The following is a 54,448-nucleotide window of genomic DNA, read 5'->3' on the forward strand; positions in this document are numbered from 1 at the left end:
ACCTCGCCCCGACCGCCGGCCAGACGATCGCCGTCCGCACCACTGCGGGCGTCGCTCCGCCCCTCCCCGTACCCGCTCGACCGCGGAGCTCGCGATACTGTGAGCCCTCTCACCCCGGACCTCCAAGGAGACGCACATGTCGGTCGGCCTGCTCGCGGTTGTCGATGACATCCTCACCGCCGCCCTGAAGGCGAGCGCCAAGACGGCGGGCGTCGTGATCGACGACGCGGCCGTCACCCCGCAGTACGTGCAGGGCCTCACGCCCGCGCGGGAGCTGCCGGTGGTCGGGCGGATCGCGCTGGGGAGCCTGTTCAACAAGTTCGTCATCATCATCCCGCTGGCGCTGCTGCTCTCGGCGTTCGCGCCGCAGGTGCTGCCGTACCTGCTGATCCTCGGCGGCGCCTTCCTCTGCTTCGAGGGGGCGGAGAAGGTGCTCGAGTGGTTCGGCGTCTCGCACGGCGGCCACGAGACGGAGGCGCGCGACGAGAAGAAGCTCGTCTTCGGCGCCATCCGCACCGACCTCATCCTGAGCACCGAGATCATGCTGATCGCGCTCGACGGCCTCGACCCCGACTTCGGGATCTGGCCCACGCTCGGCGCGCTCCTGGTCGTCGGGCTCGGGATGACCGTGCTCGTCTACGGCGCCGTCGCGCTGCTCGTGAAGATCGACGACGTGGGCCTGCGCCTGATGAAGAACGCGGCCCGCGGCGTGCGGCGCACCGGCGCGAGGATCGTCGCGTCGATGCCGGTCGTGTTCCGCGCGATCAGCATCATCGGGACGCTCGCCATGCTCTGGGTCGGCGGGCACCTCGTCGTCGCGAACCTCGCCGAGACGGTGTGGCACGGTCCGTACGACCTCGTGCACGTCGTCACCCACGCGGTCGAGGGCGCGGGCCCGGTCGTCGTGTGGCTGGCCGACACCTTCGTCTCGATGATCTTCGGCCTCGTCCTGGGTCTGGTCATCGCGGCCGTCGTGATGGGCGTGTCGCGCCTGCGCACCCGCGACGAGGCGGCCGCGGGGCACTGAGCGGGGTCTCGATACGCCGCGTGCCGCGGCCGCTCGACGGCATGAGTGGGGGCGGCGTCTCGACCGGTTCGGAGTCGGAGAGGTCTCGAGACGTCGCCTGCCGCGGCCGCCCGACCGGCACGGATCCATGCTGATCGAGTAGCCCGCGCCGCGGTCGTATCGGGATCCCGCGACGCGCCGCCCCCGCAGCGCCGCTCTCGATGAACGACGGACCGCCCCCGTCCCCGGAGGGGCGGAGGCGGTCCGTGTCGGAGGGGGCGTCAGCAGCTGCGGGCCGCGTACGCTCCCGTCGCCACCGAGGTGACCTGCTCACCGTCGACCGTGCCCGTCGCGGTGACGGTGGCCTGGCCGGCCGGCACCGAGGCCGCGCGCGTGGTGAACGCGGCGCTGCCGCTCGCGCCAGGCGCGACTCCGGTGACCTGCTTCGACCCGGAGGGCGTCGCGATGGTCATCGAGACCGGCACGCCGGACTCGTTCTTCGCCGCGACGGTGAGCGTCACCTTGCCGGCGATGCAGCGGGTGGTCGCCGTGACCGCGACCGCGAGGGCGGCGGGCGCCTTCAGGGTCACCGTCACCGTCGTGGTCGAGGTGACGGAGCCGTCGGCCGCGCGGACCGCGATGGTCGCGACTCCGCCGTTCGCCGTCGTCGGCTGGGTGATCCGCACGGTGGCCGCCGAGTCGGTCGCCACTGCTCCGATCACCGGCATCGCCGTGCCCTCGACGGTGACCGCGTAGGAGGTGCGGGCCGGGTCGAACCCGGCGATGCCGGCTCCTCCGATGCGCAGGGCGCCCAGGGTGGCGACCGCGGCGGGCGAGGCGACCGACTCGTAGAGCTTGGTCTCGGCCACGATCAGGTGCGTGTTGTCGTAGGCGTTCATCACGACGCGGAAGGCCTTGGCCGTGACGGGCGCGAACGACGCGACCAGGGTCGGAGCCGTTCCGCCGGCCGGCGACGCGAGGGCCACGGCCGACTCGTAGCCGGGGACCGCGGTCCAGGTCGTGCTGTCGGCGGCCTGGTACTGCAGCTGGTAGGTCTGTGCCCAGCTGGTGCCGCCGTCGGCGAGGAACTGCACCGACACCTTCTCGACCTGGTGGGTCGAGGGGAAGGTGTAGGTCAGCGAGCTCTGCGCGGCCTTGGTGCCGTTGGTCCAGTTCGACCAGCCCTTGTCGCTGTCGACGCCGTTGCGGGTGCGCTCCGGTCCGTAGCCCGACTCCGACGACGAGGCGGTCGCGACGATGCCGGCGTCCGGGTTGAAGTTGCGGAGCGTGCCCGTGGTGACGAGCACCGTGAGCGTGGCGGGGAGCGTAGCGCCGTCGGCGGTCGCCGTTCCCGAGACCGTCACCTGCCCGGCCCGGGCGAGGGAGGCGGTGGTGAGCGGCGTCCAGTCCCAGACGACCGGCACCGGGAAGGTGCTGGCCGAGGCGCCCACGCGGGCGGGGACCGTCGTCGGGGCCGAGGCCTTCACTCCGGCGACCGAGGCGCCCGCGGCGGCCGTGACCGACACGGGGTCGGTCGCGGTCAGTCCGCCGACGTCGACGAGCGCGGTGACCGTGATCGTCTGGCCGTAGAGGTCGGTCGCGGTGCCGGGCACCTCGACGCGGCCGGTCGCGCCGTACGCCGAGTCGGCGGGGCGCTGCCAGGTGACGGCGAGCGGTGCGCCGGCTCCCCAGGAGTACTGCGGAGTGATGCTCGCGGGCAGGGTCGGAGCGACGCCCGCAGTGGTGCGGACGGCGATCGTCTGGCCGGCGGTCGGGGCGAGGTCGCGGAGGGACCAGGACTGGTTCGCTCCGCCGTTGGAGGTGTAGACGCCGACCGACGCGTTGTCGGCGCTTGAGCCGCCGTTCACGTCGAGCGACTGGGCGATCGACTCGTTGACGAGCGAGAAGTTCACGCCGTCGGTGGTGTTGACGATCCAGCGGGTCGCGGCGGTCGTCTTCGCCGCGTCGACGGACAGCGAGCGCAGGTCGGTGCCGGCGGTCGTGGCTCCGAGCACGCGTCCGTCGCCGTTGACGAGGACGACGCGGCGGGTGGCCTCGCGCTCGCCGGCGGCGACCTCGCGGACCGTCCAGGTCTGCTTGGCGGCCGTGGCGGAGTCGGTGGCGAGGCCGGTGATCGTGGTCGCGGCACCCGAGGGGTTGCCGGTCAGGGCCTTGCCGCTCTGGGTGCCGACCAGCTGGTAGCGGTGGCCGTCGCGCAGGGCGGGGGCGGAGTCGGCGACTCCCGAGACTCCGTCGATCGAGAAGCTCGTGACCGACTTGGCGGGCACGGTGATCGTGGCGGTGCGCGAGATGCGGTCGACGCTCACCGGCGTCTTCGCGACCAGGGCGTTGCTCGTGGGAGCGGCTGCCGAGGAGGCCTTCGTGGTGACGTAGGGGGTGACCGTCGCGGTGTCGGCGATGGTGCCGAAGCGGGAGAGGTCGAGCACGACGGTCTTCTCGGTCGCGGTGCTGTTGGTGTGCACGACGGTCGCGCCCGAGTCGTCGCCGCGGACGGCGGCAGTGGAGGAGCTGTCGTTGGAGGGCATCAGGTGGTCGCCCTCGTGGATGAACTTGGTGAAGTTCCGGATGGTGTTGAACTTCGAGTTCGTCTCGACGCCGCAGACCGGGGCCTTGGTGGAGTCGCCACCGGCGTCCGCGACGCGGCGGACCGACTTCCAGACCTCGGTCCCGTTCTCCTGGTACGGCTTGCAGTCCAGGTCGATGTAGACGGAGCCCCAGTTGAGGTTCTCGCCCTTGGGCTTGGGCTGCTGCATGTTGTAGTAGTCCTCGACGGGCTGCCAGAGCACCCACGCCTTCGGCTCGAGCTCGCGCAGGTCGTCGTTGATGCGGCCGGCGATGCCGAGGCCGTTCTCCATGTTGGTGGGGTCGAAGCCGGTGACCCAGTTGCCCTCGATCTCGCTCATCCACAGGTCGGTGTCGGCCTGCTTCGCGAGGTCGCGGACCTTGAGGCGGCCCGAGGTGCCGTAGGTGTGGACGTTCATCCGGTCGACCTCGGCGCGGATCGCGGCGGAGTAGGCGGCCCAGTTCGTCGCGAAGATGTCGGGGTTGGTCTCGTCCATCGCGGCGATGCCGGCGTCGGTGGTCGAGGCGTCCAGCGCGGCGGCGACGTCGGGGATCAGACCCGCCTGGCGCGTCGGTCCGACGTGCATTCCCTCCTGGCGTCCGCCGGTCGGGACGCCGTTGGAGAGCTGCGTGCCCCAGTAGTTCGTGTTCGGCTCGTTGAAGGGGTCGAGCGTGTCGAACTCGATGCCGTACTCGTCCTCCATGTGCTCGGTGACCTTCACGAGGTACTTCGCGAACTGCTCCTCGGCGGCGGGCTTCAGCTGCTCGCTGTTCGCGTCGAAGCCGCCCGAGACGTAGCCGCTCTCGGTCATGAAGTACGGGGCGGAGTTGGAGAACGCCTCCCAGTGCGAGATCTGCTTCTCCTCGGCGAGCCTCTCGACCCACCAGCGCTGCGTCTCGTCGGCGGTCCAGTCGTAGGAGGCGGGGTCGTCCGCGTTCCACTTGGCCAGGAGCGCGTCGCGGTCGGCGAGCTTCGTGGAGGTGCCGCCGTAGGTCGACGCGTCGCCGGCCGGGTTCGGCTTCCACCAGCCCTCGACGGCGCCGCCCGGGCGGAGGTAGTCCTTCACGTCGGAGGCGTTGCCGCCGCCGATGTTGTAGCGGGCGATGTTCAGGTCGAGGCCGCTGTCGCCGAAGACCTTCTGGTAGAGGTCCTCGCGGAGGGCCTCGGGATAGCCGCCGGTCGCGTTCGCGAACCAGACGAGGCTGGTGCCCCAGCCCTCGAACGTCTCACCGGCGGCGGCGGGGTTCGGCGTGATGCGGAACGCGTCCGCGGCCTGAGCGGGGGCCGCTGCGGCGGGGATCGCCAGCAGTGCTCCTGTGGCCAGGGCGGCGCTCGTGGCGAGCGCGGCGACCCTTCTGAAGGACATCGACATTGATGCGGTCTCTCTTTCGCCATCGAAATGCGGGCATGTTCACGTGAACGCACCCTGACGGCCGACTGTACATGTTCACGTCAACAATCGGAAGGTGCTCAGGGGTGGGCGAGGCCCGCAGCGTCGAGAAGCCGGGAGTCGTCGCAGTCGGCGCCGAGTGCGACGAGTCCTGGAGGGTCGTGGGCATGCGGAGGCGTGCGGGTGTGTACGCCACCCCCGTGCTCAGACGCGGTGCGTCGTCTCCGGGAAGGCCTCGGGCTCGCACTGGATGGTCGCGTGGTCGATGCCGTGGCGCTCGCGGAGGACGGCGAGCACCCGCGAGAGCGCGGTGCGGTAGTCGGCGTCGGGGGCGACGACCACGTGGCCGGTGGCGCTCTCCATGCCGGAGGTGATCGTCCACACGTGCAGGTCGTGCAGCGCGAGCACGCCGGGGACGGCGCAGACGTCGCGCTCGAGGGCCGTGAGGTCGACGTGCGCGGGCGCCGACTCCATGAGGATCCCCAGCGCCTGCCTCGTCAGCGACCAGGTGCGGGGAAGGATCAGCAGCCCGATCAGCACGCCGACGATCGGATCCGCCCACGCCCAGCCGGTGGTGAGCAGCACGATCGCCGCGACGATCACGCCGATCGAGCCGAGCGCGTCGCCGAGCACCTCGAGGGAGGCTCCGCGGAGGGTGATGCTCTTCTTCGCCCCGGCCGACAGCAGGCGCAGGCTCACGAGGTTGACCGCCAGGCCCACGACGGCGGTGATCAGGAGGGGGCCGCCGGGCACCGCGGGCGGCTCGGCGAAGCGGCGGACGGCCTCGACGATCACGAACGCGGCGACAGCGAACAGCAGCAGGCCGTTGGCGAGGGCGGCCAGCACTTCGAGGCGGTAGGAGCCGTAGGTGCGGCCCTTCGCGGCGGGGCGGGCGGCGAGCGAGATCGCGGCGATCGACATCCCGAGCGCCAGCACGTCGGTGCCCATGTGCGCGGCGTCCGAGAGCAGCGCGAGCGAGCCCGTCGCGACTCCGACCGCGAACTCGACGATCATGAACGCCGCGGTCAGGACGAAGGCGGCCACGAGCGGACGCCGGTGCCGCGCGGCGGCGGAGCCGGCCGGAACGCCGTGAGAGTGGCCCATCGGCTCCTCCGATCCCTGTTCGTATAAACAGTCTTGCATGCGTTTGGAGCCGAGCGCGAGCGTCCTCAGCCGACCAGCGGGTCCAGCGCCTCGCCGAGGTAGGGCGCCAGGGTCCGGGCGTACGACTCGGTGAGGTGCCCGAGGTCGCGGTACACCTTCACTCCGCCGATCACGAGGGGGCAGCCGCGGTCGTCGCAGAACCAGCGGGTGAGGTCGACGGCGGCGGCGCCCGGCCAGCCCTCGGCCGCGGCGGCCATCAGCTCGCGGTCGGCGAAGGCCTCGTCGAGCGGCACGCTGCAGTCGGCCGCGGAGCCCGGCTCCTCGGCGCAGGCCAGCAGGGAGAGCGAGGGCAGCACCGGATTGTCGCGGATCGCGACCACCGTGGATCCGCGGGCGATCAGCGGCGCCCACGACTCGTGGAACCCGTCGATGCCGGCCTGCTCGTCGGGGGTGCCGGACGCGTCGACGAACACGGACTTCTTCGCGGAGTAGGCGGTGACGACGAGCGCGTACGGCTCCTGGCCCGCGAGCTCCTCCTGCAGCTTCCCGTTCCAGACGTCGCAGGAGCGGCGGGAGGAGGCGGAGTCGTCGCGCCGCTCCGCGGTCGAGAAGACGCAGCCCGTCTTGTAGTAGGTGTGCAGGTCCCAGCCGCGCTCCTCCGCGACGCCGCGCAGCGCCGGGAAGAAGGACGCCGCGTGCGAGTTGCCGATGAGCAGCACACGGAGGCCGGCGGGATCGCCGAAGCGGCACTCCTTGAGCGCGGTGCCGGAGTTGCCCGTGCTGCACTCGTCGGTGTTCAGCGCGGAGCCGTCCTCCGAGGCGTCGACGGCGGGCAGGCTCGTGGTCCAGGAGTCGGAGCAGGCGTTCGCGAGCGCCGCGGCTCCGACGCAGCCCTCGGTCGAGACGGGGAGGGCGTGCGCGCGGGTGAGGTCGGCGGCGATCGCGGCGTTCGTGCCGGTGAGGCCCGTCGCTCCGGCCAGGGCGGCGACGGCCAGCAGGGCCGCCGGGGCGAGCGCGCGGAGGCGGTGCGGGCGCTCGGCGGGGGCGCGGCGGTGGAGGGGGTCCTCGAGGAAGCGCTTCGAGGCGGCGGCCAGGAGGATCGCGGCGGCGATGACGCCCAGGCCCGCGAGGGCGGTCGGGTCCTCGCCGGTGCTCTCGCGCCAGAAGACCAGGAGTGGCCAGTGCCAGAGGTAGATCCCGTAGCTCAGGCCGCCCAGCCACACGAGCGGGCGCAGGGCCAGCAGTCGGCCGACGCCGCGCTCCGGGGCGGGGCCGGTCCCGGCGACGAGCACGAGCACCGCCGAGAGGGTCGGCCAGAGCGCGGCGGCGCCCGGGAACGCGCTCGAGACCTGGAGCACGAATCCGCAGGAGACGACTCCGATCAGCCCCAACCACCCGGCGACCGTCCGCAGGGCCGCCGGGATCGCCAGTCCCGGGAGCACGAGGGCCGCGAGCGAGCCGAGCCCGAACTCCCACGAGCGGGCGAGGGTGCTGTAGTACGCGGTCGGCTGGTCGATCCCGACCAGCACGACGGAGAACGCGAACGAGAGGACGGTGAGCGCCGCGACGAGCGCCAGCAGGAACCGCGGCAGCTGCGCGCGGCGCCGCAGCAGCACGGCGGCGAGGGTCGCGACGAGCACCAGGGCGAGCCAGACCAGGTAGAACTGCCCCTGCACCGACATCGCCCAGAAGTTCTGCACCGGCGAGTGGAAGTCGTCCTGCGCGAGGTAGTCCACTCCGGCCCGCGCGAGCGCGACGTTCTCGACGTAGAAGGTCGAGGCGAGCACCTCGGTGGAGGTCTGCAGCAGCTGCGAGGGGCGCAGGAGGAGTGGAGCGAGCGCCGCGACGACGACCAGCACCACCGCGGCCGCCGGGAAGAGCCGCGAGGCGAGCCTCCGGAGGAAGGCGATCGGACGCACGCGCCCGAACCGGCGGATCTGGCCGAGGAGGGTCAGGGTGGTGAGGAACCCGGCGATCACGAAGAAGACGTCGACGCCTCCGGAGACGCGGCCCAGCCAGATGTGGAACGTCGCGACCAGGAGGGACGCGACGGCGCGCAGTCCCTCGATCTCGGGCCGGTAGCCGGACGCATCGGCCTTGCGCACCAGCGCGGACCGGCCGGAGGGGGCGGTGCGGGCGGAGTGGCGGGGCAACGGGTTCCTTCCGTGACGATCGGCGGGCAGTGGGGCGGGGACCGTCGAGCGTCGGTGTCCAGGATCGCGCTCTCTCACCCCCAGGGGAACCGTGTCCGGGGTGCTGTCCACCTGGTTGGGGGCTGCGGAGGCGAGGTGCGCGACAGGTGTCCGCTTACTCGGCTGTTCCGGGCCTTCTGGGTGACATGAGAACTCGGAGGTCGCCGTCCGCGCGCGCGACCACGGCGACTTCTGCGGAGTCGCCGGCGGGCCGGGCCGAGGGCGGCCGAGGGCTCGGTGGCGCGGATCGACTGGCGCGAATGGACGGGTTGAAGTGAGGTAAGGCTATGCTTACCCGGGCTCCGCGCCGGGCCCACGAACAAGGCCCGCGCACCGGGCCGACGACCGACGCCCACGAACCACGGGAGATCCATGTCCACGCACCGACGGCGCCCAGCCGCCCTCGCCCTCGCCGCCCTGACCCTGCTCGCCCTCACCGGCTGCGGCGCCTCCGAGCAGATCGAGCCCGAGAGCACGGCCGCCGCGGGGGAGGGCACGACTTCGTACCCGCTCATGCTGGACAACTGCGGCACCGCGACCACCGTCACCGCCCCTCCGCAGCGGGTCGTCTCCCTCGACCAGAACTCGACCGAGATCCTGCTGTCCCTCGGCCTCGAGGACCGGATGGTCGGCACCGCCTCCTGGACCGACCCCGTGCTCGAGACCCTCGCCTCCGCGAACGAGAGCGTGCCGCGCCTGGCCGACAACGCGCCCACCTACGAGGTGCTGCTCGGTGCCGACCCCGACTTCGTCACCGCCTCCTTCGGCCGCCACTACGCGCCCGAGGGCGTCGCCTCGCGCGACCGCCTCGCCGAGACGGGGATCGGCTCCTACCTCGCCCCCTCCGACTGCGACAACGGGGCGAGCGTCAACGGCGGGAGCGGCACGCGCACCGTCCCGCTGACCGTCGACGTCCTCTACCAGGAGATCCACGAGCTGGCCGAGGTCTTCGACGTGCAGCAGCGCGGCGACGCCCTGGTCGCGCAGCTGCAGGAGCGCGCCGCCGCCGCCACCGAGGGGGTCGACCTCGGCGGCCGGAGCGTCGCCTTCTGGTTCGCCGATACCAAGACGCCCTACATGGCCGGCGGCTACAACTTCGCCTCGATGCTCGGCACCACGACCGGCATGACCAACGTCTTCGCCGACCGCGCGGAGGACTGGCCCGCCGTCGGCTGGGAGAGCGTCGTCGCGGCCGACCCGGACGTCCTGGTCCTCGGCGACCTGCAGCGCGACCGCTTCCCCGGTGACCGCCTCGACGACAAGACCGCATTCCTCCGCTCCGACCCGCTGACCAGCAGCCTGCCCGCGGTGCAGGACGGCCGCTTCATCGCGCTCCACGGCGCCGAGATGAACCCGTCGATCCGCTTCGTCGACGGGCTCGAGAAGATCCGCGCCTGGTGGGACGAGAACGGGGCCTCGCTCTGAGCACGGGCACGGGCACGAGCACGGTCCTCGTCCGCCGGGTGCCGCGGGGTCTGGCCGCCGCTGCGCTGGTCGTCGGCGGGCTGCTCGCGCTGGCGCTCTCGGTCGGCGTCGCGGTGACGCTCGGCCCGGCCGACGTCTCGCTCGTGAACGTCCGCGACATCCTCCTCAACCACCTCGGGCTCGCCTCCGTCCCGGTGCGTGCGGCCGAGGACGCGATCGTCTGGCAGGAGCGCCTCCCGCGCGCACTCGTGGCCGCGGCCTGCGGGGCGGGGCTCGGCGTGTGCGGAGTGATCCTGCAGTCGCTGCTGCGGAATCCGCTCGCCGACCCGTTCGTGCTGGGCGTCTCGTCCGGAGCGTCCACGGGCGCGGTGCTCGTCGGCGTGCTCGGGGTCGGCGGAGGAGTGGTCGGGCTCTCCGGAGGCGCCTTCGTCGGCGCGCTGGTCGCCTTCGGCTTCGTGCTGCTGCTCACGCGGTTCTCGGCGGGCGGCACCTCGGGCGTGATCCTGGCGGGGGTGGCGAGCACCCAGCTGTTCTCGGCGCTGACCTCGCTGATCGTGTTCGCTCTCGCCGACTCGGACGAGACGCGCGGTGTGATGTTCTGGCTGCTCGGCTCCCTCGAGGGCATGCGCTGGGACGACGTGGCGCTGAGCGGAGGAGTCGTGCTGCTCGGCTCCGTGGTCTGCCTCGCCGCGGCGCGCACGCTCGACGCGTTCGCTTTCGGGGAGGACGTGGCCGCGTCGCTCGGCGTGCACGTGGGCCGCACCCGCCTCCTCCTGCTGGTGGTGACGGCCCTGCTGACGGCGACCCTGGTGAGCATCGCCGGCGCGATCGGCTTCGTGGGGCTGGTGCTGCCGCACGCCGCGCGACTCGTGTTCGGCCAGCGGCACTCGCGGGTGATCCCGGCGACGATCCTGCTCGGCGCGGTCTTCCTGGTGTGGGTCGACGCCGGGTCGCGGGTGGCGTTCGCGCCGACTCCCCTGCCGGTGGGGGTCGGCACGGCACTCGTCGGCGTGCCGGTGTTCATGCTGCTGCTCCTGCGGCGGAGGGGCCGCTCGTGACGCTCGAGGCCGACCGGGTCTCGTGGCGCCGGGGCGGCCGCCTGGTGGTCGACGGCGTCTCGCTCCGCCCCGTTCCCGGCTCGACCGTCGGACTGCTCGGGCCCAACGGCTCGGGCAAGTCGTCGCTGCTGCGGCTGCTGCAGGGCACCGCGGCTCCGGACGCCGGCGTCGTCACCCTCGACGGCGCGCCGCTCCGCTCGCTCCGCCGCCGCGAGGTCGCACGGGCGGTGGCCACGGTGACGCAGCAGGCCGAGACGGAGGCGGACCTCCCCGTCCGCGACGTCGTCCGGCTGGGGCGGACACCGCACCGCTCCCTCCTGGGCGGAGACACGGCCGAGGACCTGCGCGCGATCGAGCGCGCCCTCGAGCAGGTGGGTCTCGAGGCGAAGGCCGACCACCTCTGGCACACCCTCTCGGGCGGCGAGCGACAGCGCGCGCACATCGCCCGGGCGCTCGCGCAGGAGCCGCGCGAGCTGCTGCTGGACGAGCCGACCAACCACCTCGACATCCGCCATCAGCTGGAGCTGCTGGCCCTGGTGCGGGCGCTGCCGGTGACCACGGTCGTCGCGCTGCACGACCTCAACCTCGCGGCCCTGTTCTGCGACGCGCTGCTGGTGCTGCGCGAGGGGCGCGTGGTCGCGGGCGGCACCCCGGAGGAGGTGCTCACCCCGGCGCTGATCGCGGACGTCTACGGGGTGCGCGCCCGCGTGATCGTCGACGCCGGACGGCCGCACGTGCTGTTCGACTCCTGATTCCGCTGCCGCATCCTGACCCCACTGCCAGACGATCGTCGATCAGTCAACGGTCTCGTCCACTTCCAGCAGCGCGTTCTACCGTCGGTGAACCGGCTTCGAGACCTCACAGGAGAGGTCCTCCTCGCGCTGGGCGAGGTGCACTCCTGACGGAGGTCGATGGACGTGCCGGTGACGACGAGGGGAGTCGAGAGATGTCCAGAGACGACGTGGCACCGGGGCGGTTCGCGCGGTTCGTGAAGTGGGTCAACAAGGCCGACGGCTGGGAGCCGCAGTACCTGCGCGGGCGGGTCGTGGCCAAGAAGGACGGCGAGTGGATCGTCGCGGTCGACGGCGAGGAGCGCCGGATCGTGAAGAAGGAGTGGAGCGTCTACCGCTGACCCTCGGGGAGGACTCGTGATGCTGCCCGACCGGCGCACTCCCGAGATCAGAGAGGCGCGTCCCGGAGTCTTCGTGCTCGAGCTGCGCCGCACCCGCCGCCGGCCCGCCGAGGAGCTGGGCGTCCTGATCCGCACGGGCACGACCTGGACGGTGCTGGGCCCCGAGGGCGTGCTCTCCGACGTGCCGAGCTTCCACGACGCCGTGGCGGCCCTGCGCGAGTAGCGAGGCACCATCGAGGTGCCCGCGGCCACGCTGAGTCGCCCGAGACGGTCGCCCTCTCCGGCGTGTCGACGACCGTCCCGGGCACCTCAGCGCGGAAGGGGGCGGCGCGGCGGTGGTGCTGCCGAGTCATGGGCCCGCCGCGCCTACAGCTGGCGGCCCGGACGCTGCACGCCGACGACGGTGACGGTGAGGGTCGCCGAGGTGCTCTGCGCGGCGGACGGCGCGGACTCCGACAGGCGCACGGTCAGGCGGAGATGGTCGGTCGCTCCGACGGCCAGGGCCGGGGAGCCGGGCAGGTCGAGGCGGGAGGCGGCGGGGCGGTCGGCCGACACGGTGGTGACGGTGCCGGGGCAGGTCGCGGCGTCGGCCGACCAGGACAGCGAGCAGCGCTCGATCGCGAGCTGCAGGCCGTCCGAGAGGTCGGTGCCGGTGGCCGTCTGCAGTTGGAGGGCCGACATCGGCAGGGTCCCGGCGTTCGTCAGGTCGAGGAGGCGCCGGGCCGTGCCGCCGGGGACGAGGCCCGCGACGGGGACCGGCACGGTCGTCGCTCCGGTGCCGGTGAACGTCGCGATGACGGTGCCGGAGGCGACCCGCGCGCTCACGGAGCCCCGGTCGAGGAGCACGGCGGTCGCGGTGGCGGCGGCGCCGAGGACGAGCGCGCCGGCGACGAGTCCCGCCAGGCCTGAGCGGGAGACCACGCGGCGGCGGACCTCGGGGGAGTGGCGCGGGGCTCCGCGGTCGCGGGAGGACGGCCGGGCGCTGTGCCGCCCGTGCTCAGCGGGCGAACGCAGGGGCTCCGGGGGCGGCGTGCCGTCCGACGAGCGGTGCGCGCCGCTCACGGGGCGACCTCCGCGGGGCGGCGCCAGATGGCGATCAGGAGCGCGCCCACGATGACCGCGCCGCCCGCGGCGAAGAGCGCGAACCGCGCCTCCGGGTGGGCGAGGCCGATGCTCGGCCAGCCCAGCAGCGGCACCACCGAGCTCTCGCGCCAGATCCGCTCGTCCGCGATCGTCACGATCCACGGGTCGGCCGACTCGTTGTTGTCGCCCTTGGTGGTGAGCGCCAGCTGGCCGGGCTCGCGGCCGCGGAGGGCCGCCGCCTCCTCCTCGGAGTAGACGAGGGTGACGCGGTGGATGACGCGGCGTCCCGGATCGTCCGGGTCGGTGAAGACGATCACGTCGCCGGCGCGGATCGCGGCCTGGTCGACGGGCAGGGTGACGGCGAGGGAGCCGACGGGCATCCCGGGCGCCATCGAGTTCGACAGCACCGGCACGAGCCGCACGAGACCGAGCGCGGAGAGGACGAAGACGGCGATGCCGGCGACGGCCACGATCGTGACCAGTCCACCGAGGAGAGCGCGGAGGGCCTTCACGCCTGCTCCCTCCGGTGACGACGGCGCGCAGCCGCGGCGAGCATGGCGCCCGAGCCGAGGGCGAGCATCCCGCCCAGGAGCGCAGCGCCGAGGTCGCGGCCGGTGACGGCCAACCCGCCGCCCGCCGCTCCCGGGAAGGAGCCGGGGCCGGGCGTCGCGGAGGGATCCTCCTCCGTCGTGCCCACGAGCACCCGCAGCGACGCCGCCGCGAGCTCGGTCCCGTTGCCGGCCGACTCCGGGAACAGGACGCGGACGCGCACGCCCACGGTGGCCCCGCGCTCGAGCGGACGCACGCCGTCGAGCCGGCCGAGCGTCGCCGCGGGCCCGGATCCGAGCGGCACAGCGTCGTCGGGGCAGAGGTAGCGCTCGACCGTGCGCTCCCCGTCGACGACCTCGGCGACCGTGAACGCCGAGTCGCAGAGCTCGACGGACAGCTGGAGGCCGTCGCGCGGGTCCTGCGCCAGCGTCCCTCCGTCGACCGCGAAGGCCACGGAGACCCCCTGCGGCGACAGGCCGGTGCTGGTCACCTCGACCGCCCACTCGGCGCGGTCGCCCGGAGCGAGGTCGGTGAGGGATCCGGGAGCCGAGAGCTCGCGCACGTCGAGCACGCCGACGGGCTCGGCGCTCGCCGCGGGCGCGAGGAGCACCGCCGCGAGGACGGCGACGAGCGCGCGGGCCTGAAACATGGGGACGACTCCGGGAGGAAAAGGGGGATGCCTCCGCCCCGCGCCGGTGGCGGCCGGGCAGGGCGGAGGCGGTGGGGGACGGTCTACTTCTGGATGCCGGCGCGCTGGATCGCGGCGGCGGTGAAGGTGACCGTGGCGGAGGCGTTCTCGTACGCGTTGTCGGCCGCGGTCGGCAGGACGAGCTCGATCAGCGTGTTCAGCGTCACATCACCGGCGTCCGAGGGGAAGGTCCCGGTCGCGGTGGGGGTGATGCCGAAGTTCGCCGGGGTGAAGTTCGCCGCGTTGGCGACTCCGCCGATGGTCGAGAGCTTGCCGGTGCCGGTGACGGTCTGCGTGCCCGCGCAGGTGTAGGGGCCGGCCTCCGCGGGAGCGGCGGCGGGGACCCAGGCGGTGGAGCAGGTCAGCAGGCGGTAGTCGAGGCCGTTCGCGCCGGTGACGAGGGACGCGCCCGTACGGCCCGGGTCGGTGGCGTCCGTGCCGATGACGTCGTTGGTGACGTCCTGGTGGAAGCGGACCGACGAGACGAGGTCGCCGTCGTTGGTCGCGTTCGGCAGCACGAGGCTGATCGGGCGCTGGACGGTGTCGCCGGGCGCGATGTTCGCGACGGTGAACGCTCCGGTCACCGAGATGTCGGTCTGGCCGGCGTCGACGTTGCCGACGGCGGTCCCGGAGTCGGTGAACACGGCGAAGGCGCCGGCGCCGGCGAGGGCTCCCGCGGCGAGGAGGACGCCGCCGGTGAGGGCGATCTTCTTCCAGGGGCTGCGACGGGTGGGTGCTGTGGTGGTCATGGCGACCGTTCCTTTCTGGTGGGTGGTGCCCGGTGCGGGCGTGGTCTCCCTCACGAGGACACGTGCAGGACGAGAGGGGTGTCGGCGGGGAGGCATCAGCAGCCTCCGGCGGTGGTGACGGCCGGCTGGGCGACGGCGGTCGAGGCGGCGGACGCGACTCCGAGCCAGCGCTGCAGGTCCGGGCGGACCCGCCACTGGTAGCTGCGGCCCTCGCCGACCCGGTCGTCGGTGAAGCTCGTCGCGGAGGCGGCGGGTGCCGCGATCACGGTCCAGGGGCCGGGCGTCGTCCCCGCGAGGCGGCGCTCGAGGGTCCAGCCGGTCGCTCCGGTGGCAGCCGACCAGCTCACGAGGGTGCTCGGCCGACCGGCCGTGCAGCTCGCGACGGGCGTGGCGACCACGGAGGAGCTGGTCCAGGCGCCGAGCCCGACCGCTCCGCTCGTGCTGCCGGTGCCGGAGAATCCGCGCCGGACGAGCGGAGCGGGATCGACCCAGACCGTGATCGTGCCGCCCGCTGTGAGCGCGCCGTCCGTGACCGTGTACGCGATCGTCGCGCTGCCGGTCCAGCCGTCGGTCGCGGGCGTGTAGGTGCACGTGGATCCGGAGCAGGAGAAGGTGCCGCGCAGCCCGGCCGGGACGCTCGTGCCGGCCAGGGCGAGGGTCGTGCCCGGGTCCTCGTCGGTGTCGTTCGCGAGCGGAGCGACGGTGACGGCGGGGCCGCCGGTGGTCGCGACCACGCGGTCGGGTCGGGCGACCGGCGCGCGGTTCAGCGCGGTGACGGTGACCGTGACCCGCACGTTCCAGGTGCCGAACTGGCCCGAGAGGGAGTAGTCGAAGACGTCGGTGCCGACGAAGGCGGCGATCGGGCGGTAGGTGCACTGGCCGCGGGTCGCTCCGCTCGCGACGCAGGAGACGGACCCCTGCACGGGAGTGGCGGGGGCGGGGGTCGCCGCGCCTCCGATCGCCTTCGGGGTCGCCGAGAGCTGCGCGCGCGAGAAGGTCGCTCCGGTCGCGGCGGGCCCGTCGTTCGCGAGCACGTCGATCACGACCGATCCGCCCTGCACGACCGTTGCGGCGTCGGCCACCGGATCGGGGATCACCGAGATGCTCACCGAGGCCGTGCGGGTGAAGGCCCCGCCGGTCGGGCCGGTCGCCGTCGCCGTGGCGGTGTTGGCGATCGTGCCGGCGGTGACGTCGGCGGCGGTGGTCGTGTAGGCGGCGGTCGCGGTGACGACCTGGCCGGGCAGCAGTCGTCCGGAAGTGCCCGGCCAGGAGTAGGTGAGAGCGGAGAGCCCGCTCTTGGGGTCGCTGATCGCGACCGCGGTGAGGGTGGTGGTGCCGGTGTTGGTCGCGCGGAAGGTGTAGGTCACCACGGTGCCGGCGGCGCTGATGAAGGCGGGGTTCGCGGTCTTGGTGAGCGCGAGGTCGTTCGTGCGGGTGATCGTCACCGTCCGCGAGGCGGTGGCCGTGACGGCGGCGCCGGTCGGAGGGGTGCCGGTCGCGGTGGCGGTGTTGAGGACCTGGCCCGCGTCGACGTCGGCCTGCGTGAGCGTGTACGACGCGGTCGCGGTGACCGTCTGGCCGATCTCGAGGCGCCCGGCGGTCCCCGGCCAGGAGTAGGCGAGCGCGGAGAGCCCGCTCTTGGGATCGGTGACCGTGACGGAGCTCAGCCCGGTGTTGCCCGTGTTGGTGGCGGTGAAGCTGTAGGAGACGGTCGAGCCCACGGCGGCCCCGGTCGGGATCGTGCCGTTCTTCGTCAGCGAGATCGAGGGCGCGTAGCGGATCGGCGTCGTGGCCGTGGAGGTCGCGGTGACCGTCACGGGCGAGGCGGCCAGCGTGCGCCCGCTGACCGTGGCGGTGTTGGTGACGACCGTGCCCTTGTCGATGTCGGTCTGCAGCACCGTGTACGGCGCCGAGGTGAAGGTCGCGCTCGCTCCGGGTGCGAGCTGAGTCGAGGCGGGCGTGATGCCGGTGACCTTCGGGTCGGCGACGGTGACCGTCTGCAGTGTGACGTTGCCGGAGTTGAGGGCGAGGAAGGAGTAGCGGATCTGCTCGCCCGCGTCGGCCTGGGCGTTGCCGTTCGTGTCGGTGAGCAGGGCGGTCTTGGTGAGGGTCAGAGCGGGAGCCGGGGTGGCGATGGGGGCGGTGACGGTGGCGGTCTTGCTGGTGACGGTCGTCGTCGTCTCGCCGGTCGCGGTCCGTGTGGCCGAGGCCGTCGCCGTGTTGACGAGGGAGCCGGCCACCGCCTCTGCGGCCGTGACCGTATGGGATCCCGTGCAGATCGTGGAGGCGAGCGGAGCGAGCGTCGTGGCCGCGCAGGTGATCGTCGCGACCTTCGGGTCGGTGACGACGATCCCGCTGAGGGACGCCTTGATCGAGCCGTTCGTCACGACGAACTGGTAGGGGATCGCAGCGCCCTCGGTGTAGGCGGAGGGCTGCGCGGTGGTGCGGTCGATCTGCTTGACGAGGGTGATGTCGTCGAGCGTGTTGATGGACGAGACGGAGACGTTCCGGATCAGGTGGGTGTCGAACGAACCTCCCGTGGAGGCGGTGAAGCCGAGCTTGTACGTGGACGGAGCTGCGGTCGGCATCGTGAACTGCATCACCTGCGCGAGTGAGGCGGCCGCCAGGCCTGCGGTGGAGCCGTAGTAGACCGTCACCACCGGCGTGGCCGCTGCCGACACCGTGATGCGGATGGTGCGTCCGTTCGACGCCGGCGGATTCGTCGGGTCCCCCAGGTTGACGGTCGGGCGCAGGGACTGCAGGGTTCCGGGCGACGCTCTCTGGATGAAGCAGTAGCCGGTCCTCCCGTCGCCGGGTCCGCGCGCGACGATCCGGTTGGCGAGCGCCCCGGGAGGAGCGGTGGGGCAGCCCGCTCCCAGCCCGTTCGCCGTGTTCGAGAAGTTCCCGTAGGCGTCCAGTCCGATCCCGAGGTAGCCGCCGCTGACACCGTCGCTGGTCGAGGACTGCCCGTATCCGAGAGAGGCGCCGGAGGCTCCCGCCGCGGTGAGGCTGCGGGAGCCGTCCGTCAGGAAGAACCCGATCCCGTCACCGCCGGTGACGTCGAGCGTGCCCTGGTACTGGTACTGGTCGAACTGCACATCGAGTCCGCCGGTGGCCGGGATCGGCCGGTTGAAGACCGCGCCTCCCTTCGAGGATCCGCGGCTGTCCGTCAGCTGCAGGAAGCCCGGATCCGTCGAGGTCGCCGGCGCCGCGTTCTTCGGGGTCACGCACGTGCCCAGCCGGGAGCTGCCGGTCGGCGGAGTCGCGGTCGCCCGGGTGAGGCACGCGGCGTCGAGCGGCTGCCACGCCGGGTCCGCGACGCTGGTGCCGCCGAAGCCCTCTTGAAGGAGGACCGTGGCCGCCGCGGCCCTCGACGCGGGCAGGACCACGAGGACGGCGGCGACCAGGAGCAGCACCAGGCCGAGAGCGATCGAGCGGTCGTGGCTCGGTCGGGCATGCGCGTTCGACACGGATCGACCTCCCCCCGGGGCGCCTCGCCGGGCTTTCCGGATGGAGCGGGATCACGATAGGTCGCGGCTCGGAGTCGCCCTGTCCCCCTGAGACGGGACGTGGGCGGCGGACGACGGACCCTCGATCCGGTCGGCACTCAGAGGGGGGAGAGCAGGCGCTGAACCAGCGATCAGGTCGCGCTCAGATAACGCGACCCATCCGGTGGTCTCCCGCGAGAGTGTTGACGTGCGCATGGCCCTCGCGCCGGGCGCAACGCGGCCTGGATCCGTGCCGGCCCCGTGCCGCCCCGGTGTCCCGCCACCGGGACGATGCGGTTCCGCTCCCGTGGCGGGCATCTCCAGAGCAGTGGCGCGAGATAGCGCTCTCACCAGGACCTTCTCGCGTCCCTCCGCCGCTCGATGCGAGGTGGGAGCGCCGCCGCGGGTGTCCCTGAAGCGGGTCTGGCGGTCGCGCGGCGGACGCGGGAGGATGCACTCGCGCCTGCCCGCCCGCACGGTCCCCCGAAGGACCGCACAGCGCCCCCTCCACGGTGGTCCGATCCGGACCGCAGCACCCCCCTCACTCCTTCCGGTCAGGCTCCGCCGACCGAGCAGCCCTCTCCACATCGGGATCCCATGTCCTCTCCTGCGCGCCACAGCCGCCGTCTCGTCCTCACCGGAGCCGCCCTCGGCGTCGGATCCGCCTTCGCCTACGCGATGACCGCGTCCGCGGCGCCCGACTACAGCGTGATCCCGCCGCTGCCCAACGAGCTCGGCCGCAGCGACACGGCGATCTCGCGCGTGGGGAAGAAGCCGTACCAGATCATCGACGTGATGATCGGCACCGACCGCGCGCGGCTCTTCGTCCCGCACACCGCGGTCCCCTCGCAGCGGATCGGCCGGGTCGTCTACTGGTACTACCACGCCAACGGGAGCACCTACGCGGCCCTGTCCGGCGCCTACCAGTACAGCGCCGACCAGGCCGTCGACAAGGGCGTCATCTCGATCTGCCCGAACTACGGCGGCAGCATCTACACGAACAGGCGGGCCGTCGCCATGCAGGTGGACGCGGTCGCCTGGTTCCAGAAGACGTGGCGGATCGGCGCGAGCTTCCTCCGCTCGAACTCCGGCGGTGGCGCACTGCTCTGCTGGGCGTACGGCAACAAGCTGGTCCCCGAGATCCGCGGCGCGTACCACGCGGCCGGCGTCTACGACATGGCCGACATGGCCCGCCGCGACCCGGAGCGGGTTCTGCCGGACTACGACAACGACCCCTCGACGATCCCGGCGACCGACCCCGCGCTGCTGCCGCAGGCCTCGTGGGCGGGGGCGCGGATCCGCACGACCGGCTCGACCGAGGACGTCCTCGTCCCCATCGCCGTCCACGGAGGGGCGTGGGTCGCGCTCGCGAAGCCCGTGGCGAAGGAGGCCGTGGTCCTCTACACGCCGACCGACGGCGCTCCGAACGGCCACAACGTGCCGAGCCTGACGAACAAGGACATGCTCGACACGTTCGACCGCTGGCTCGCGGAGCAGCCGGTCGTTCCGCTGCCCGACGAGCCCGCCTCGTCGATCCCCGGCGAGGGCACCTACCAGAACTACTCGCCGCTCATCACGACCGCGGGCACCTGGAGCACGATCTCCTCCTCCGCCGACAGCGGTGGGAGCATCAGCTACTCCAGCTCGGCCGGAGCGTCCGCGAGCTTCCGCTTCTCGGGCACGGGCGTCAGCTGGGTGAGCCGGATGACGGCGACCTCCGGCATCAACGAGGTGCTGCTCGACGGCGTCCTCGTCGCCACCGTCGACCGCTACAGCCCCACGACCCGCTCGGGTCAGACGGTGTGGACGAGCGGGCCGATCTCCGCCGGCACCCACACGGTCACGATCCGCCGGGGGACGACGCGCAACCCGGCGTCCACCGGATCCACGCTGATCCTGGACGCCTTCGTCGTGACCGCGGGGACCGTCTCCACGTCGACCCCCACCCCCACCGCGACGGCGTCTCCGACCAGCACGCCGACGCCGACGGACACGCCGACCCCCACCGACACGCCCACTCCGACCGAGACCCCGACGGCCACGTCCACGCCCACCCCGACCTCGACGCTGCCGGCGGCGGGGACGTACCAGAACGGAGCCGCCGTCATCGCGACGGTCGGCACCTGGGCGACGCTCTCGAGCACCGCCGACAGCGGCGGCAGCATCTCGTACTCCAGCACCTCCACGGCCTCGGCGACCCTCCGCTTCCGGGGCACGAAGGTCAGCTGGGTGAGCCGGATCACCCCGACCTCCGGCATCAACGAGGTCCTGATCGACGGCGTGCTCGTCGCCTCCGTCGACCGCTACAGCGCCACGAACCGCTCGGCCCGCACGGTGTTCACCAGCAGCACCCTCAGCGCCGGCGAGCACACCATCACCATCCGCCGCGGCAGCAAGCGCAACGCCGCCTCCACGGGCAACTCGCTGATCCTGGACGCCTTCGTCGTCGTGTGAGCCGCTCGGGCACCCGAGCCGCCCGCGTGATTCCGGATAGAGGACGCTGGCGGGCTCGGGTGGTCGGGTGTGCGGGGGCTCGTGGAGGGGGCCCTTGTCGCTGAGGCGCTCGCTCGGCGCGCACCGCGTCGAGTCGCCCGAGGATGCAGCTGTTTCAGCGTTCTCGGAACCGTCTCGGGCACCTCAACGGGCCTCGCGAGAGGAGCCCGTGCGAGCATGCGGGGATGAGAACGCTGATCCTCGGAGGCACGGGCTGGCTCGGCGGGCACCTCGCGGCGGAGGCGCTGCGGCGCGGCCACGACGTGACCTGCCTCGTGCGCGGGACGGCCGTGCCCGCGGGGGCGTCCCTCGTCCGGGCCGACCGCGACCGCGACGACGCCCTCGAGGCCGTGGCTGCGGCATCGTGGGACGCGGTGATCGACGTCTCCTCGACCCCGCAGCACGTCCGCCGATCCGTCCGCGACCTGCGCTGCAGCGCCTACGTCCTCGTCTCGACCACGAGCGTCTACGCCGAGAACGCGGTCGTCGGAGCGGACGAGGACGCCGAGCTTCTCGCTCCCTCCGACGACCCCACCTCGTACGGCGCCGCGAAGGCCGCCTGCGAGCAGGCCGTGCTGGCCGGATCCGCGCCGTCCCTGATCGCGCGCGCCGGCCTGATCGGCGGCCCCGGCGACCCGACGAGCCGCTCCTCCTACTGGCGGGCAACAACTTCCCCGACGCGGGGTCGCTGACGTTATGAGCATCTACCCGCCGGAGCGTGATGTGCTGGAGGCGGCGCAGTGGGAGCGTTTCACCGCGGGCGACGCCGTGCCGGTGCGTTGTTGGCCCGAGCACTGCGTCACTGCCAGACGGTCGTCCTACTCCCACTCACTAACGTTCGAACCTCCACTGCTGCGCCACGGATCAAGGATCACCCGGACCGCTCCAGAGATGCCCGAACCTGCCAACAAACACCACTTTCGCTGTCCTCTAGGCTGCGAACCATGGGATTCTCAGTGCGCCTAGTACCCGGCGTCCGGGTGCGCGTGTCGAGCCGCGGGGTGAGGACAAGCCTCGGTCCGCGCGCCGCGCGGCTCCACCTGGGCGCAGGGGCACCGGGGTTCTCCACCGGTATCGGACCGGTGACGTACTCCACCAGCCTCGGCGTTGCTCGTCGCACCTCCAGCGGCTCGGTCACCCGGGCCGTAGAAGCCGCAAGCAGAGCAGAAGCAGCAGAACAGCTCATCGAGGTCTACAAGCGCATCGACAACCTGCACCGGCAGGAATTCCCACCAGCGACGAGGCCGCTGGCTCCACCGCTGGAAGAGATCAACGAGGTAGAAATCTGGAATCTCCACCGAGCGGCACATCTTCAGGGTGTTAGCTGGTTCGCCCGCGACCATCGGCGCCAGGCTCTTGCAAACGCAGAGGCGGATGCTCGGCAGGAGATTGACTGGCACCGATGGCAGCTGGCGACACAACAGGAAGATGCGCAAGCTGTTCTCGACAGGGAGTGGCAATCACTTGTCGACAACCAGCCGGAAGTCGTAATGTCGGCACTGGCCGCCGCTTTTGAGGACAACGACGCCGCCGCTGCTCCTCTGAGTGTCTCTGGCGGTGAAGCAACACTGGTCGTAATCGTGCCTGCTGCCGACGCGATGCCGCAGAGAAAGCCCGACCTTACGCCCACGGGACGACTTACAATCAAGACTCTGCCAAAAAAGGAAGCGGCGGACTGGCATAAGCACGCGGTAGCTGGATGTGTTCTTGTGACCGCTCGTGAGGCGTTTGCAGTTGCGCCCGGTTTGCGCTCGGTCCGATTCGTTGCCGTTGCGGTTGCTGATTCCGATTCTTACGGAAATCATATTCCACATGTACTGGTCGCGGCGAAAATAAATCGCGCCGCGGTCGATGGAGTTCAATGGGCAACGACGGATTCGATACAGGTGCTGAACGACACCTGCACGGACTTGCATGTTCGACAGGTCGGAGTGACGAAGGCGTTCATGCCGCTCGACTTGTCGGATGAGCCCGAACTTGCAGAGCTGCTGGAAGCAATACGTTACGACGACCTCGTCGATTAGCCCGATCGAAGGGCACCCCCGGTGACGCGTGTTTCGCTAAGCATGCCCCATGAACTAAGGAAAGAATATGTCCTCTCAGCCTCCGCCGCGGCCGCCAATCATCAGGTACGTTAGAGATGCTGGCACCGGCGATAAGTCGTTCCTGGTGACGTGGCTGTTCGCACTGCTCCTTGGCTGGTTCGGCGTCGACCGCTTCTACCTCGGCAAAACGGGAACCGCAATCCTGAAGTTGCTGACTTTCGGCGGCTTTGGGATATGGGTGCTCGTGGACCTAATTCTCGTGCTTGCTGGCGCTATGCGGGACAAGCGGGGTCTGCGCCTCCAAGGCTACGAGCGCCACAAGAAAATTGCTCTAATCGTCAGTGCGCTCGTCGTGCTCGTCGGTGTCTTCGCGAACGCCACAGGGGGCACAATTCAGGGCCGAGACGCAAGTGATGCCGGTCAAGTACCTGCAGTTTCGTCCGCTGCTCCTGACTCCCCTACCGCAAGTCCGACACCGGCCTCCACTATCCCGGCAACGCCAGTCTCATCTCCTAGCGCAACCTTTGCCCCCGAATATTGGCCGCAGGAGGGTGAGGTTCGCGTTCCAATGTTCGTCGGTATGAGACTTAGCGAGGCTGAAAAGCTGGCAAATCGACTCCGGCTTGAGATCAACGCTGAGGACAAGCTCAACGAGCGGAGCATTTGGCGTAAATCTAACTGGACCGTCGTTTCCCAAGACATTTCACCTGGAACTAGTAAAAGCGAAGGTACTATCGTCAGCGTCAGGGCGTTGAAGAATGATGAAGCAGCCAGTGACGTGCAGGAAATGCTTGCAGCTGACCTTCACGCTGAAGAACGTATTTTCTCAGGGAAGATCACTGGACGCCCAGAGGCCGGTGACCTTTCCACGTTGAGGGTAGACGGGGCCACCGTGACCCTGGATCTCATCGAACCGGTTGCTCAAGCCTGTCAGCCCACTCAGAACGGTGTCGAACAAGCTCGGCAGGAAATGGAAATGGCTCTCCCGATCGGGCAGGAAGTACTGGTTGTCATGAGCGAGCCGCACAGGACTGAAGGGTTCATTCATCGGCTCGACGGCGGCAATGGTGCGGCCAGTGTCGCACCGCCGGGTGGATCGATAAACGAAGAACTAGTCAGAACAGGCTGGTGGCGCCCAAGTGCCTCGAGCATGGAGGGGGGCGTGGGCAAGAATGGTGTAGGCGATGACACTGTGGCTTACATCGATTATGCGCCGCGAGCGTCCATAGCCGATGGAGCCCGACCGTACGCGCGACTCATAGCGCAAGCAGGCAACTCCGTGGCCGCCAATTACATCGGCACTGTAGGAGAATGTCGTCGTGCGCTCGAGATCGAGGTGGCACAGGAAATTGACGCCTGGCGCGAACGAGAAGCGGAATTTGACAGGCGAGCGGCGGAAGCAGAAGAGGAGCGTGAGAACAACTATCGATATTGCCGAGACGGTGATGGTGATGGGTTCTGTAACGAAGGTTGATCGGTCGGTAACGGTGCCGTCGCTGTCAAGAGTCGCGAGGGCCAGGGGCGGCACGAGGTCCGACTGAGAGTACGTGACAGTAGTGTTGCGGTACTTCCTAATGATGTCGTGAACAGGTTGCAGTTCCTTCGGCACGCCGGGGAAGCCGGGCATTTCGTTCAAGCGGGGTCGAACGTCGGGTGCCATGAAGGGCCGGATGTAAGCGGCGGCCGCATGGAGGCGACAGCCCTTCCGCAGCGAACCGGACCTCGACCGGTATGGCACGATCAACCCATGCCCGGCTCACTGCACGCCTATGTCGTCGAAGGAACCCGTCTCCGAGTGGATGTGGTCTCGGATCAGGGGGCGACTCTCTCCCTTGCGGGGGAATTCACCGATCTTGAGCCGGTGACGGAGAGCGGTGGCGTTCTCGAGAGCAATCCTGCACTGCGCAGCAACATGTGGGCGTACGCCAAGACCTGGTACCGCGCCCGGATGACGTCCAATGCCGAGGCTCTCGCGCATTCGGATCCGGCCGAGCAGAAGGCAGCTCTCCAGCAGGTGGAGCAGGAGCGGCGGACCGCACAGAAAGTGGCCGAGACGTACGCGAAGACGGCGCAGTGGATCGCGGACGTCGCAGACGACGTCTCGCTGCTGGACGTCCAGCACGGATGGTGCTCGTCGTGCTTCTTCAACACCGAGCACCGGAAGTCGAACCGTCCCGCGGGGCAGCTTCCCGTCTACGTCTGCCAGGGCTGCGGATCCGCGACGCTCCCGTGCGTGGCTGTGGGCTGCGGCAACATGGCGGTGCGCGAGCGCGGCGCTCTGCGCGTCCCCCAGTTCTGCGCCGAGCACAAGCACGAGATCCCGGGCTTCGAGAAGGCCCAGGGGACCTTCGGCGAGCTGCACGACTACGAGGCCTTCCTCGAGTACGAGAAGCCCGACCTCGACGCGACCTCCAAGATCATCGTGGGCGGAATCGCTGTCCTCGCGATGGCGGCGCCGGTCGCTCTCCTCGCCGCTCCCGCCATCGGCGGCGCGATCGGCTCGCTCGGCGTCTTCGGCGGATTCACCGGCGCAGCGGCGAGCTCACACGGACTCGCGCTGCTCGGCGGCGGCACCCTCGCAGCGGGCGGGCTCGGCATGGCCGGCGGCACGGCGGTCGTGACGGCCGTCGGAGCGGCGGTGGGAGGTGTCCTCGGGGCATCGGTCGCGAACGCCTACCTGAGCGAGGACAAGTCGTTCCAGATCGAGCTGCTCCGTCCGGGAACGGGCGGCGTCCCCGTGGTCGTCGCTAACGGGTTCCTCACCGACGGTGAGGGAGACCGATGGGGCAAGTGGAAATCGATCGTCGACTCCCGCTACCCGGACTCGCCCGTCTACCGCGTCCGATGGGGGTCGAAGGAGTTGCGGGATCTGACGGATCTCGCCCTGGGCGCAGCAGGCAAGGGCGTCGCCATGGGGCTGCTCAGAGGAGCGGCGGCGCTCGGGCACAAGGCGGGGGCGAAGCTTCTCGGAGGCGTCGCCGGGCCGGCGATGATCGCCTCGGACCTCGCGAGGAACCCCTGGCACGTCGCGAAGAACCGCGCCGACAAGACCGGCGTGATCATCGGTGATCTCCTTGCACGCACGAACGCGAAGTCGTACGTGCTCATCGGTCACAGTCTGGGAGCGAGGGCGATGGTCGTCGCCGCGCAGTCCATGGGCACGAAGCCCGGAGGGCCGCGGATCCAGGCCGCACATCTCCTCGGCACCGCGATCGGAGCGAAGAGCAACTGGGACTCGTTGACCGCCTCGGTCGACGAAGCGGTCTACGGCTACCACTCCCGCAACGACGCGATCCTCAAGTTCGTCTACCGGACGGCTCAGGCCGGTGAGACGGCAGCTGGTCTGGTGGGCTTCATCCCAGCGTCCAGCAAGCTGCAGAACATCGACGTCTCGGATCGTGTCCAGACGCACTTCGAGTATCAGGACAACGTCGAGCTCCACGACGCCGTCTGAGCGGTGCCGGGCGGGAGGTCGGTGACCTCTCGCCCGCGATCAGTCGATCCGCTGGTCCTTCGTCCATCCGCGCAGGACTCGCCGATGACCGCCGGCTCGGCCGTTCGGCCCTCGAGGGACGAGCGCTGTCCGAGCTAGCGCCCCTCCCCACCAAGCCGCTCACTCATCCCCGCGACTTCCTGCCACGCCCCGGTCGCCCGTTCCCCCGCCGTCGCCTCCCGGAGCAGCCCGGTCAACCGCTCCCGCAGCCGCAGCTCTGCGGCCGTCATCGCGCTCTCGTGCCCCCGCGCGAGGAGGTACGAGTGGGCGTCCGTCGCGAAAGCCGCCAGGGCGTCGAGGAAGATCTCGAGGAGGCGTGCGGCCTCGCCGACGCGGGACGGATCGCGGGGCACCGGCAGCATCGGCACGAGCCGCAGCCTCCCCTGCCAGAGGCGCTCGTCGAGCGGATCCGCGAAGAGGGTGAGGGCGGTCGCGAGCGTTCCCGAGGCGGAGGAGGGGAACGCGCGGCGGACGTCGTGGACGATCTCGTGGAAGTGGTCGTCGGTGAGGCCGAAGCCGACGAAGAGCAGGTGCCGGGTCGCGAGGGTGGCCTTCACGATCGAGGAGAGGGCGCGGCGGGAGGAGTCGAAGCCGAGGTAGTCGTCGCGGGTGAGGACGATCGAGGACGGGTCGTCGACGGTGCCGTGGAGCTTGAGCAGCCAGCGCCCGTGGTCGCCCTCGTGGTCGCCGGGGATGACGGCGCGGGGGACGCCCGCGTCCTCGGACGCCGTCTCGAAGAGGCGGTCGTAGTTGAGCGTGATGGCCTGCTCGGAGTCGATCGCGGTGAGGAGCGCCGGCGCGAGACCGTACCGCTCGAGGGAGCCGATCTCACGGGCGACGGCCTCGGCGAACCGTCCGGGCTTCTCCTCGTCGAAGAGCGTCGCGAGGTAGGACGCCTGGTCGAGCACGTTCTTCCCGCTGAGGACCGCGGACGTCTCGGAGTCGAGTCCGATCTCGCGGCCGAGCTCCTCGAGCAGTCCGTCCCAGGAGGGGCCGCCGGCGCTGACGCTGGTCCCGGCGCCGAGGAAGGGCACGAGCCGGCGGCGACGGGCGCGCTCGGCGAGGCTCTGCGCCTCCTCGAGGGCCGGAGCCTCCAGCTCGGGCCAGGACGTCGCGGGATCGAGTCGTCGCCTGGACTGGGCAAAGGCGTGGACGTCGGCGCGGAGGGTGACGATCGCGATGTCGACCTGGAACGCCTCGGCGGCTTCCCGCAGCACGCGGAGCTGCTGGGCGAGCACGGCGTCGCGGAGGGTCCCTGATCCGCCGCCCGCCGTCGCGAAGAGCGGCACGGCCAGGAGCGGCAGCGGCCGCCCGGTGCGCCGATCCCTCGTCGCCGTCCGCGCGGCGACCTCGACGAAGGCCCGGAGGCGGCGGGCGATGTCGGCGAGTCCTTCGCTGTCCTCGGCGTCGCGCACGGCGTGATCGGGGACGGCGGTGAGGACGGGAGTGGGCTCGCCGTCGCGCGGCGCGAGCGGCAGTGCCGCCTGTCGGCCGTCCGAGAACTCCGGAGTCAGCGCGGCGCGTGCGCGATCCTCCAGCTGCGGGACCCCGCGCCAGAAGTCGGTGAACGAGAGGAAGCGGTCCGTCGGCAGGAGCCACGCGTCGCAGGCGAAGTGGAGGAGGCTCCCGCGGGTGACGAAGAGATGAGGTCGAGGCACGGCCTCTTCCTATCAGCATCGCTGAGTCGCTCGGGGGGGGGGCTCGTTCTCCGCGTCGAGAACGAGCCTTCCCGGGCGACTCGGTGCAGAGGGCTGGGAGTCACGCGAGCATCCGATGCCGACGTGACACCGGCCTCAGCGCCCGAGCACTCCCGCGTACACCGCGAGGTACTCGTCGACCATCCGGTCCACGGCGAAGCGGCGGCGCGCGGTCGCCCGCACGGCCGCGCGGTCGAGGAGTCCGACCCGCTCGACCGCGGCGACCGCCTCCTCCCGTGACGACACCGCGTACCCGGTGACGCCCTCGTCGATGATCTCGGCCATGGATCCGCGGCGGTACGCGATCACCGGCGTCCCGCACGCCATCGCCTCGACGACGGAGAGGCCGAACGGCTCGTCGAAGCCGATCGGATGCAGGAGCGCGAGCGCTCCGCCGAGCACGAGGGCGCGCTCCTCCGGCCCGACCGAGCCGCGGTAGACGACGCGCGTCCCGTCGACGAGCGGCTCGACCTCCTCGCGCCAGTAGCGCTCGTCCTGCACGATGCCGCAGATGAGGAGTCGGCGTCCGGCCGCGGCGGCGATCCGGACCGCCTCCGCCATGCCCTTGTCGGGGTGGATCCGGCCGAGGATCACGAGGTCCTCGCCTCCGGATCCGGCGGGGAAGCCGTCCACGTCGATCCCGTGGTGCACCGTCGCCGCGTAGTCGAGCTCGGGGGAGCGGTCGCTGTCCGAGATCGACACCAGGTGCGCGGTGCGCGGGTGCCGCAGCGCCTCGCGGTAGGCGGGCAGGATCTCGGGCCCCGAGAAGCCGTGCACCGTCGTCACGAGTGGCACGGGCCACTGCGCCGCGAGGGCGAGCGGCAGCCAGTCGAGGTGGTTGTGCACCAGGTCGAACTCGCCGGCGCGGTCGAGGGCCGCCGCGATGTGCAGCGCCTCCCAGACGCGGCCGTCGCGGCCCGACTCGGCGTAGCCCGTCGGAGCGACCGACTCGAGCGCGGCCGTCGTCACGGAGTCGCCGGTCGCGAAGAGCGTCACGTCGACTCCGCGGCGGACCAGCCCCTCGGTCAGGAGGCTCGCGACCTGCTCCCACGGCCCGTAGTGGCGCGGCGGCGTGCGCCACGCGATCGGCGCGAGCATCGCGATCCGCAGCCCGGCCGCCGGGTCCCCGGGTCCTGCGGTCATCGGGCGGCGACGGCCGCGGGGGCCGCCGGGACGCTCGGCCGCGTCGGCTGCAGGCCGGCCCGTCGCACCACGAGCGAGGTGTGCAGGGCGGCGATCGTCGACTCCGCGCCCCGGTTCTCGTTGCGCCCCTGAGGCTCCAGCCCGTCGTACCCGGCGCCGGAGAGCGGATCGACCATCACGGTCGCGGAGTCGTTGACCCCGTGGAACCAGGCCCAGCAGGAGGCGAGGCCCTCGCGCCAGAGCGGATCCTCGTCGAGCGTCAGGGCGCGGGCGCACGCGGCGGCGATGGCGGCGACCTCGATCGGCTGCTGGTCGAAGAGCACTCCGAGCTCGTCGGGCCCGCGGCCGGCCACGCCCGTCACCGAGAGGCGGCCGTCGCGCGATTCGAGGCCCAGCAGGAAGGCGAGAGCGGCGAACCCGCGCGCGAGCAGCGGCGGATCCTGCAGCGCCTCGCCGGCCGCCAGGAGCGCCTCGGGGACGCAGCCGTTGGCGTAGCGCAGGCGCGCCTCCGGCCAGGGCCAGGCCTGATCCGTGCAGGAGAGGAGCATCGGCGCGGCGTCGTGCAGCAGCTGGACCGCGACCAGCGAGTGCGGGCGGACGGCGACGACCTCGACCGCGCCGAGCACCGCGAACGTCATGGCGCGCAGGTCCGGCGAGCGCTCCTCCGCGAGGTGGAGGAAGAGCCGCATCGCGCTGCGGCGGGTCAGCGGCAGCTCGGCGTGCGCGGCCACCACCCCGGCCGCCCAGACGCTGCGGCCCCACCAGTCGCCGAGCGAGGAGGCGTCGGCCCACTCGCCGTCGGGCGACAGCCGGTTGTGCACGGTGCCGTCCGGCTCGGCGGCCGCCTCGAGGAAGCGGAGGTACTGCTCCGTGAGGCGTCGGGTCCGGAACGTCTGCTCCGGCTCCTGCGCCACCACGATCAGGGCGCGCGAGACGTCGTCGACGCAGTAGCCGTGCTCGGGACGGGGCGCGTCGAGCAGCGCGTGCTCGTGCAGCCCGCGCTCGTCGGTGAGGGCGTCGAGGTGCTCGTAGGGGAGTGCCGTCGCGAGGGCGGGCCCCGCGGTCACGCCGCGTGCTCGATGCGGAGGCGCTCGACGAGATCGAGGTAGAGGCCGGCGGCCGCGGGCCAGGAGAGGGCGGCCGGAGCGGCTGCGGGGGCGGAGCCGGCGAGCACCTCGCGCAGCGCAGCGGCCATCGCGGCGGGGTCCTCGTGCGCGACCGTGCGGCCGCGGCCGTTCCCGAGCAGCTCGAGAGCGTGGGGTAACTCCGTCGCGACGATCCGTCGTCCGGCGGCCAGCGCCTCCACGAGCACGCCCGAGGTGACCTGGTTGCGGGAGTCGTAGGGCAGCAGGACGGCGTCGGCCTCGGCGACCGCCGCCGCGAGCTGGGAGGGATCGAGGTAGCGGCCGTCGAGCACGACCCGGTCCTCGAGCCGCAGCTCGGCGATCAGGTCGGCCAGCGACTCCCGGTAGGCCTCGCCGGCGTGCGCGACGACCTTGGGGTGCGTCTGCCCGTAGACGGTGTAATGGGCGGAGACGCCGGCGTCGCGCAGGTCGGCCATTGCGCGGATCCCCCACTCGATGCCCTTGCCCGGGCCGATCAGGCCCCAGGTGATGATCTGCGGATCCGCGGCGGCGGCGGGGCGGGCGGCCGCGTTCCAGACGGGGACGCCGTGCGCGATGACGACGACGCGCGAGGCGTCCACGTCGTACCGGCGCTCGAGGATCTCGGCCGCGACGGCCGTCATCACCACGACCGCGTCGGCGAGGGAGGCGACCCGCTCCAGCACGAGGCGCTGCGAGGGGGTCGGCGTCTCCAGCACCGTGTGCAGGACCACGATCACGGGCACGGCGAGCCGCTCCATCAGCGCGATCACCTCGTCGCCGTCGGGTCCGCCGTAGATGCCGTACTCGTGCTGGATGATCGCGACGTCGCAGGAGTCGAGCTCGGCGGCCGCGCGCGCGGTGCTCGCCGGGTCGCCCGCGACGAGCTCGGCCACGACGCTCGTGCCGGGTGTCGATCCGGGCACGGCGAGCTCGTCCATCACGCGGACGGTGCGGATGCCGGCGCCGTGGTCGTCGGCCAGTGCTCCGCCGAGGGCCTCGGTGAAGGTCGCGAGCCCGCACCGCGTGGGCGGGAAGGTCGACAGCAGTCCTACGGTGGTGCCGGATCGCCGGTGCGCGAGGGGGAAGGGGGACTCCATGCTGACTCCAGCCGCGGGGAGGCGGAGCCTTCCCTGGGAGGGCGGTCCGCGAACGGGCGAGACGACTGCCGGGCGGCACCCCTCGCGGGATCCCTGTCGGATCCGGTCCACGGCCGGAGGACCGGGCATGAGTAGCGTCACCCTAGTGGGGGTGGATGACGATCCGGGGTCGCCCGCGGCGCGGCTTCGCCCGCCGGCCATCGGGGCGCGGGATTCGGCGGTCGGGGGCGGCGGCCTCGATGACGGCCACCAGGAATACGGCCGCGGCGGCGTCGACGTCGACGCAGCGGCGGGTCAGGAGGCCGGCGTCGCGAGTGGCGTCCTCGCGACCGCGCGCGGCGGGGAGGGCCTACTCGAGGAGGAAGGCGCGCCCGTTGATCAGCAGCGTGTCGCCGTCGGTCGCGGCGAGAACGCCGAACTCGTCGACGGAGCGGGTGGAGTCCCCGGCGGTGTCCGAGGTCGCGGCCACAGCGGGAGTGGCTGCGGCGGCGGTGAGGAGGAGCCCGCAGGCGAGTGCGGTGATCACGGTCGTGCGGTTCATCGGCGTCGTCCTTGGCGTCGTGGTGGGCCGCTTCTCGTGGAGGCGGCGGGAACTGGTTCCGAGCCTAGGGCGCCGAGCCCGTCAACGCCCTGGATCGTTCCTTGGGTTCAGCTATGAAGTACCGTGCAGCCATGCCCTGGGGACGCCTCTACTTCGCCGTGCAGGCGCTCGGCGGAGCGGCCTGGTGGGTCGCCGTGGCGCTCGTCCCCGCCGTGCGGACCGCGACGCTCGGCAGCCTCGATCCCGTCCCTGTCGCGGCTCTCGACCTCCCGCTGTTCGGCGGCGCCTCCGCTCTGGCCGCGGCCGGGATCCGCTGGGCGGCCGTCACCGCGACGGCCTGGACGCTCCTCGTCGCGGTCGCCCTGGCCGTCTGGGCCACCCTGACGGGGGAGGCGGGCTGGGGCGTCGTCGCGATGCTCGCCGCGGCGGGCGGCTCCGTCGTCGCGGCGTGCCTGCTCCTGCTCGGCCGGGTGCCCACGCGCTGGATCGCCTCCGGTCCCTTCACCTTCCGCGTCGCGACCGCCGGCCGCCGGCCCGGTTCGCACCTCGCCGCGACCCTGGGGCAGATCGTGGTGTTCTGGGGAGGCGCGCTGGTCGTCATCCCGCTGGTGATCGCTGGGCTAGAGTCGCGCTGGGGCGTGGGCCTCGGAGCGGCGCCGCCCGCGGTCGTCAGCGTCGGCGTCCTGCTGCTGATCGCGGCGAGCGCGCTCGGGATCTGGTCGGGGCTCACGATGTCGCTCCTCGGCGACGGCACGCCGCTGCCGATCGCGATGACCAACCGGCTGGTGATCGCCGGCCCCTACCGCTGGGTCCGCAACCCGATGGCGGTCGCCGGCATCGTGCAGGGAGCGGCGGTCGGGCTGCTGCTCTCGTCGTGGCTGGTCGTGCTGTACGCGCTCCTCGGCGCCGTCGTCTGGAACCGGGCCGTGCGCCCGCTGGAGGAGGCGGACCTCGCCGCCCGCTTCGGCGCCGACTTCGAGCGCTACCGCTCGCGCGTCCGCTGCTGGGTGCCCCGCCGCCCGGAGCCGCTGCCGCGCCGGGGGTAGCCGCTGCCGCGACGCGGTCGTCGAGCGTTCCGCCCCCCGCCGGGACGCCGCCGCCAGGACGGCGACTCGTCGACGAGCGCTGTGTCTCGAGGCGCGGTCCGCTCCTCCGCCCCCACAACGCGCCTCTCGCGACGGCGACGCGCCTCGCCCGCCGACCCCGTCACTCCGCGGTGCGCCCGCGCCCCACCATCGCGGCGACCAGCCCCGCCGACACCGCGGCCAGCGCGACCAGCACCCCGCCCACGCCGAGCGTCCCCGCCACGAGCGGAGTCGCGAGCGCCAGCGCGACACCAGGGAGCGCCAGGCGCGCGGGCATCGGCTGGTGCTCGCCGAGCGGCGCGTGCACCGCCCACAGGGTCAGGACGAAGACCGCGACCGGCACCGCGACGGCCGCGCCGATCACCGTGTCGGACGCCTCGAGGTGGCCCGCGGTCGCAGCGACGGCCGCCTCCAGCCCGGATCCCAGCGCCGCGAGGGCCGCGAACGCCGCGAAGTGCGCGTAGCCCCAGCGGTAGGAGAGGCCGCGCCGCCGCTCCAGCAGCTCGCCGGAGGGATGCGAGAACGACAGCCACCAAAGCGCGAACACGATCACCAGCCCGCAGGCCGCGACCAGCACGAGCGAGGTGCTGACGCCCGCCTCCGTCACCGCCCGCTGCACGCCCATCACCGCCGCGAGGACGCCCTCGCCGAGCAGGATGATCGTGAACAGCCCGTACCGCTCGGCGACGTGGTGCGGATGCCAGTTCGCGTCGCCCGCCCGCTGCGCCCAGAGGGGCACGGCCAGCTCGCAGACGACCAGGAGCAGGAAGCTCACCACCCCGACCTCCTCGGGCAGGAGCAGCCGCAGCAGCCAGCCGACCTGCACGATCGAGAAGCCGACGGCGTTGCGCACGGCGGAGGTGCGGTGCTCCGGAGTGGACACGGCGACGCGGATCCACTGGCTCACCAGCGCGAACCGCATGATCGCGTAGCCGATGGTGATCGCCCGGTAGTCGCCCTCCTCGAAGCCGGCCGGCACTCCCGCCGCGAGCACCAGGACGCCGCCCTTCTGGGCGAGGGTCAGCAGCCGGTAGGGCACGTCGTCGGTGTCGTACCCGGAGGCGAACCAGGTGAAGTTCATCCATGCCCACCAGATCGCGAAGAACACCATGCCGAAGGGGAGGAGCCCTTCGGCGAGGTGCCCCTCCTCGGTGGCGTGGGCGAGCTGCTGGGCGATCTGCGCGATCGCGACGACGAAGGTCAGGTCGACGAGCAGCTCGAGCGGACTCGAGACGCGGTGCGCCTCGTCGATCGCGCGCGGCTGCATCCGCACGCGGAGGGGGTGCGCGGGGGAGGCGGGCATGCGCTCATCCTGCACCTGGAGGGCCGCTGCGCGAGTGCCGCGCCCGCCTCCCGCGACCCTCGGCGCCCGCCCTCGCACCGAGTGTCCAGAAGTCGTCGCACTCGAGCGCGAGTGCGACGACCATCGGACACTCGCGGTCGGCCGGACCTCGCGGGGCCGGGCTCACACTCGCCGGGTACGTCGCAGCCGCGCCCCGCGCCGGCCCGCGCAGGGCCCCCGCCTACGATGGGTCGGGATGTCCCCCGAATCCGCGCTCGCCGCCCCGACCCGCGCGTCCCCGGGCGCCCGGCGGTCGCGGCGCGGGCCGCTCCTCGGGCTCGCCCTGGTCGCCGTCCTCGTGGCGACGCGCCTGCTCGCCCCGGACGCGGCGGGCGACGCCCTCTCGGACGCGGTGCGCGACTTCCTCACCCTCTCGATCAGCGTCGTCATCGAGTCGCTGCCGTTCGTCTTCCTCGGCATCGTCCTCTCGATCGCGGTGCAGCTGTGGGTGCCCGAGGCCGTGCTGCTGAGGATCCTGCCCAAGCGGGCGCTCCCGCGGCGCCTCGTGATCTCGCTGCTCGGCGTGCTCCTCCCGGTCTGCGAGTGCGGCAACGTGCCGCTCGCGCGCGGGCTGATCGTCAAGGGCCTCTCGGTGTCGGAGTCGATGACGTTCCTCCTCGCCGCGCCGATCGTGAATCCGATCACCATCGTCACGACCTACCAGGCCTTCGGCTGGGCCGACGGGATCCTCGTCTGGCGCATCGTCGGCGGCTTCGCGATCGCGAACCTCGTCGGCTGGATCTTCAGCCGCCACTCCGAGCCGATGAGCCTGCTCACCGACCGCTTCCGCGCGGCCTGCGAGGCGGGCGAGCGGCCCTCCCGCTCCCTCCGCGACCGCTCCCGGCGCAGCGTGCTGCTGTTCGCCGAGGAGACCGGGGCGATGATGCCGGCGCTGTTCGTCGGCGCCGCCATCGCGGGGCTGATCCAGGTCGGCGTCTCGCGCGACGTGCTGACCACGCTCGGCGGCGACCCGCTCTGGTCGGTGCTGGCGCTGATGGTCCTCGCGTTCGTCATCTCGATCTGCTCGAACGTGGACGCGTTCTTCGTGCTCTCGTTCGGCTCCACGTTCCTGCCGGGAGGCATCATCGCGTTCCTCGTCTTCGGCCCGATGATCGACGTCAAGATGCTCGCGCTGCTCCGCACCACGTTCTCGGCCGCGACGCTGGTGCGCGTCACCGTGCTGGTCGCCCTCGCCGCGGCCGTGCTGGGACTGGCGGTGAACTATGCGCTCTGAGCGCCTCCTCGCCCGCTGGAAGGGCGTCGTCCTCAGCCTGATCGGCGTCGTCTCGACCCTGTGGCTCGCGGCGACCGGCCGGCTCGGCCTCTACATCCACCCCCGCTACTTCGAGTTCTCGGTGGTGCTCGCGGTGATCGCCGGCGTGCTGCTGATCGCGGCCTTCGCGGTGGTGCCGCGAGCGGAGGAGGACGAGCACGAGCACGAGGACGACGTCGAGCACCTCCACGCCCCCGCGCCCGCCCGCCCCTGGCGCCGGGTGGTCGCGGTCGCGGCCGGAGTCGCGGTGATCGCCTCCGCCGCCGTCGCCCTGCTCGTGCTCCCGCCGGCCGCCCTCACCGCCTCGACCGCGACGCAGCGCGAGGTCAACACGAGCGCCGTCGACGCCTCCGTGACCGCCGCGGCGCCCACCGGCGACACGGCCTCCTTCAGCGTGCGTGACTGGGCGACCCTGCTGCGTCAGGGCGCGAGCGAGCAGTTCCTCGCCGGCCGCACGGCGACGGTGAGCGGATTCGTGACCCCCGACGCCTCCGACCCCGAGAACGTCTTCTACATCGCCCGCTTCGTCGTCACCTGCTGCGCGGTGGACGCGCAGCCGGTGGGCGTGCCGGTCTACCAGGCCGGCTGGGCCGACACCTGGTCGGAGGGGCAGTGGCTGGAGGCGAGCGGCGGTTTCGGCGCGAACCCGAGCGTCACCAGCGCCGAGGCGGTCGTGCTGGAGCCGGAGGCGCTCACTCCGATCGACGAGCCGGCGATGCCGTATGTCTACTGAGCGCGACGCGAATCCTGAGCGCGGCGCGTCTCCGGAGGACGGCGCGTCTCTCGAGGACGGCGCGTCTCCGGAGCGCCGCACGTCGGCGCAGAGCGGGCGACGGGCCGAAGGCGGCGCGCGGCTCGCTCCCGGCCTCCGCCCTGCAGGCGCCTCCCGCTTTCCGCGGCTCTTCTGGGCGGTCGTCGCGGTGCTCGTTCTCGCGGTCGGAGGCCTGACCGCCGCCACCGTCGCGAAGGGGCCCCGGGTCGCGTCCCTCGAGGTCAGTACCGACGGCGTGGTCGAGCGCGACGGCTCCCGAGCCCGCCTGCACCTCGACCAGGCGCTCGAGCCGGATGCGCTCGACCGCGTCCGCGTCGCTCCGGACGCCCCGCACACCGCCGAGCTCGACGGCGGCGTGCTCACCGTCACCTTCACCGACACCCTCCGCTACGCCACCCGCTACGAGATCGGGATCGACGACGCCCGCAGCGCCGCGACCGGCTCGGCCGCCGACGTCTCCGCCTCCTTCACCACGAAGGACCCCGACCTGTTCACCCTCGACCGCATGGCCGACGACCCCTCGCAGCCCGACGCCGTCCGCGTCCGCCCGCTCTCCGGAGGCGACGCCCGGGTCCTCGTCACGGCCGACCGGATCCAGGACTACGCCGTCGTCGGCCCGGTGCTGGTCGTCGTGACCATCGAGCCGGACGACACGAACCTCCTCCGCACGGTCACGCTCGACACCGGCTCCGAGGGCGTGATCCCGCTCCCCGGCCCCGGGACCGTGCGCGAGCTGCACTCCTCGCCCGAGAAGGGCGTGCTCGGCTGGACCTTCACCGGGCAGGCGCCGTCGGGCCCGCTCGACCGCGCCCTCTACTCCTACGACCTCACCGACCAGAAGGCCGAGGCGGTCCCCGTGCTCGGGATAGACGGCGGGCCGCTGCGGGCGCGCGACTGGATGTTCGTGCCCGGCACCACCTCGGTCGTCACCCACTCGCTCGACGACACGGTGCTCCTGCTCGACCTGCTGACGCCCGGCTCGATCAGCCCGCTCGGGCAGCACGCGGAGCTGCGCGGATTCGTGCCCGGCGCGAACCGGCTCGTGGTCGCCGATCCGGAGTCGGGCTCGCTGATCGACCTGGCCGACGGCTCGGTCGAGACGCTCGCCCTCCCGCCGGCGGACGTGAGCGCGACCGCGTCGCCCGTGCAGATCCTGCTCCTCGACTCCGGGAGCTACGTCGAGCTCGAGGCCGAGTACGCACCGGAGACGGGCGCGACCCAGTACTCCGTCGTCCGCGTCGACGCGTCCGGCACCTCGGAGGTGTTCCGCACCTCGCCGACGGGGCGCATCCGCGGCGTCTGCCTCTCGCCGAACGGGCAGTACCTCGCCGTCGAGACCGTCTCGGTCGAGGGCCGGCCGGACGACTACCCGGGCGAGCCGGGCTTCAGCGCGACCTCGACCGTGCTCGTCGACCTCGGCACCGGCGACACCGCGCGCAGCGTCAACGGTCGCTCGCGCGACTGGTGCGCGTAGGGGGCTGGGCTGACGACCGGCTCGTCCACCTGACTGATTGCTGGCGGCCCGGAAGTAGAGATTCGGAAATCTGTCGGTCTGTTAATACCGGACTTCGAGGCTATTGCCTGCAGTCTCCGTTTCGCACATCCAAGGCCGCGATGCGGCCCAGTCTCCGAGTTGCCCGGCTCAGGATTCATCCCTCGACGTAGCGTTCGCAGTCGCCCGAACCGTGCAGATCTGCCGGATCGGCGCAGTGCAGGAGTGACCAGCTGGCGCCCACGCCCGTGGGCTCTTCAAGACCGTTGTGGCGATCGAACGCTGTCGTCGTGTACACGTCGACGCCGTCGATCGAGCCTCCGACGAACGCGAATGAGACAATTGGGTCGCCTTCGGTGGTCGGTGTGCTCCACGCCAGTTCCGCCTCGTCTCCCGCGATAGCGGCGGTCGCGAGGCATGCTCGAGCCGTGCTGGGCAGGTCACTTCCTTGTTCAAGAACGTATTCGCCGCAGCTCGAACCGGCGTCGCTACCGGCGACGACGCCGCCAGCATCAGGGAGGCTCCGAGCGGCGACGATCGGATCGCCATTCGGCGCTCTCGACGCGGGTTCAGGTGCAACCGCCGAACAACCGCTGGCAACAGTGAGCACCGCGATCGCGATCGCAGCTGCCGTAAGGCGGTTCATCCGCCCACCGTAGCCGCCAGCGCCGCCTGCCAGCCAAGTAATCAAGCGGGAGGGCCGGCGCTGCCCGCCCGTGAGGGGCGACCCCCTCACGCTCCCCGGTGTCCCGTTCCGGGGCGCGAGCTGCACTCGCGCAGCGGCGACGGAGCGCCGCCAATGGGAGGCCGCGATGCGGCCCGTTCCACCCGTTTTCTTCACCTCTCCGCGGTTTCAACCTATTTCGCTCCACCGGCTGCGTGCCACCGATCCCGGACGCGCCCTGCGGGCTTATTTCGCCCGTGATCGGTGTCACTCCGCCGCCTCCACTCGAACGGTTTTCCCCGCCGGAGAGGCAAAGAAAAACGATCAGCCAGAGGGAGCACCCACACCATGCAGACCACCACCGACTTGCAGACCACCACGAAGACCTACCTCACGCTCGGAGGCACCCGCGCGGTCGACGTCCGCGTCGTGGGCACCGACCCCACGACGACGCCCTCGGTACACGTCACCCGCCGCAAGTCCGGGGTCTGGGAGGCGTGGCACTCCGACCAGCTGCACGGCATCACCAGCGGCTCGTTCCGCCACTGCGTCGCCCGCGCCCGCCGCGCAGCGATCTGCCGCGTCGCCCCGTTCCTGAACCGCTGAGAGGACCACACCATGACCCGCACCGACACCGGCCGCGCGAGCGCCGACCAGCTCGCCCTCATCCTCGCGACCAGCCGCGACGAGGACCCGGAGAACGCCACCGCGACCGACGTGGAGATTCTCACGCACACCCGCAACACGCTCGGACTGCCGGGGGAGTGTGGACCCGGCGGGATGCCTGTCTACGACGACGGCACCGCCGAGGCCGCCGCGTTGATTGCGTTCCTGACGCCCGCCGAGTAGCGCGGGGGAGGGGCCGGCCTTCGGGCCGGCCACGAGGGGCGATCCCCTCGCGCTCCCCCGTGTTCCGCCGGAGGCGGGACGCGAGCTCCGCACGCGCAGCGGTGACGGAGCACCGCCGGCGGGAGCCGCTACGCGGCAGGTCCTTTGCTCGCCTGGTTGCTGGCCTGGCTCACGCTCGGCATCGCGTTCCTCGTGGGACACGCGGTCATGCGTGGTCATCGGTCGCGAGGAAGTCAGACCTCCGGCGCCCAGATGTCGACTACGCCGGCCTGCAGGCGCATCTCGCCGAGTTTCAGTTGCTTGCGAAGACGAAGCCGGGTGTAGGGAACCAGGACCACCAGCGCGATGCCCTCCCGATGTTCCGACTCGACTCGGATGGCATTATCGCTCCCGCTGATCGTGACCACGCTGACGTACGCGACCGCCCGTAACGACTGCCGGTTCTCTCTGCTCGCACGCCGGAGCTCGTCGAGGTCCGCCTGGGACGAGTTGTTCCCGCGACCCGGCTCCGGCCCCACCATGCTCAGAACGCTGCGCCCGTCGGTGTCGATCGAGGCGGAGAACGGGCCGAGCTCACCGCGCTTTCCGAGAGCCTCAACGGCGCGGGTCATCGTCAGATCGAGCAGGCCGTCGAGATCCTCTTGCGCTTCGGCTGACGCCGTCTCACGCCACATCATCATGTGCACAGAGTGTCACGGGCCGCTTTCTCGCGCCGGACGGAACTGCGGTCGCGCAGACGGTCAAAGCCTCACCCGTCTCCCCGTTCGGGGGCGCGAGCTCCGCTCGAGCAGCGGCGCCGGAGCACCGCCGGCGGGAGCCGCTGCGCGGCGCGATTCAAGGTTTTCTTCACCTCATCGGGAGCGCGATCTTCCTGGAATCGGATCGTCGTGGAGGCCGCGGGCGTCTTCCAGGTCGTCAGGCGGGCTTGTGAGTTTTCAGGTGAAGGCCCGTCGCGTGACCGTTCGATCGCTCGAGTACCGTGCGCAGCGGGATGCCACGTCGCCGCGCGTGGGGCACGCGGCCGAAGTCGTCGTGGCGGGTCCAGCGACGGTGCTTCCACTCTTCGCGGCTGATGTCCATCCGGAGGTGGCGTTCACACCACTGGGCGGCAAGATCAGCCAGCGTCTCCGGCGTAATCGGGGCGCCGCGCACGGTGAGGTCGCGGATCGGGTCGCTGCCGTAGTCGTCAGCGACGAGATCGCGTATACCCCACGACCCCTCCAGCTTGGGCATGCCGTGGTCGTCCTCCGCGCATTCCAGCCATAGAGCGGTGAAGTCCCCGGACAAGCCGGGAACCTGGATCCCGCACCAGACCTCATCGAGTGAGGCGTCGAAGGTGGTGTCGGCCGGTCGTACGTCCGTGTCCCACTCGGCCGCGCGTAGCCTCAGACGCGCCACGAACGCGCCGAGGAAGACGCTCATCACCGGCGACTCCTCGTTCGAGAACCACTCTTCCGCTGCCACCCGCCGATTATGCGTCACTCCCGAGGACCTGCTGGGTACAGCTCCTTCACGAGTACCGCATGCCGAGGGGTGAAGGACGTGATGACGTCCGGGTCAGCGCCGTGGCGCGCGATCGCGCCGTCGCCGATGAAGAGCTCGGTAGGCCGGTATCCGAGGCCGCCTTTGAGGGGCGATCCCCTCACGTTCCCTGGGGAGCGCTGCTTTAGTGAAAGTTGGTCGTGGAGGGCGCAGGTGCCTTCCACGATTCCTCCTGGTACGAGTGCGGGTCGTGAGCCTCGTGTGGCGGCTCTCCGAACGGATCCTTTGGCAGCGCCGTAGGCGCTGTGGTGAACTTCGCGCGGAGCGATGCGGCGATGGAGCGAATGCGGTAGATCACGGCGTTCATGTCGTTCTCCCGTTCGGGGTGATCAAGCGTCACCTGCCCGAAGCCTACCGACGCCGTTTTTCCGGCGGGGCGCTTACAAGACGGAATGGGAACTCGGCGCCGAAGCGAGCTGAGCACTGGCAACCATGGTGAACATCGCCTAGGTCGCCGAGTATTAACCCACTACGGCCGTCTCCCTGTGCGCCGACGGCAACGGCACAGGACGAAGGCGGGCAACCCCGAAGGGCAGCCCGCCTTCGTTGTGATCGGCGCCCAGCAGCGCCTCTTGGGTCGTCTTACGGCGCGAGGATGTAGGACATGCCCACGACGTCCTGCACAGTCCGGGCGTTGAAGTTGCCGGGTCCAGCTGCGCCGTTCATCTCGGTGATGTTGATGTAGAGACCGTCGGACCGCTGCTCGACAGAGTCGACCCAGGCAACGTGGCCGTAGGTGGAGTCTGCGCCTTGCACGCCGGGCTCGAAGACAACGATGCTGCGGGCCTGAGCATCGAGGACCGTGGACCAGCCGTTCGCTGCGGCGCTGGTGTCCCAGTCGAGGGCGTTGCCGTAGATCGCGGGACGCAGTCCAGTCGCTTCGAAGAACTTCTCCTTCGCACCCCAGGTGCACTGACCGGTGGCGCCGCTATTGCCGGCCTCCGTGACTCCGGTTGCCCGACCGGAGTCGGCGACGGTGGTGGTCGTCTGAGTGGTGGTGTCCGCGAACGCGGGCGCCGATCCGATGAACGGTGCCGCGATAGTGAGCGACGCTGCGAGCATGCCCGCGGCCAGGCGAGGGCGACGGAGGCTTCGTCCCTGGTGGTTCTGGTGGTCGGCCGAGCTGGTTTCGAATTCGTTGCTCGTGCTGGTGCGCATGATGTACTCCTTCGTCTCTTCTTGCTTCCCTTGAACACCTTCCACGCTGCCACTCAAGCAGAGCCCATAACGAGATTGGAGGAACCGGACACCTCGCATCCACCGGGTACACAGGGAATGTCGAGGCCGCCGAAGCCTCTCTGCAACCTCCGAGACGGAGCGCCCGATCTAGTCGGCATTGTCGTCAAGAAGCTGCGGCACCGTGCGGATGTCGACTCGACGTCGACGGGTCGGCTGATGCTGAACATGCTCGCCACGCCCGCGGAATACGAGCGGGAGCTCATCGTCGAACGCGTCAACGCTGGCATTGCGGCCGCATGTGCGAGCGGAACGCGCTTCGGCCGTCCCCTACCGGATCCTGCGGTAGTTACGGACAAGCTCGCGATCGTCGCGGACGCGCGAGCGCGTGGGCGCACTGCGAGGCGTCGCGTACCGTCGGCTGGAGTCGTGCCTCCCTGTATCGCCATCAAGCGGACGCCGCTCGCCGCGCAGTTGCGGGAGAGCAGGCAGCGTCTTAGTAGGGGATGGGGTACCGGTCAGCGCAGCTTCGGCGCGCGGACCTGCTCGCCGGGCGCGCTCAAATCGGATACCCGAAGCAGCGTTCGATCCAGCTCGAGTTGCTCATCACGCGCGGTCCGTCGTATCGGGCCCAGAGCGTTTCTTCGGCAGTGACTGTGAAGTTCACGGTGTCGAGGGCTGCCCGTATCGGTGACAAGTCCTCTGGTTCGACCAGCGCATCGAACTCCTCGCGTGTATACGCTTCCTGGGCTTCGAGGGCAATGAAGCAAAGGTCCCCGTGTCGGCTGATGCAGATGACGAGGTTCGCCGAAGTGCGGTTTGCTGCACCGTCGACCGTGACGTGCGTGAAGGTAGCGGAGTCCTGCCATTCCCAGGGACGATCCGCCGTTACAGCACTGGGAAAGCTCTCATCGAGCAGTGCGACGAGGGCGTCCACCTTTGCCGCCAGTCGCTGACCGTCGAAGTCAACCGGCTCATCGCCGGGCCCAGGGGTGTCCAGCTCGCGCAACCGCCACTCAAGCGCGATTCCCTCTAACCACATGCCTCAAGTCTCTCCCTAGCTGTAGTTCGGCGCCTACCAGAGCAGTGCCGAAGAGGGCGCACGGGTATTTCATCGGAGGATGGTCCAGCGGGTGTCCGGTAGGGGATGGTTCAGCGGTCGCTCATCAAGCTCTTCCGGCTTGGGAGAGGGCGTCCGGCTCAGCTGTCGTTGGACCCGGCCCGAACACGGAGCCAAAACGCCGCTTCCCACGCCGCAGGATCACGGTCGTAACGCTCCGCCTCAGTGACGTACTTGTCATGTGCGCGCTGCGCGGACTCGTGGTTCCACCCCCTGATCGCGACGTCGTTGAGGAGCTGCCCACCGAAGTGCACGATCTCGTCTCGGTAGTCACCCATCGCCTCGTTCATCCACTCTCCGTGGTCGGCGGCCTGCGTGTGAGTGGCGAGATACGCGTTCCATCGCGCGTCCAGCTGAGCCCGAAACGGGTCCGGGTCGCGGTCGGGGGATGAAGACTGCTCCATGACCGGAACCCTACGACTCGGTCTTCGGCCGCATCGTTCTCGTCCCCGTGGCGAGCGAGAGGCGGAGGAGGACCGCCCAATTCCACAGGGGTGCTTCAGCAGGTGGACGAGGGCGGTCCTAAGATTCGGGGGTGGGCATCACCATTCCTCGCATGGCCGCGACGATCGAGCGGCGTCTTCTCGTCAACTTCCGGGTGGACCCCGTCGTGACTGAGTCTCTGCTGCCCGAGGGGCTCCGTCCGCAGATCGTCGACGGGAGCGCGGTGGCGGGCGTCTGCCTGATCCGGCTGGGAAATTTCCGGCCGATGTGGGTCGCACCGAGGATCGGCCACCGGAGCGAGAGTGCGGCCCATCGAGTGGCTGTCGAGTGGGACGTGCCCGACGGGATCCGGACCGGAGTGTTCATCCCGCGCCGGCACAGCGCTTCGCGTCTCGCCCAAGTCGCGGGTGGGCGGGTGTTCCCGGGCGTCCATGAACGCGCTCGGGTGAGATCCGTCGAATCGGACGACGACCTGAGTGTGACCGTCGACGCCGCCGATCTTCGTGTCGCTGTCGACGCCCACGTTGTCCCGCCCGAGACGTTCACGAGCTCACTGTTCGCCGACCTGTCCGCGGCGTCCGATTTCTTCCGGAAGGACGCTGTCGGCTGGTCGCCGACGCGAGCGGGGCGGCTCGAGCCGCTTCGGCTGGACACCCACGCCTGGCGCGTGGAAGCGGCTCGCACGACGCGTGTCCAATCGAGCTTCTTCGACGCGCTCCCCACCGGCTCCGCTTCGTTCGACCACGTACTGGTCATGCGGGATGTCCCGGTGGTGTGGAGCAGTCTTGGAGAGGCTGCGCCTGCCGCTCGGCCTTGACCGGCGGGTGCGGAGCATGCGGTCACCCATCCTCCGCGGCTTGGTCGGCGGACGGGTGCGGAGGGGTCACCGTTCGGCGCCGCGCTGTCCTTTGAGTGCCCTTTCGCCAGCGGCCGCCCGAGCTGGATGCGCGCCAGCGCAGGTACTGGCGAAGCCGTATTGCCGGTGCGTACGGGGAGCGGCTATTTGTCGCTCTGGCGATGGCTCGTTAGTTGTTCGTAGGCTCAGCGTGTGAGGAGTCAGGGGAAAGCGCGTGTGTCGCGTCGATGCCTACTGCTGTGGGGTGCGGCCGTGGTCGTGGTATTCATGCTGGTCGCGGTGATCGCGCCGTCTGTCGCGACTCGGCTCAACGAGATTGACTTCGCCAGTCGGCCTGAATTTGAGAACTGGGCCGACCCAAGCCGAGGCACGGTCGCCCTCGGGTTCGCTTGGGGTGTCGCCGCGGGTGCGCTGACGGCCGCAGTCGCTTTCGCATCGAAGCTCCGGCGAGCAAGGCGGACGAGCGCGATCTGACGTCCCGTAATGGGATCCTGCTCCGGACGTCGGTGATGACACTTTGGCGCGTTCATGCTCGGCTTCGTCTCGCGGGCGGCCACACTGAGACATGGACACCTCGCCAGCTTCTGAGCAGCCCGATCCGCCGGTTGCCTTCGTCTCATATTCCTGGGCATCCGAAGAGCACATCGCCTGGGTCGCGGACCTAGCTCGGCGATTGCGTGCCAATGGAGTTGACGTTCATCTCGACCGCTGGGATGTGCGTCTCGGGCACGACCTGAACTTGTTCATGGAGCGGTACCGCGCTCCGTCGGCCCGCGTTCTAGTCGTGCTCTCGGATGATTACGGCCCGAAGGCCGACAATCGCGGCGAACAGCCTTCTGGTGTTGGCACGGAGACGACCATCGTCTCCCCGACCGTCTACCGCGACTTGGGAGGCAATCGAGTCATTCCTGTGGTCCCAGACTCCGGGACAGTGGCGGGGAAGCCTGTCCCGCCTGCATACCTGGACGGCAGACAGTGGATCGACTTCCGAGACGAGCACGAGTACGCATACGAGCGGCTGCTCCGAGACCTGCACGGAGTCCCGATCGAGGTTGCTCCCGCGCTGGGACGCAACCCGTTCGTCGGTGCAACCGAAGCTCAGGCCAGGACTGCAATCCGAAACGATCCCGCTCGTTGGCACGACGGGCGGACCCGTGCAGCGATCGAGGTGAACCTCAACGAGAACTCCGGCCACTTCGCCATCGGAAGCGACGAGGCCCGCTTCGAGCTCCAGTTGGACTACCTATCCGGCGGCCGTCCCCGACCGGACGGAGAAAAGCGCGTGCGCCATTACAACGATCACATCGGCAGCATCGGACTGATCGCTGCGGACGCAGATCAGGCGGAGGCGTTCGTCGACCTCGCCACCTTGCCGATGTCCAACCGAGTGGAGGTGACTGCTCCGGGCGACGTGTTGGTCATGGTCAACCGAGAGGGCTACTGGGCGCTCCTTATGCACGATGACGTGGTCTTCCGGCCTGGCTTCAACGGTTTCGAGGCCGTGTCGCAGTTCCGCTACGTCATCGCTGCCGATCGGACGACCGCTCTGACGCCGGACGATCTACCACCCAGGGCAGAGCAAATCGCACAATAGCTCGACCGGACGACAGTGGTTGGCAGCACATCAGGAGCATTCCAAGGGGCGTCCCGTTTGAGGATGGTCCAGCGGTCTCTCCGGAGTCACTGTGCACCGCGCTGACGAGATCGTGCTCTCCCACAGGATGCTCCAGGCGCTGATCAGCGCTGCTACCGCTAGGACCACGAGCACTGTGACCGCCACTGACATTCGTCGCATCCAGATGGACCAACCTAGCCGTGAGCCGTGCCGGCGATTCGCTGTGTAGGGCTTCACACCTCAGTGACGACCGCAAGCGGTGGGGCGACGCGCAAGGTCGCGGCGCCGCCCCGGGTCTCGAGGACGTCGACGCGGCCTTTGTGCGCGCCAGTGTCCCGTGTGGGGATCGGCTAACGAGACCGCGTGCCGTACAAGGCGCGCTTCACCCCCCGCCGTTCACTCACCGAATGAGCGACCAAGCTGTGCCCGTCGACGTTCTGCGCGTGCACGGTGCGTCACCGCTGGCGCGATGATGTCGCGCTCGTCGTGGAGGGCGATCCGCGCGTGGTGTCGGTTCATCTCGTCGCTGTCCTCTGCGATGAGTTCGATTGCTCGTCTGGGTCGGTCGGCGCGGAATAGTACTGCCCAGCGCACCTCGACCGACCGGTCGCGCGCCAGCCGGAGCAACTGCTCGTCATTGGGGTACTGGAGTCCGCCCTCTGCGGCTCCGGCGCGGACGGCGCGATCACGGTCGGTGATGAGACGCTCCATCTGTGTCAGGGAGATGCGGGGGTTGCGCGCACACATGCCGCGGACAACCGGTGACGGGTCGGTGAGAAGCGACTCGAAGATCTCCAAGTCGTCGGTGGTCTGAGCCGTCCGGCCACGAGTCTCCCCGAAGGGATCCGCCGCGAGTGTTCTCTGTACCGCAAGGGCGAGCGACCTTTGGTCGTCGTCCGCGTACAGGTGGGCAAGGATCGCACGGACCCACTTGTCCGTTGATTTCGCCGCGATCTCGTGGAGTTGCGGGCGTTCACGAAGGCTGGTGGCAGCGGCGAGGCGCACGGCGTCGACGTCATCAGCGAGGAGACGCCCGATCGTCAGGTCATCCGCAGCGGCGTTCTCGGCAACAGCGATGCGCACCGATTTCGACTCGTGCCCGGCGAGTGCCCGCAGGAGCACAGCGTCCACCGACGACTCTGCCTGAAACTTTGCCGAACGAATTGAGGGCATGACCACGATCATGTCAGCAGGCGTCGCGGTCGATGCGGGGGAACCAGTCCCGTACCAAGGCGGTAGGAGTTTCAGTCTCGATAGCCGATGCTTCACCGGGACTTCCAAGCCCCCCCGAGCGCCTAGCGGGGGATGCGACTGCGAGCCGATGGCGCCACAAGGGAGAGGATCTCAGCGACCGCAACGAGCCTCCCTCCTTCGGCAATAGCGAGCATCCCTCCAGTTTTCACATTCCTCGCGGCGATCTTGTGGGATAAAAAGTCGAGCTTCCATTGCTCGGCCGAGTCGGGCTTGACGCGTTGCATGATCACACTAAAGTGTTCGCTGCGACCGATGTGTCGTGGCTTCAGGTGTACCGCGAAGCAGTTCACGGCATAGACGCCCCCGGGGCCCGTTACGGCGTCCGCCGGCCTCGGGCGAGAGCCACTCGATCTTCGCGAAGGCGAAGGGCTGGTCGACATCTCTCATGCGCGGACAGTACCGCCGAGCGGATCCCTCCCCAGATTCTTCCCACCGATCAGGTCGGCTGTCGCGAAGAAAACCCACGGGGATGGACGCCCCTGCGGAAGCGTGTCGCGGTCCCTCGAGCGACTGGATCCCACCTCGCGTCATTCGGTCGATGGGCTCACATCGAACAGGAACACTGAGTTGAAGCGGAACTCTTTCACGGGGCTGTTCTCCCACGCTTGCCCGGCGGAGCTCAGCAGCCGACGGAAGGTCGCTCGTTCCAGCGGCTCATCGGCGAGGATGAACGCGGCGTGCTCGATGACGGTCAAGTAGGAGAAGGCCTGGAACCAGGACAGGTCGCGAATGTACTCGTGAAAGGCCGGCCAGTTCTCCACTGTGGTGGGGAACGAGAAGTGACGGCCGTAGACGTCCCAGAGTTCGTCGGCCGTGCGCATCGCCCGCGCGTCGAGACGGACGAGGCCGCCGTCGTCCTCTGCCGACTCGATCGCGGTGTCGAGGTCGGAGCTCGGCCCGAGTGCATCGAACACCCAGGGCCGCCCTGTGAATGCTGGCATGACACGGATGATCCTCTTCTGCCGGGAGCACCGCACGCCGGACGGCTGCAACCGTTCTGTGCCGTCCCGTATGGGGATGGCTTAGAGAGATGCTGAGAGCATCCTCTGCTGCTGGAGCAGGTGGCTTGGGTTCACCTCGCCCAGCGACGCAGCTGGCGCAGCGTCTTGCGGTCCGTGTGAACGAGGCCGACGGTCGGGTGGAACCGGAATTGAGGTGGGGCCTCGACCAGTTGCAGAGCAGCGCGTGCAGACTCTCGTACGGCGTCGACGTCGCGCTTGATCGTGGCCGCGCTGATGCGCGCTAGATGCCACCGGAAAATCTCGGACGAGAGTTGGAAGCCGACCTTAGCCGGCCACGAGTCGAGGTGGGCGATGGCCTCCTCGACGTCTCCTGGTCCCCTCCGGGTGAGCAGCACCTCGGCGGCGGCGATGGGTATCGAGCCCGATGTTCCGTTCAAGGTCGGGCTTTCCTCTATTGCCGTCCGGTACTGGTGCAACGCCTCCTCGGCATCGCCGGTCTGCACAGCGATGTTTCCGAGTAGCTCGCGACTATGCGCGCGCTCAGCGGCCCAACTGTGCTCGGAGTAGTTCACTGCTCGGGTGAGCAGGGATCGAGCAGCGTCGATCAGGCCTGCGTCGCGAAGAGCTATGGCTTTGATTTTGAGGTACTGCTGACGGTTGTGCGGTCGGGCTCGGCTGAGGCGTCGTTCGAACTCGTCACGGTCCGTGGCATCCCATCCGGGATCGCGGTACCAATCATCTGCCACCTTCGAGATGATCCTCTGCACGGCGTTGCGCGAGCAAGGCCAGACGTTCCGAGCACAGCGTTCCGTATGGGGATGGTTGAGCGGGTCGCTCTCGCTCCGGGGGCACTCGGACGCTCCTCTGGCCTGCTGGCATCGGGGCGGTCGGCCCCGCTGAGAGGGGGAGCGGCGGGCAATCACATCGATCAACGATCGAGACCTGGCCGCCCCCTCGACGAAGCGCTGCCGTCGTACAGTCTCGTCATGGGTGCACTGGTTCGGCGTCGCGTGCGGTGGTGGTGGCTCGCGGTTGCGTTCGTCGCTCTAGTCGCGGTGGTCCTTCTTGCCGGTGACCGGTCGGGGAGCTGCGCGGAGTACGTGAACTCGTCGGGCGTCTGCACCAGCGTCCATGAGGATCCTCGTACCTGGGTCCTCGTTGGGATCGGTGTTCTGATCATCACCGGCGCGCTGTATGGAGCGTTTCGACGTCATTAGCCGAGCCTCGGAAATAGAGCGTGGCCGTGTTCCGTAAGAGGATCGTTGAGCGGTCACCCGAACGCCGATCAGTAGACCGATGCACGCCGCATTGCTACGGCGAGACGATAGAACCCCTGAGAGTCACCGTCTGTCACCATTCGTCGCCAAGCTTGCGGAGACCGTTGTCTTCCGGCAGGGTCTGGCGCGAGTAGTCGTGCAGAACGTCGGGCGACGCAGTTTCGCGTCCGTCACGTTCAGCTTGGCGGATGGCCGCGATGACGACGCATGTCACAGCCACGATCAACGCCGCAGCAGTCGTCAACGTCATCCATATCGGCTGAACGGTTGACCCATCCGAGCACAGCGGGTTCCAGAGGAACCCCTCTCCCGTCAGGCTGCCTCCGCCGCGGGTCCTGCACGTCTCGCTCGGGTCCCACATGTAGATGGAGGCTACGGCTCCCACGGCGGCTGCAAGCCCACCGAAAACCAAGGCGAGAACGATGGGCGTCGCTGCACTCGGTCGCGGGGGCTCTCCAACGTTCATCGGGACATCATGCACCGCGCTCCACCAGATTGATCAAGAGCCGGAACGTCAGGCCCGGTATCGAGTGGCCCGCGTGGAGGTCATCGCGCCGCGACGGTGAGGTTCAATTCTTCGCCGACGCGCAGAATTTCGTCGGAAGGGAAGCGGAACGGGTTGAGGTAGAACAGGTCGTCGGCCGTCATGCCGAATCGTGCCGCGACGTCCTCTGCGAGGTCGTTGCGAGCGACCGCGTACGACGTCAGCACTCCGTCCGTGGACGACACCTCGCCACGCGCTGCTGCACGTGGGCCGGCGTCCCGGGCCACGAGGGTGCTGCGCTGCGGCTCCACGTTCCACTGGACGTCAGCGATGGCAAGGATTTTGGTTGAGCAGTCGGGGTCATCCTGCGGGCGGGTCGTGAGAACGAGTTGATCGATCGCTGTCGGGTCGCCGCGGAACTCTGCGAGGTTCCGCCACGCCTTGTAGGGCTTCCCTGACTCCGCGTCCGCGAGACGCATCGGGAAATCGACGTCGAAACAGGTGGTACCCGCGTCGATCGGATCGAGCGCTCCCATGACCGCGACGGAACTGGAAGACGCGGTGGGGATGACGAGCTCGTCGGATGTCAGGGCCAGCCGGCCGTCCGCCGCGCTCAACTGGACGGCGCCGGTTGTCCCGTCGTTCCCGGTGAAGGTCGCTACGCCTAGGTCGCCGGTCAGTGGAGAGGTGGAGCCGTCTTCGGTGTTCGTCGCCGGTGGCGGAGTCGGTGGTGCAGGCTGCGCCGTGCATCCCGTCACGACCGCCAGGCATGCCGCGACCGCGACCGTGCTGCGCACTTTCGAGAACGTCCCCACCGGCTCAGGTTAAGCGACGTCACCGCTTTCCTCGTGGTCGCGTCTCGGCCTGAAATGCTCAGCACGGTTCGGGAAGGGGAACGTCTGTCGCGGGCCAGCAGGAAGCCCAACGGCTCCTAGGCTGACCCGATGAGTTCCCCGGCACCGACCCGCCCATTCGTGGGTGTAGCGCGCATCGCCGTCGGTGCAGCCGCGGTCTCGGTGATCCTCCACACCTACGCGCTGAGCATCGTGGCCGGCGACCCGAATCCGTTCGACTACTTCGGCTACTTCACGAACCAGACCAGCCTCCTCGCGAGCGCGGTGCTCATCGTCGCCGGATCGGTCGCGCTCGCCCGCCGTCCGACGCCGGTGTGGCTGAGCTACGTCCGCGGCGCGGCGACGGCCTACTCGATCGTCGTCGCCGTGATCTACAACACCCTCGTTCCCGGTACCGGGACGGCTCCGCCCTGGGTCAGCGCCGTCCTGCACGTGGTGCTCCCGGCGCTCGTCCTCCTCGACTGGATAGTCGTCGCCGACCGCGGACCGCTCTCCTGGCGCCGGCTGTGGGTGGTCCTGCCCTACCCGATCGTCTGGGTCGTCGTCGTGCTCGTCCGCGGAGCGACCGACGGGTGGGTGCCGTACGGCTTCCTGCTCCCCGAGAACGGCGTGCCGTCGCTCGTCCTGCACGTCGCCGGGCTGACCTGCGCGGTGCTCCTCGCGGGCGCGCTCGTCTGGGCGCTGAGCCGACGCCGCACCTTCCACCTCATCTAGTTGATGTCCCAGCGGAGCAACTTCTTGACTCAGCTCAGTTCACAGATCAGACACTCACCCGCAGGTAGGGGCGCTGACCGGCCGCGGCGATTCAGGCGAGTGTCGAAGCGAGATCCTCGACGAGGCGGTGCACCTGCTCGGGTGACCATGCCTCGAGCTCGGACGACGCATCCTCCCACTGCCGCGCTGCGGCGGCACGACCCGTCTCACCTGCGGCGTCTAGCGCGCCACCCAGGCCGGTGCTGACTGCGATGACGAAGCTCTCGTAGTCATCGGTCGCCGCAACCGGCTGGTACTGCGCCGCGGGAACCTCGAGCGCTGGTGTCGAGGTCAGGATGCCTTCGAGCTCCCAGAGTTCGGTCGGATCTATGTCGCAGACGAGACCGTCCGATCCCGACAGCGCCGCGCCCGCCTCTTCATCGGAACCAGCACCAAACACACTCGCAAGAATTCCCATAGCAGTCAGCGTCTCACGTAGCACCCAGCGTCTCACGTGGCACCCAGCGGTGCGCATGTGGCGGGGGACACGCGGTCGTGCTGTGCTACCTCACCTACGCCGAGGAACCAGGTCCGCAGGCTTCGCACGGCGGCTAGCGGAAGCGGTGACCCACCGTTCGTAGCACTGGAACAGCTGAATCGCGCCGACGGCTGAGACGACAAATCCGATCAGAATTCCCACGAGCAGGACTGGGCTGAGCTGGCCCCCTGTCTGATTCAAATCTGCACGAACGCCGGCCTGAAACTGCAACAGCGAGCAGATCACGGCGATCACAACACCCGACGCGAGCAGGCTCGAGCCCTTGAGCACTTCCACCATGACCACCCTCGGTCGTGAAACTACCGCAGAGTCTCCCACCCGACACCGCCTCGACCCTTATGGAGATCGTTCAATGGGCCGCTGCCGGCGGGTGTTGATCTCAGTCGCGCTGTGCGTCGCGGCCGAGAGCAGGGCGACACCGCCCCCCCGCCGGGCTGTCGCGTGCGGCGTCAGCTCAGCGATGGCAGGATCTGGCTGGCGAGTGGCAAGCGCGCTAGGTCTCAGGCGGGTATTCTCCGCGCGTGGACCTGAATGACCGATCGAGCGCGGAGTTGGAAGAGATGATCACGGCAGTGTGCCGTCGAGTGCGTCGACGAGCGCGGGCCAGTTTTGACTTCGGTCTGGCGGCCGGTCTCGCGGGAGGCTTGCTGCTGGGCAATCTTTTCTTCGGGGGCCCCTCCACGCAGGCTCTTACCCCGATTTCCGTCGGCTTGCTCGTCATTACGGCGCCGCTCGCGGTAATCGCTACCTACATGAACACGGTGAGGCGTGCCCCGGACTTACAAAGCATCCATGACCTGCAGGAGATTCTCTTGCGCCGAGAATCTGCTTCTTGAGCGCGCCAGGTCCACATCGAATCGTTAGGCTTCTCACCTGCTGTCTGACGCCCCTCCTCTCGGCCGCGGTTGTTAACCAGTAATAGGGTCGGCTGGTGGTCGTGCCGTGCCGTCATACTGAGCACGTGTCCATCAGTTCGCGGGTGTTGCGTTACGCATCCGCCTATGCGCTACTGCTCGTCGTCGTCGCGATCGTGTTGCTGAACACGTGGCCCGACTTGTGGGACGAACCACTCGTTCTCGTCGTCCTCGTTCCACTCATGGTCATGGCAACGGCTTACCCGAGCTTGCGTCACCAGCTTCCTCCTGAGAGGAGCGTGCGCGAAGGGCAACAGGAGGGCCGTTCCATCCGCGCCGCTGCGTCCAAGGGCGCTCACTCCGCTGACCTAGAGCCGGACGAAGCGCCGGGGCTTTTCGACTCGCCCGCTCGCCAAGCACTCATGGCAGCAACAGTCACCGCCGCCGTGGTGATCGTGCTGGCTCTCATCAGCGTCGTGCAACCGGCGCTAGATCGAGGGTGACGTCACTGTTGCTCCTGGGGCCAGGAACGTCCCGTTACGGGATCGTTGACCGGCAGAGGGGGCGCTGCGCTATGTCGTCGCTCGTTCTTCCTTCGACTCGGTGATGAGCTCCTGCTTGCGTTCGGCTCTGAGCGCGACGACGGTTCCCGCGAGAGCGAGTGCGGCGGCTGCGGTGAAGAGGGCGGTGGCGTCCCACCTGTAGTGACGGATGGTGATGCCTGGTGAGGTCTCGCTGGCTGCGTAGGTGCAGGACAGGCCGAGCGGGTAGAGGATCTTCTCGCCCGATACGCGGCTGGAGTAGAGGTCGATCTCGTCGGGGTACTCGCTCTTCTGGCACTGGATGGCGGCCGGTTCCCAGCCGGACTGGACCCAGCCGGTCGTGTGTGTGAGAAGGGCGACTGGGGTCCCGATCACCATCGCGAGGATGCCGAGCGTCTTCGCGGTCCGCAGTTCCAACCCGTCAGAGTAGGGCGGACACCACCCACCACGCGCGTCCCGCAAGGGGATCGTTCACCGGTCGCGTATGCAGCTACGGGCAGCGGTAGGTCTTCGCGAAGTCGGTTGCCGTGAACTGCCTTCCCTCGGTCATCGAGTTCAGTGACGGGCAGATGTCGTTGTTGTGTGCCGCTACGAAGGGGGTGGCTGATTGTGGGACGCAGCCGTAGTCCTGGTCGGGCTGGTCGAGGATGCGCAGCTGACCTGTCTCCCCGGCGGC

General features: G+C 70.1%; 51 protein-coding genes and 1 pseudogene. 23 read left to right on the forward strand and 29 right to left on the reverse strand.

The window, feature by feature from the left end:
- The first annotated feature begins 136 nt into the window (after window positions 1-136).
- The gene (locus C5D66_RS14095; protein WP_104223404.1) at window positions 137-1,027 is read left to right on the forward strand and encodes a DUF808 domain-containing protein; all 891 of its coding nucleotides are present in this window, start codon (window positions 137-139) and stop codon (window positions 1,025-1,027) included.
- Between the two features lie 260 nt (window positions 1,028-1,287).
- On the opposite strand, the gene C5D66_RS14100 is transcribed toward C5D66_RS14095, so the two are convergent.
- The 3 genes from C5D66_RS14100 to C5D66_RS14110 all read right to left on the reverse strand — a co-directional run bounded on the left by C5D66_RS14100 (window position 1,288) and on the right by C5D66_RS14110 (window position 8,237).
- Window positions 1,288-4,956, reverse strand: a complete 3,669-nt coding sequence (locus tag C5D66_RS14100) for a glycoside hydrolase (protein ID WP_146083215.1) — start codon at window positions 4,954-4,956, stop codon at window positions 1,288-1,290.
- Window positions 4,957-5,184: 228 nt separating this feature from the next.
- The gene (locus C5D66_RS14105) at window positions 5,185-6,084 is read right to left on the reverse strand and encodes a cation diffusion facilitator family transporter (RefSeq protein WP_104256379.1); all 900 of its coding nucleotides are present in this window, start codon (window positions 6,082-6,084) and stop codon (window positions 5,185-5,187) included.
- Window positions 6,085-6,149: 65 nt separating this feature from the next.
- On the reverse strand, window positions 6,150-8,237 hold the full coding sequence (locus C5D66_RS14110) for an acyltransferase family protein (protein ID WP_181067940.1): 2,088 nt from the start codon (window positions 8,235-8,237) through the stop codon (window positions 6,150-6,152).
- Between the two features lie 411 nt (window positions 8,238-8,648).
- Here C5D66_RS14110 and C5D66_RS14115 point away from each other — a divergent pair, with 411 nt between their 5' ends.
- From C5D66_RS14115 to C5D66_RS14135, 5 genes are all read left to right on the forward strand, one after another.
- Window positions 8,649-9,701 (forward strand): ABC transporter substrate-binding protein, encoded by a 1,053-nt coding sequence (locus tag C5D66_RS14115; RefSeq protein WP_104256377.1) that lies wholly within the window; start codon window positions 8,649-8,651, stop codon window positions 9,699-9,701.
- Window positions 9,674-10,759 carry an iron ABC transporter permease gene (locus tag C5D66_RS14120; protein ID WP_104256376.1) on the forward strand — a complete coding sequence of 362 codons (1,086 nt, stop codon included), beginning with the start codon at window positions 9,674-9,676 and terminating at the stop codon, window positions 10,757-10,759. Before C5D66_RS14115 ends, C5D66_RS14120 begins: the two co-directional genes overlap by 28 nt.
- Entirely contained in the window at window positions 10,756-11,511 is a 756-nt protein-coding gene (locus C5D66_RS14125; RefSeq protein WP_104256375.1) for an ABC transporter ATP-binding protein, read from the forward strand. The genes C5D66_RS14120 and C5D66_RS14125 overlap by 4 nt, the downstream gene beginning before the upstream one ends.
- 194 nt (window positions 11,512-11,705) lie before the next feature.
- A complete protein-coding gene (locus C5D66_RS14130) occupies window positions 11,706-11,891 on the forward strand; it encodes a hypothetical protein (protein WP_104223398.1) in 186 nt (61 codons plus the stop codon).
- Between the two features lie 19 nt (window positions 11,892-11,910).
- Window positions 11,911-12,114: a hypothetical protein gene (locus tag C5D66_RS14135; RefSeq protein WP_104234084.1), complete on the forward strand. Its 204-nt coding sequence runs from the start codon at window positions 11,911-11,913 to the stop codon at window positions 12,112-12,114.
- 143 nt (window positions 12,115-12,257) lie between these two features.
- Here C5D66_RS14135 and C5D66_RS14140 read toward each other — a convergent pair whose 3' ends face one another.
- The 5 genes from C5D66_RS14140 to C5D66_RS14160 all read right to left on the reverse strand — a co-directional run bounded on the left by C5D66_RS14140 (window position 12,258) and on the right by C5D66_RS14160 (window position 18,430).
- Complete coding sequence (locus tag C5D66_RS14140; RefSeq protein ID WP_146083214.1) at window positions 12,258-12,812, reverse strand: peptidase; 555 nt, start codon at window positions 12,810-12,812, stop codon at window positions 12,258-12,260.
- A 137-nt stretch (window positions 12,813-12,949) separates the two neighbouring features.
- Window positions 12,950-13,486: a signal peptidase I gene (locus tag C5D66_RS14145; RefSeq protein WP_104223395.1), complete on the reverse strand. Its 537-nt coding sequence runs from the start codon at window positions 13,484-13,486 to the stop codon at window positions 12,950-12,952.
- Complete coding sequence (locus C5D66_RS14150; protein ID WP_104256372.1) at window positions 13,483-14,172, reverse strand: hypothetical protein; 690 nt, start codon at window positions 14,170-14,172, stop codon at window positions 13,483-13,485. The genes C5D66_RS14145 and C5D66_RS14150 overlap by 4 nt, the downstream gene beginning before the upstream one ends.
- Before the next feature lie 83 nt (window positions 14,173-14,255).
- The gene (locus tag C5D66_RS14155; protein ID WP_104256371.1) at window positions 14,256-14,960 is read right to left on the reverse strand and encodes a TasA family protein; all 705 of its coding nucleotides are present in this window, start codon (window positions 14,958-14,960) and stop codon (window positions 14,256-14,258) included.
- A gap of 95 nt (window positions 14,961-15,055) precedes the next feature.
- Complete coding sequence (locus tag C5D66_RS14160; protein ID WP_258063934.1) at window positions 15,056-18,430, reverse strand: Ig-like domain-containing protein; 3,375 nt, start codon at window positions 18,428-18,430, stop codon at window positions 15,056-15,058.
- A 615-nt stretch (window positions 18,431-19,045) separates the two neighbouring features.
- Between C5D66_RS14160 and C5D66_RS17270 the strand changes: the two genes are divergently transcribed.
- The 5 genes from C5D66_RS17270 to C5D66_RS14180 all read left to right on the forward strand — a co-directional run bounded on the left by C5D66_RS17270 (window position 19,046) and on the right by C5D66_RS14180 (window position 26,440).
- Window positions 19,046-20,902 carry a hypothetical protein gene (locus C5D66_RS17270; protein ID WP_181067939.1) on the forward strand — a complete coding sequence of 619 codons (1,857 nt, stop codon included), beginning with the start codon at window positions 19,046-19,048 and terminating at the stop codon, window positions 20,900-20,902.
- A gap of 224 nt (window positions 20,903-21,126) precedes the next feature.
- Window positions 21,127-21,633 (forward strand): NAD-dependent epimerase/dehydratase family protein, encoded by a 507-nt coding sequence (locus tag C5D66_RS14170; RefSeq protein WP_181067938.1) that lies wholly within the window; start codon window positions 21,127-21,129, stop codon window positions 21,631-21,633.
- 390 nt (window positions 21,634-22,023) lie between these two features.
- Window positions 22,024-22,965, forward strand: a complete 942-nt coding sequence (locus C5D66_RS16885; protein WP_146079331.1) for a hypothetical protein — start codon at window positions 22,024-22,026, stop codon at window positions 22,963-22,965.
- Between the two features lie 145 nt (window positions 22,966-23,110).
- On the forward strand, window positions 23,111-24,460 hold the full coding sequence (locus C5D66_RS17275) for an NINE protein (RefSeq protein WP_374952939.1): 1,350 nt from the start codon (window positions 23,111-23,113) through the stop codon (window positions 24,458-24,460).
- A gap of 387 nt (window positions 24,461-24,847) precedes the next feature.
- On the forward strand, window positions 24,848-26,440 hold the full coding sequence (locus C5D66_RS14180) for a DUF726 domain-containing protein (RefSeq protein WP_219814247.1): 1,593 nt from the start codon (window positions 24,848-24,850) through the stop codon (window positions 26,438-26,440).
- Window positions 26,441-26,574: 134 nt separating this feature from the next.
- Here the strand turns inward: C5D66_RS14180 and C5D66_RS14185 are convergent, their stop codons facing one another.
- From C5D66_RS14185 to C5D66_RS14205, 5 genes are all read right to left on the reverse strand, one after another.
- Window positions 26,575-28,137: an SIR2 family protein gene (locus tag C5D66_RS14185; protein WP_104256366.1), complete on the reverse strand. Its 1,563-nt coding sequence runs from the start codon at window positions 28,135-28,137 to the stop codon at window positions 26,575-26,577.
- Window positions 28,138-28,272: 135 nt separating this feature from the next.
- A complete protein-coding gene (locus C5D66_RS14190) occupies window positions 28,273-29,319 on the reverse strand; it encodes a glycosyltransferase family 4 protein (protein WP_258061569.1) in 1,047 nt (348 codons plus the stop codon).
- A complete protein-coding gene (locus C5D66_RS14195) occupies window positions 29,316-30,386 on the reverse strand; it encodes a glycosyltransferase (protein ID WP_181028854.1) in 1,071 nt (356 codons plus the stop codon). The genes C5D66_RS14190 and C5D66_RS14195 overlap by 4 nt, the downstream gene beginning before the upstream one ends.
- Entirely contained in the window at window positions 30,383-31,522 is a 1,140-nt protein-coding gene (locus tag C5D66_RS14200; protein WP_104256365.1) for a glycosyltransferase, read from the reverse strand. Before C5D66_RS14200 ends, C5D66_RS14195 begins: the two co-directional genes overlap by 4 nt.
- Window positions 31,523-31,871: 349 nt before the next feature.
- Entirely contained in the window at window positions 31,872-32,063 is a 192-nt protein-coding gene (locus tag C5D66_RS14205; protein WP_104223384.1) for a hypothetical protein, read from the reverse strand.
- A gap of 131 nt (window positions 32,064-32,194) precedes the next feature.
- On the opposite strand from C5D66_RS14205, the gene C5D66_RS14210 reads away from it, so the two are divergent.
- A complete protein-coding gene (locus C5D66_RS14210) occupies window positions 32,195-33,109 on the forward strand; it encodes an isoprenylcysteine carboxylmethyltransferase family protein (RefSeq protein ID WP_104256382.1) in 915 nt (304 codons plus the stop codon).
- 160 nt (window positions 33,110-33,269) lie between these two features.
- On the opposite strand, the gene C5D66_RS14215 is transcribed toward C5D66_RS14210, so the two are convergent.
- A complete protein-coding gene (locus C5D66_RS14215) occupies window positions 33,270-34,451 on the reverse strand; it encodes a low temperature requirement protein A (protein ID WP_219814248.1) in 1,182 nt (393 codons plus the stop codon).
- Window positions 34,452-34,686: 235 nt separating this feature from the next.
- Here C5D66_RS14215 and C5D66_RS14220 point away from each other — a divergent pair, with 235 nt between their 5' ends.
- The 3 genes from C5D66_RS14220 to C5D66_RS14230 all read left to right on the forward strand — a co-directional run bounded on the left by C5D66_RS14220 (window position 34,687) and on the right by C5D66_RS14230 (window position 38,009).
- Window positions 34,687-35,724 (forward strand): permease, encoded by a 1,038-nt coding sequence (locus C5D66_RS14220; RefSeq protein WP_104223382.1) that lies wholly within the window; start codon window positions 34,687-34,689, stop codon window positions 35,722-35,724.
- Window positions 35,714-36,496 (forward strand): TIGR03943 family putative permease subunit, encoded by a 783-nt coding sequence (locus C5D66_RS14225; protein WP_104256364.1) that lies wholly within the window; start codon window positions 35,714-35,716, stop codon window positions 36,494-36,496. The genes C5D66_RS14220 and C5D66_RS14225 overlap by 11 nt, the downstream gene beginning before the upstream one ends.
- A gap of 187 nt (window positions 36,497-36,683) precedes the next feature.
- Complete coding sequence (locus C5D66_RS14230; protein WP_104326949.1) at window positions 36,684-38,009, forward strand: hypothetical protein; 1,326 nt, start codon at window positions 36,684-36,686, stop codon at window positions 38,007-38,009.
- 175 nt (window positions 38,010-38,184) lie between these two features.
- Here the strand turns inward: C5D66_RS14230 and C5D66_RS16890 are convergent, their stop codons facing one another.
- Window positions 38,185-38,673 (reverse strand): hypothetical protein, encoded by a 489-nt coding sequence (locus tag C5D66_RS16890; RefSeq protein WP_146079357.1) that lies wholly within the window; start codon window positions 38,671-38,673, stop codon window positions 38,185-38,187.
- Window positions 38,674-39,039: 366 nt separating this feature from the next.
- Between C5D66_RS16890 and C5D66_RS14235 the strand changes: the two genes are divergently transcribed.
- Together C5D66_RS14235 and C5D66_RS14240 are read left to right on the forward strand one after the other, a co-directional pair.
- Window positions 39,040-39,297, forward strand: a complete 258-nt coding sequence (locus C5D66_RS14235) for a hypothetical protein (protein WP_104256635.1) — start codon at window positions 39,040-39,042, stop codon at window positions 39,295-39,297.
- A gap of 12 nt (window positions 39,298-39,309) precedes the next feature.
- Window positions 39,310-39,540, forward strand: a complete 231-nt coding sequence (locus tag C5D66_RS14240) for a hypothetical protein (protein WP_104256634.1) — start codon at window positions 39,310-39,312, stop codon at window positions 39,538-39,540.
- A 233-nt stretch (window positions 39,541-39,773) separates the two neighbouring features.
- Here the strand turns inward: C5D66_RS14240 and C5D66_RS14245 are convergent, their stop codons facing one another.
- From C5D66_RS14245 to C5D66_RS14255, 3 genes are all read right to left on the reverse strand, one after another.
- Window positions 39,774-40,220, reverse strand: coding sequence for a hypothetical protein (locus tag C5D66_RS14245; RefSeq protein ID WP_104256633.1), 447 nt, complete (start codon window positions 40,218-40,220; stop codon window positions 39,774-39,776).
- 235 nt (window positions 40,221-40,455) lie between these two features.
- Window positions 40,456-41,004, reverse strand: coding sequence for a hypothetical protein (locus C5D66_RS14250; protein WP_146079356.1), 549 nt, complete (start codon window positions 41,002-41,004; stop codon window positions 40,456-40,458).
- A 660-nt stretch (window positions 41,005-41,664) separates the two neighbouring features.
- A complete protein-coding gene (locus tag C5D66_RS14255; RefSeq protein ID WP_219814279.1) occupies window positions 41,665-42,240 on the reverse strand; it encodes a CHAP domain-containing protein in 576 nt (191 codons plus the stop codon).
- Window positions 42,241-42,453: 213 nt separating this feature from the next.
- On the opposite strand from C5D66_RS14255, the pseudogene C5D66_RS14260 reads away from it, so the two are divergent.
- A pseudogene (locus C5D66_RS14260) lies at window positions 42,454-42,758 on the forward strand (recombinase family protein); the annotation flags it as partial.
- A 59-nt stretch (window positions 42,759-42,817) separates the two neighbouring features.
- Here the strand turns inward: C5D66_RS14260 and C5D66_RS14265 are convergent.
- Complete coding sequence (locus C5D66_RS14265) at window positions 42,818-43,300, reverse strand: hypothetical protein (RefSeq protein WP_104256631.1); 483 nt, start codon at window positions 43,298-43,300, stop codon at window positions 42,818-42,820.
- Window positions 43,301-43,458: 158 nt separating this feature from the next.
- Entirely contained in the window at window positions 43,459-43,782 is a 324-nt protein-coding gene (locus C5D66_RS14270; RefSeq protein ID WP_104256630.1) for a hypothetical protein, read from the reverse strand.
- Window positions 43,783-43,934: 152 nt separating this feature from the next.
- Here C5D66_RS14270 and C5D66_RS14275 point away from each other — a divergent pair, with 152 nt between their 5' ends.
- Complete coding sequence (locus C5D66_RS14275) at window positions 43,935-44,639, forward strand: DUF2071 domain-containing protein (RefSeq protein ID WP_219814278.1); 705 nt, start codon at window positions 43,935-43,937, stop codon at window positions 44,637-44,639.
- Between the two features lie 604 nt (window positions 44,640-45,243).
- A complete protein-coding gene (locus C5D66_RS14280) occupies window positions 45,244-46,272 on the forward strand; it encodes a toll/interleukin-1 receptor domain-containing protein (RefSeq protein WP_104256629.1) in 1,029 nt (342 codons plus the stop codon).
- Window positions 46,273-46,689: 417 nt separating this feature from the next.
- On the opposite strand, the gene C5D66_RS14285 is transcribed toward C5D66_RS14280, so the two are convergent.
- The 5 genes from C5D66_RS14285 to C5D66_RS14305 form a co-directional block, all read right to left on the reverse strand.
- Window positions 46,690-47,478 carry a hypothetical protein gene (locus tag C5D66_RS14285; RefSeq protein WP_104256628.1) on the reverse strand — a complete coding sequence of 263 codons (789 nt, stop codon included), beginning with the start codon at window positions 47,476-47,478 and terminating at the stop codon, window positions 46,690-46,692.
- A gap of 596 nt (window positions 47,479-48,074) precedes the next feature.
- Window positions 48,075-48,488, reverse strand: coding sequence for a barstar family protein (locus tag C5D66_RS14290; protein WP_104256627.1), 414 nt, complete (start codon window positions 48,486-48,488; stop codon window positions 48,075-48,077).
- Between the two features lie 131 nt (window positions 48,489-48,619).
- On the reverse strand, window positions 48,620-49,255 hold the full coding sequence (locus tag C5D66_RS16895) for a hypothetical protein (RefSeq protein ID WP_146079355.1): 636 nt from the start codon (window positions 49,253-49,255) through the stop codon (window positions 48,620-48,622).
- 604 nt (window positions 49,256-49,859) lie between these two features.
- The gene (locus C5D66_RS17280; protein WP_181028852.1) at window positions 49,860-50,036 is read right to left on the reverse strand and encodes a hypothetical protein; all 177 of its coding nucleotides are present in this window, start codon (window positions 50,034-50,036) and stop codon (window positions 49,860-49,862) included.
- A gap of 296 nt (window positions 50,037-50,332) precedes the next feature.
- Window positions 50,333-51,085, reverse strand: coding sequence for a hypothetical protein (locus tag C5D66_RS14305; RefSeq protein ID WP_104256624.1), 753 nt, complete (start codon window positions 51,083-51,085; stop codon window positions 50,333-50,335).
- Between the two features lie 129 nt (window positions 51,086-51,214).
- Here C5D66_RS14305 and C5D66_RS14310 point away from each other — a divergent pair, with 129 nt between their 5' ends.
- Window positions 51,215-51,838 carry a Pr6Pr family membrane protein gene (locus tag C5D66_RS14310; protein WP_104256623.1) on the forward strand — a complete coding sequence of 208 codons (624 nt, stop codon included), beginning with the start codon at window positions 51,215-51,217 and terminating at the stop codon, window positions 51,836-51,838.
- A 91-nt stretch (window positions 51,839-51,929) separates the two neighbouring features.
- On the opposite strand, the gene C5D66_RS14315 is transcribed toward C5D66_RS14310, so the two are convergent.
- Both C5D66_RS14315 and C5D66_RS14320 read right to left on the reverse strand, forming a co-directional pair.
- A complete protein-coding gene (locus tag C5D66_RS14315; protein ID WP_104256622.1) occupies window positions 51,930-52,295 on the reverse strand; it encodes a hypothetical protein in 366 nt (121 codons plus the stop codon).
- Between the two features lie 90 nt (window positions 52,296-52,385).
- Entirely contained in the window at window positions 52,386-52,655 is a 270-nt protein-coding gene (locus C5D66_RS14320; RefSeq protein ID WP_104248173.1) for a hypothetical protein, read from the reverse strand.
- Window positions 52,656-52,897: 242 nt separating this feature from the next.
- On the opposite strand from C5D66_RS14320, the gene C5D66_RS16900 reads away from it, so the two are divergent.
- Both C5D66_RS16900 and C5D66_RS14325 read left to right on the forward strand, forming a co-directional pair.
- On the forward strand, window positions 52,898-53,212 hold the full coding sequence (locus tag C5D66_RS16900; protein ID WP_146076581.1) for a hypothetical protein: 315 nt from the start codon (window positions 52,898-52,900) through the stop codon (window positions 53,210-53,212).
- Between the two features lie 125 nt (window positions 53,213-53,337).
- A complete protein-coding gene (locus C5D66_RS14325; protein ID WP_104256621.1) occupies window positions 53,338-53,733 on the forward strand; it encodes a hypothetical protein in 396 nt (131 codons plus the stop codon).
- Window positions 53,734-53,802: 69 nt separating this feature from the next.
- Here the strand turns inward: C5D66_RS14325 and C5D66_RS14330 are convergent, their stop codons facing one another.
- Window positions 53,803-54,189, reverse strand: a complete 387-nt coding sequence (locus tag C5D66_RS14330; protein WP_146079354.1) for a hypothetical protein — start codon at window positions 54,187-54,189, stop codon at window positions 53,803-53,805.
- 73 nt (window positions 54,190-54,262) lie between these two features.
- On the reverse strand, window positions 54,263-54,448 hold a 186-nt coding region (locus tag C5D66_RS17285; protein ID WP_181028851.1), incomplete at its 5' end, for a hypothetical protein.

This window comes from Rathayibacter sp. AY1B4, assembly GCF_002932815.1.
Classification (GTDB): domain Bacteria; phylum Actinomycetota; class Actinomycetes; order Actinomycetales; family Microbacteriaceae; genus Rathayibacter.

Excerpts from the sequence above, each read along its gene's own strand:
- C5D66_RS14285 (WP_104256628.1), bottom strand. The coding sequence starts at position 47,478 with ATGATCGTGGTCATGCCCTCAATTCGTTCGGCAAAGTTTCAGGCAGAG.
- C5D66_RS14105 (WP_104256379.1), bottom strand. The coding sequence starts at position 6,084 with ATGGGCCACTCTCACGGCGTTCCGGCCGGCTCCGCCGCCGCGCGGCAC.
- C5D66_RS14190 (WP_258061569.1), bottom strand. The coding sequence starts at position 29,319 with ATGACCGCAGGACCCGGGGACCCGGCGGCCGGGCTGCGGATCGCGATG.
- C5D66_RS14310 (WP_104256623.1), top strand. The coding sequence starts at position 51,215 with ATGAGTTCCCCGGCACCGACCCGCCCATTCGTGGGTGTAGCGCGCATC.
- C5D66_RS14135 (WP_104234084.1), top strand. The coding sequence starts at position 11,911 with ATGCTGCCCGACCGGCGCACTCCCGAGATCAGAGAGGCGCGTCCCGGA.
- C5D66_RS14170 (WP_181067938.1), top strand. The coding sequence starts at position 21,127 with ATGAGAACGCTGATCCTCGGAGGCACGGGCTGGCTCGGCGGGCACCTC.
- C5D66_RS14315 (WP_104256622.1), bottom strand. The coding sequence starts at position 52,295 with ATGGGAATTCTTGCGAGTGTGTTTGGTGCTGGTTCCGATGAAGAGGCG.
- C5D66_RS14100 (WP_146083215.1), bottom strand. The coding sequence starts at position 4,956 with ATGTCCTTCAGAAGGGTCGCCGCGCTCGCCACGAGCGCCGCCCTGGCC.
- C5D66_RS14205 (WP_104223384.1), bottom strand. The coding sequence starts at position 32,063 with ATGAACCGCACGACCGTGATCACCGCACTCGCCTGCGGGCTCCTCCTC.
- C5D66_RS14280 (WP_104256629.1), top strand. The coding sequence starts at position 45,244 with ATGGACACCTCGCCAGCTTCTGAGCAGCCCGATCCGCCGGTTGCCTTC.
- C5D66_RS14130 (WP_104223398.1), top strand. The coding sequence starts at position 11,706 with ATGTCCAGAGACGACGTGGCACCGGGGCGGTTCGCGCGGTTCGTGAAG.
- C5D66_RS14115 (WP_104256377.1), top strand. The coding sequence starts at position 8,649 with ATGTCCACGCACCGACGGCGCCCAGCCGCCCTCGCCCTCGCCGCCCTG.
- C5D66_RS14235 (WP_104256635.1), top strand. The coding sequence starts at position 39,040 with ATGCAGACCACCACCGACTTGCAGACCACCACGAAGACCTACCTCACG.
- C5D66_RS14245 (WP_104256633.1), bottom strand. The coding sequence starts at position 40,220 with ATGATGATGTGGCGTGAGACGGCGTCAGCCGAAGCGCAAGAGGATCTC.
- C5D66_RS14215 (WP_219814248.1), bottom strand. The coding sequence starts at position 34,451 with ATGCCCGCCTCCCCCGCGCACCCCCTCCGCGTGCGGATGCAGCCGCGC.
- C5D66_RS16890 (WP_146079357.1), bottom strand. The coding sequence starts at position 38,673 with ATGAACCGCCTTACGGCAGCTGCGATCGCGATCGCGGTGCTCACTGTT.
- C5D66_RS14255 (WP_219814279.1), bottom strand. The coding sequence starts at position 42,240 with ATGCGCACCAGCACGAGCAACGAATTCGAAACCAGCTCGGCCGACCAC.
- C5D66_RS14290 (WP_104256627.1), bottom strand. The coding sequence starts at position 48,488 with ATGCCAGCATTCACAGGGCGGCCCTGGGTGTTCGATGCACTCGGGCCG.
- C5D66_RS14320 (WP_104248173.1), bottom strand. The coding sequence starts at position 52,655 with ATGGTGGAAGTGCTCAAGGGCTCGAGCCTGCTCGCGTCGGGTGTTGTG.
- C5D66_RS14200 (WP_104256365.1), bottom strand. The coding sequence starts at position 31,522 with ATGGAGTCCCCCTTCCCCCTCGCGCACCGGCGATCCGGCACCACCGTA.
- C5D66_RS14270 (WP_104256630.1), bottom strand. The coding sequence starts at position 43,782 with ATGGAGCAGTCTTCATCCCCCGACCGCGACCCGGACCCGTTTCGGGCT.
- C5D66_RS14210 (WP_104256382.1), top strand. The coding sequence starts at position 32,195 with ATGCCCTGGGGACGCCTCTACTTCGCCGTGCAGGCGCTCGGCGGAGCG.
- C5D66_RS14220 (WP_104223382.1), top strand. The coding sequence starts at position 34,687 with ATGTCCCCCGAATCCGCGCTCGCCGCCCCGACCCGCGCGTCCCCGGGC.
- C5D66_RS14265 (WP_104256631.1), bottom strand. The coding sequence starts at position 43,300 with ATGTGGTTAGAGGGAATCGCGCTTGAGTGGCGGTTGCGCGAGCTGGAC.
- C5D66_RS14225 (WP_104256364.1), top strand. The coding sequence starts at position 35,714 with ATGCGCTCTGAGCGCCTCCTCGCCCGCTGGAAGGGCGTCGTCCTCAGC.
- C5D66_RS14150 (WP_104256372.1), bottom strand. The coding sequence starts at position 14,172 with ATGTTTCAGGCCCGCGCGCTCGTCGCCGTCCTCGCGGCGGTGCTCCTC.
- C5D66_RS14275 (WP_219814278.1), top strand. The coding sequence starts at position 43,935 with ATGGCCGCGACGATCGAGCGGCGTCTTCTCGTCAACTTCCGGGTGGAC.
- C5D66_RS14155 (WP_104256371.1), bottom strand. The coding sequence starts at position 14,960 with ATGACCACCACAGCACCCACCCGTCGCAGCCCCTGGAAGAAGATCGCC.
- C5D66_RS14095 (WP_104223404.1), top strand. The coding sequence starts at position 137 with ATGTCGGTCGGCCTGCTCGCGGTTGTCGATGACATCCTCACCGCCGCC.
- C5D66_RS14240 (WP_104256634.1), top strand. The coding sequence starts at position 39,310 with ATGACCCGCACCGACACCGGCCGCGCGAGCGCCGACCAGCTCGCCCTC.
- C5D66_RS17270 (WP_181067939.1), top strand. The coding sequence starts at position 19,046 with ATGTCCTCTCCTGCGCGCCACAGCCGCCGTCTCGTCCTCACCGGAGCC.
- C5D66_RS17280 (WP_181028852.1), bottom strand. The coding sequence starts at position 50,036 with ATGACGTTGACGACTGCTGCGGCGTTGATCGTGGCTGTGACATGCGTC.